The following is a 57,671-nucleotide window of genomic DNA, read 5'->3' as shown; positions in this document are numbered from 1 at the left end:
GCTCCCCTTCTTCGTCGTGGACTCGCACTCCTTCGCCGCGGCCGAGTTCACGATCCCCAACAACCCGGCGTCCGCCCTGCGTTGGCTCGGTGCCAACGATCCCGAGACGCCGAGCTGGGCCCGGCCCGCCCAGGCCGCGCTCGGCCTCGCGCTCGGCGCGATCGCGGTCTGGCGGGGGCGCTGGGCGGCGGTCGTCCTCCTCGGCGCGAACGCGCGCATCGTCCTCGACCCCAGCGTGTACACGTACTACACGGCGTCCGTGCTCCTGGGCACCCTGATCTGGGACGTGTGCGGCCAACGCCGCCTGGTCCCGCTGTGGAGCTGGCTGGCGCTCGTCGTCCTCTACGGCAGCGTCTTCGTCGTGCCCGACGACTCGACGCGCGGTCTGATCCGCCTGGCGTTCGTCGCCGTCTCGACGGCGTACGTGCTGCTGGCCCCCGTCCGGGACCGCCGCGACCGCAACGCGCACCGGTCCGTGGACCGGGTGGAGGGCGAGCCGGTGGAGGGCCCGTGGGGGCCGATGTGGGACCCGGGCCGCACCCGCCCCTGGTCCCACTAGGGGCTTCGCCCCCACCCCGCCCCTCCACCCTCACGGGAACCGCGCTTCGCGCGGTTGTCCTCAAGTTCCCCCGGAGGGGACCCCCAGGACGGGCTGATCCAGCCCGTCCGGCGTTTGAGGACGAGCGGCGGAGCCGCGCTCAGGGGGGCCCAGGGGGCGAAGCCCCCGGTGGGGCGCAGGGGCGGAGCCCCGCCCCCTCGCGCGAAGCGCGGCCCCGCAGCGCCGGCGCGCGCGGGGGGCACGGGGCGCAGCCCCGGAAGAAACGGTGAAAGTGGGGGTACCCCCTCTGGGGGAGGGCCGGGGGCAGACAACCCCCGGACCCGCCCCCGTCAGGGCCTACGCCCCCGGCAACGCCGCAAGCTGAGCCCCGAGCCGCTCAATGTCGGCCTCGGCCTTCACCAGCCGCCCCCGGATCTTCTCCACGGCCTGCTCCGCCGCCTTCGCCAGGAACGCCTCGTTCCCCAGCTTCGCCTCGCACTGCGCCTTGTCCTTCTCCGCAGCCGCCAGCGCCTTGGCGAGCCGCTTCCGCTCCGCCTCGACGTCGATCGTCCCGGACAGGTCCAGGGCGACGGTCGCCCCCGCGACCGGCAGCGTCGCCGTCGCCGAGAAGTCCTCCCCCGCCGGCTGCAGCCGCAGCAACTGCCGGATCGCACCCTCGTGCGCGGCCAGCGAGGTACCGCCCAGCTCCAGCCGCGCCGGCACCCGCTGCCCCGGCTGCAGCCCCTGGTCGGCGCGGAAGCGCCGCACCTCGGTGATGACCTGCTGGAGGTTGGCGATCTCGGCCTCGGCCGCCGCGTCCCGGAAGCCGCTGTCGGCCGGCCATTCCGTGACGACCAGCGACTCCTTCCCGGTGAGCGTCGTCCACAGCGCCTCGGTCACGAACGGCACGACCGGGTGGAGCAACTTCAGCGTGACGTCGAGGACTTCACCGAGCACCCGGGCCGAGACCTTCGCCTGCTCGCCGCCGCCCGTGAACGTCGTCTTGGACAGCTCGACGTACCAGTCGAAGACCTCGTCCCACGCGAAGTGGTACAGCGCGTCCGCGAGCTTGGCGAACTGGTAGTCGTCGTAGAACGCGTCCACCTCGGCGACGGTCGCGTTGAGCCGCGACAGGATCCAGCGGTCGGCGGCCGACAGCTTCTCGGCCGGCGGCAGCTCGCCCTCGACCGTCGCGCCGTTCATCAGCGCGAACCGCGTCGCGTTCCAGATCTTGTTGGCGAAGTTGCGGGACGCCTGGACCCAGTCCTCGCCGATCGGCACGTCCGTACCGGGGTTGGCGCCCTTGGCCAGCGTGAACCGCACGGCGTCCGACCCGTACGCGTCCATCCAGTCCAGCGGATCGACGACGTTCCCGAAGGACTTCGACATCTTCTTGCCGCGCTCGTCGCGCACGAGACCCGTCAGCGCGATCGTGTGGAACGGCGCGACGCCGTCCATCGCGTACAGACCGAACATCATCATCCGGGCGACCCAGAAGAAGATGATGTCGTGCCCGGTCAGCAGGACGTCGGTCGCGTAGAACTTCTCCAGGTCCGGCGTCTTCTCGGGCCAGCCCAGCGTGGAGAACGGCCACAGGCCGGACGAGAACCAGGTGTCGAGGACGTCCGTGTCCTGCGTCCAGCCCTCGCCGCCCGGCGGCTCCTCGTCCGGTCCGACGCAGACGACCTCGCCGTCCGGCCCGTACCAGACCGGGATCCGGTGGCCCCACCACAGCTGGCGCGAGATGCACCAGTCGTGCATGTTGTCCACCCAGTCGAAGTAGCGCTTCGACATGTCGGCGGGGTGGATCTTCACCCGGCCGTCGCGGACGGCGTCGCCGGCGGCCTTCGCCAGCGGGCCGACCTTGACCCACCACTGCATCGACAGCCGCGGCTCGACCGTCGTGGAGCACCGCGAGCAGTGGCCGACGGAGTGGACGTACGGACGCTTCTCCGCGACGATCCGGCCCTGCTCGCGCAGCGCGCCGACGATCGCCGAACGCGCCTCGAAGCGGTCGAGACCGAGGAACGGGCCGTGCACGGTGATGTTGCCGCGCTCGTCCATGACGGTCATGGACGGCAGGTCGTGGCGCTGGCCGATCGCGAAGTCGTTGGGGTCGTGCGCCGGCGTCACCTTGACCGCGCCCGTCCCGAACTCCGGGTCGACGTGCGTGTCGGCCACGACCGGGATCGACCGGTCGGTCAACGGCAGCTTGATCTGCTTGCCGATGAGGTGGGCGTAGCGCTCGTCCTCCGGGTGGACGGCCACGGCCGTGTCGCCGAGCATCGTCTCGGCGCGGGTGGTGGCGACGACCAGCGACTCCTCGCCCTCCCCATAACGGATGGAGACGAGCTCGCCGTCGTCCTCCTGGTACTCCACCTCGATGTCGGAGATGGCCGTGAGGCAGCGGGGGCACCAGTTGATGATGCGCTCGGCGCGGTAGATCAGCTCGTCGTCGTAGAGCCGCTTGAAGATCGTCTGGACGGCCTTGGAGAGGCCCTCGTCCATGGTGAAGCGCTCGCGCGACCAGTCCACGCCGTCGCCGAGCCGGCGCATCTGGCCGAGGATCCTGCCGCCGTACTCCTCCTTCCACCGCCAGACGCGGTCGACGAACGCCTCGCGGCCGAGGTCGTGGCGGGACTTGCCCTCCTCGGCGAGCTGCTGCTCGACCTTGTTCTGCGTGGCGATGCCGGCGTGGTCCATGCCGGGCAGCCACAGGGCCTCGTAGCCCTGCATGCGCTTGCGGCGGGTGAGGGCGTCCATCAGCGTGTGCTGGAAGGCGTGGCCCAGGTGGAGGGAGCCGGTGACGTTCGGCGGGGGGATGACGATCGTGTACGGCTTCTTGTCGCTCTTCGCGTCGGCCGTGAAGTAGCCCCGCTCTACCCAGCGCTCGTACAGCGGCCCCTCTACTTCGGCCGGCGCGTACTGGGTCGGCAGTTCGGGGGTGCTGGTGTTCGGCTGCTGAGTGTTCTCGGTCACGGACCGGATTCTACGGGTCGGGGGCGGCGCGCCACGAATGCGATTCCGCTCCCCGGGGGCCGGGCGGCCGTGGACGGACCCGGGCGGGACGTCCGGCCGGGCGTCCGGAATGCCCGATAGGCCCACGGTGGCCGGCGCCCGGTGCGACAGCGGCGCGGGGGCTGTCGGAGGCGGCGGCTAATGTGCGAGGTGAAGCACGCCAGAAGAAGCACCGGAAGAAGCAGCGTCCGCGGCAGCGGGCGAACGGGGGGATGCACAGTGCGCTTCAGCACGCCGTACGGGCCGTACGAGCAGCCGTGCGCGTCGGCACGCGCCGTCAACTGACGCCCGCCGCCCCTCTGTTCCAAAACCGTTGCGCCCCCGAGGTAAAGCCGGGATAAGCCATCGGTGAGGATGTCGCGGAACGCCGCCCGTCCCCCCACAGCGAGAGAGACACCATGAGTTACCCCCAGCCGGGTCCGTACGGCCAGCCGCCGCAGCCGCCGCAGGGCGGCGCCCCCAACCCGTACGCGCAGGGCGCCGCCGCCCCGGGCCAGCCGGGTTACGGCTACCCGCCGGCCACCCCGCAGCCCGGCCCGTACGGCGCGCCCCCGCAGGCCCCCTACGGCCAACCCCCGGCGCCCCCGTACGGCCAGCAGCCCGGCATGCCCGGCCCGTACCCGCCGCCGGTCCCGCCGCGGAAGGGCGGCGCGGGCAAGACGGTCGCGATCGTGCTGGGCGCGCTGGTGCTCGTGGGCGCGATCGTGGGCGGTGCCGTGGTCTTCCTCGGCAAGGGCAAGGACGGCGGCGGCAGCGGCACGGTCGCCGACGACGGCAAGAAGTACAAGCTGACGACGCCGGAGACGGTGGCGGGCGAGTACCAGAAGGACGCGGCGGCCCCGGCAGCCACCACGAAGGAAAGCGTGGACGCGAAGCTCCGGTCGTACGTGGACAACATGGAGAAGGTCTCGGCCTCTTACAAGGTCGGGGCGGGGATGAAGCAACTCAAGTTCTCCGGCGTCTACGGCGAGATCAAGGACCCGGAGGGGCTCGTGGACGCCTGGTTCGCACAGGCGAAGGAGAACTCCGAGAAGCAGCCCGGCAAGGGCAGGCTCGAAGGCAGCCCGCAGAAGGTCTCGCCCGGCGGGCTGGACGACGCCGTGATGAAGTGCCAGGTCGCCAAGACGAACTTCGGCACGAAGACGATGGACGTCCCGCTCTGCGTCTGGGCCGACCACAGCACTGCGGCGACCGTGGTCCCCGTTGACGGCGCGGCGCTGATGGGCAGTCAGGGCATGTCCATCGACGACGCCGCCACCCTCACCGCCAAGGTCCGCCACGACGTCCGCGTAGAGGTCAAGTAGCCCTCGGCGGACACGCCCCCTCCGGGCCCGGGGCGACGGCGGGCGCGCCCCGGGCCCGGACGGCGGAGGTCACAAGCCAAGACGCGCCCGACCGGGTACGCACTCACTCAGCGCACGCAGTCACGAAGAGGGGGGACCTCATGAGTTCGGACCAGCCCAACCCGTACGGCGGGCCGGGGCAGCCCAATCCGTACGGCCCCGACGGCCGGGGCGGCGGCCCCGGTTACGGCTACCCGGGGCAGCAGCCGCCCCCGCAGCCGAACCCGTACGGCGGCCCACCGCAGCCGCAACAGCCCTACGGCGCACCCCAGCAGCCCCAGCAACCCCCGTACGGCCCCCCTCCGGGCATGCCGCCCGGCGGCGGCTACCCGCCGCCCCCGATACCCCCGCAGCCGGGCAGAAAGCGCGGCAAGGCCATCGCCCTCACCGTGGGCACGGCCGTCGTCATCGGCGCCGTGCTCGGCGGCGTCTTCTACTTCAAGGACGGCGGCGGCAGTTCCGTCCCCGACGACGGCAAGCGCTACAAGCTCACCGCCCCCGACACCGTCCTCGGCGACTTCAAGAAGGACGCCGACAGCTCCGACGACGATGACGACTTCGGCCCGAAGGACAAGGCCGAGGCGGAGGAGATGGGCATCGCCGACGCGGAGACCACCGGCGCCGACTACGCGTCCGGCGACGGCCTCGGCAAGAAGCAGCTCATGTTCAAGGGCGTCTGGGGAAAGATCGACAACCCGGAGAAGACCCTGAACAACCTCTTCGCGACCATCCGCAAGCAGGCCGACAAGGAGTCCGCCAAGAAGGGCGGCGACAGCAAGGCCGAGCTGGAGGGCAGCCCCCGGAAGGTCTCCCCCCAGGGCCTCGACGACGCCGTGATGAAGTGCCAGCTCGTCAAGACGTCCGAGACGGCGGGCTCGTCCGGCAAGAGCATCGAGGTCAAGATGCCCGTCTGCGCCTGGGCCGACCACAGCACCGTCGCGCTCGTCATGTCCGTCGACGTCGCCTCGATCTTCAACAAGGGCAGCGCCAACGCAGACGAGACCGCGGCCCTGGCGACCAGGCTCCGCAAGGAGATCCGCGTCGAGGTCAAGTGACCCGCCAGGGGCGGGCGGAGGCCGTCCGCCCCGCCGGGTAGCGTGACCGCACAGCACAGCACCACCAGGAGCCACCCATGTCACGCACACCACGCGTCCTCTACGTCACCGACCTCGCCTACGAGGCCAAGGGACGGCGGTACTGCGACGAGGACATCTTCCTCAGCAGCCGGCTGCGTGCGGAGGGCTTCGAGATCGCGCTGTGCCATCCGCTGGACGCCGCCCCGCTCATGGACGGGTTCGACCTCGTCGTCGTCCGCAACAGCGGACCGGTGCTCAACTACCGGGCGGAGTACGAGGAGTTCCGCGAGCGGGTCCTGAGCACCGGTGCCCGGGTCTACAACCAGGTGACCGGGCGGGCGGACATGGCCGGGAAGCAGTACCTGCTCGACCTGACCGCCGCCGGGTACCCGGTGATCCCGACCGTCGACCGGGCCGAGGACCTCGGCCGGCTGCCGGTCGTGGACGAGTACGTGGTGAAGCCGAAGCTGGGCGCGGATTCGATCGGTCTGGAATTCGTCCCTCCTGAGCGGCTGCCCGGACTCGCCTTCGGGGACGTCCTCGTGCAGCCGCGCATCCACTTCACGCACGAGGTGTCGTTCTACTTCGTCGACGACGCCTTCCAGTACGCGCTCTACGCGCCCGATCCGGCCCGGCGTTGGGCCCTGGAACCGTACGAGCCGACGGAGGCCGATCTCGCCTTCGCGCGCCGGTTCATCGAGTGGAACACGGTCGAGCACGGCATCCAGCGCGTGGACGCGTGCCGCACGCCCGAGGGTGAGCTGCTGCTCGTGGAGCTGGAGGACCTCAACCCTTATCTCTCGCTGGAGTTGCTCTCCGAGGAGCGGCGGGACGCCTTCGCGGGCGCCGTGGCCGCGGCGCTGCGGCGCGCGGTCGCATGACGCGACATCGCACAACGTGAAGGGGCGCCCTCCCGGTGAGGGCGCCCCTTCCCCGTCGGCTACGCGCTCTTCTCGTGCCGCTCCCCCGGCCCCTCGCTGCCGCGCGAGCGCGGGACCAGGGTCGGGTTGACGTTGGACTGGACGACGTCCGCGGTGATGACGACGCGGGCGACGTCCTTGCGGGACGGCACCTCGTACATCACGGACATCAGGACTTCCTCCATGATGGCGCGCAGGCCGCGCGCGCCCGTGCCGCGCAGGATCGCCTGGTCGGCGATGGCCTCCAGCGCCGGGCGGTCGAAGTCCAGCTCCACGCCGTCGAGTTCGAAGAGGCGCTGGTACTGCTTGACCAGTGCGTTGCGCGGCTCGACGAGGATCTGGAGCAGGGCCTCGCGGTCCAGGTTGTGGACGGAGGTGATGACGGGGAGCCGGCCGATGAACTCGGGGATCATGCCGAACTTGACCAGATCCTCCGGCATGACCTCCTGGAACTGGTCGCTCGCCTCGATCTCGCGCTTGGAGCGGATCGTCGCGCCGAAGCCGATGCCCTTCGCGCCCGCCCGCGCCTCGATGATCTTCTCCAGGCCGGAGAAGGCGCCGCCCACGATGAACAGCACGTTCGTCGTGTCGATCTGGATGAACTCCTGGTGCGGGTGCTTGCGGCCGCCCTGCGGCGGGACGGAGGCGGTCGTCCCCTCCAGGATCTTCAGCAGGGCCTGTTGGACACCCTCGCCCGAGACGTCGCGAGTGATCGACGGATTTTCGCTCTTTCGGGCGACCTTGTCGATCTCGTCGATGTAGATGATGCCGGTCTCGGCCTTCTTGACGTCGTAGTCGGCGGCCTGGATCAGCTTCAGCAGGATGTTCTCGACGTCCTCGCCGACGTAGCCCGCCTCCGTGAGCGCCGTGGCGTCGGCGATGGCGAAGGGGACGTTGAGCATGCGGGCGAGGGTCTGCGCGAGCAGCGTCTTGCCGGAGCCCGTCGGGCCCAGCAGCAGGATGTTGGACTTGCCGAGCTCGATGCCGTCGTCGCGGTTGTGCGCGCCGGTGTCACCGGCCTGGACGCGCTTGTAGTGGTTGTAGACGGCGACCGAGAGGGCCTTCTTGGCGGCCTCCTGGCCGACCACATAGCCCTCGAGGAACTCGTAGATCTCGCGCGGCTTGGGGAGTTCGTCCCAGCGGACCTCGGAGGTCTCCGCGAGCTCTTCCTCGATGATCTCGTTGCAGAGGTCGATGCACTCGTCGCAGATGTACACACCAGGACCCGCGATGAGCTTCTTCACCTGCTTCTGGCTCTTGCCGCAGAACGAGCACTTGAGCAGGTCGCCGCCGTCACCGATGCGTGCCACGAGGTGCTTCCCCTTCGCCTGGGATCCGCCTTGCTCTGCGAACCCGAGTGCTTGCCTATCGACGGTACCTTGCCGGGCCCCCCGTGCGGGCCCCCCTCGCACCTACTCGGCCAAGGGGGGTACCGGCGGCACAGTGTCCGGGAGCCGGTGCCGGACCGGCTCCCGGAGCGGTCTCAGACCGCGACGGACGACTTGCGCGTCGAGACGATCTGGTCCACCAGACCGTACGCCAGCGCGTCCTCGGCGGTGAGGATCTTGTCGCGCTCGATGTCGTCGCGGATCTTCTCGATCGGCTGGGTGGAGTGCTTGGCCAGCATCTCCTCCAGCTGGGTGCGCATGCGCATGATCTCGTTGGCGGCGATCTCCAGGTCGGAGAGCTGCTCGCGGCCCGTCTGGCTGGACGGCTGGTGGATCAGCACACGGGCGTTGGGCAGCGCCATGCGCTTGCCCGGGGTGCCGGCGGCCAGCAGGATCGCGGCGGCGGAGGCGGCCTGGCCCATGCAGACCGTCTGGATGTCCGGCTTCACGAACTGCATCGTGTCGTAGATCGCCGTGAGGGCGGTGAAGGAGCCGCCCGGGCTGTTGATGTAGATCGAGATGTCGCGGTCCGGGTCCATCGACTCCAGGCACAGCAGCTGCGCCATGACGTCGTTGGCGGAGGCGTCGTCGATCTGGACGCCGAGGAAGATCACGCGCTCCTCGAAGAGCTTCGCGTACGGGTCGTACTCGCGCACGCCCTGCGAGGTGCGCTCGACGAAGCGCGGGACGACATAACGGGCGTCCACCTGCGGGCCGGTGTAGAGGCCGCTGCCGGGGAAGTTGTTCATGCGGGTGTTCACCATCCTGATGGCGGTCGTTGGCTGGGATTCGGCTGTCGGCGTCGCGTCCTGCCGGGGCTCAGGCCCCGGTGCCGCCACCGCCGGGAACGCCGGCGGCGTGGGTGATGATCTCGTCGATGATCCCGTACGCCTTCGCCTCTTCAGCGGTGAACCAGCGGTCACGGTCACCGTCACGGATGATCGTTTCCACGGTCTGGCCGGTGTGGTGGGCGGTGATCTCCGCCATGCGCTTCTTGGTGCGGAGCAGCTGCTCGGCCTGGATCTTGATGTCCGTCGCCGTGCCGCCGAGGCCCGCGGAGCCCTGGTGCATGAGGATGTCGGTGTTGGGCAGCGCGAAGCGCTTGCCCGGGGTGCCGCCGGTCAGCAGGAACTGGCCCATCGAGGCCGCGAGGCCCATGCCGATGGTGACCACGTCGTTCGGGATGTACTGCATGGTGTCGTAGACCGCCATGCCGGCCGTCACCGAGCCGCCGGGGCTGTTGATGTAGAGGTAGATGTCCTTGTCCGGGTCCGCGGCCAGGAGGAGCATCTGGGCCGTGATCTTGTTGGCGATGTCGTCGTCGACCTGCTGGCCCAGGAAGATGATCCGCTCGTCGAGCAGCCGGCTGTAGACCTGGTCGCCGAGGCCGCCACCGATGGAGGGTCCGCCGGCGGCGGAAGGCATCAGATTCGTCACGTGATCCACCTGCTCGTCTCTGACGGCAACGGGCCGTCTCCGCGTCTTCACTGGGGCGGGGGTCCTTCGGGGCCGGTTGCGGTCCGGCGCGCTCCAAGTCTCCCCTGCCCTCGTATCTACGGACCCTAACGCGCTGGTCGGCGGGCGCCATCCCGCATGAGGAACTGTTCGCTCTGAGCGCAGGTCCCCATACGGCGCACGGGCGGAATGCCCCCACCGACGCGCCGCGCGGCCCCGCCCGGGCGCCCCCGGCCCGGCCCTGCGGCCGGGGGCGCCGCCTCCCCCGCGGGGCCGCCGCGGGGCGGGGCCCCTCGCCGGGGGTCCCCCGGGGCCGTCCCCCAGGGGTGGGTTCCTCCGAAGCCCGCCGCCCGGTGCCCCTCCGGGCCCCTTCCCCGAGAGCTCGGCCCGGGCCCAAGCGCGCCACAGGCCCGGACGCGGGCCGCCGCCGGGGGCGGCGGGCGCGTTCGGGCCCGTGCGGGGGTGGGAGGGGAGGCTCAGGCCTCCTTCGTCTCCTCGGCGGCCTCGACCGTCTCGGCGGCGGCCTCGGTCTCGTCCTCCTCGTCCAGGTTGACGACCTCGCCGTTGGAGTCCTTGACCGTGGCGGCCTCGACGACGGTCGCGAGGGCCTTGCCGCGGGCGACCTCACCGACGAGCATCGGGACCTGGCCCTGCTCGACGACGGCCTGCGCGAACTGGTCGGGGCTCATGCCAGAGGTCTGGGCACGGCGCATCAGGTGCTCGGTGAGCTCGTCCTGGCCGACCGACAGCTTCTCCTTGTTGACGATCTCGTCCAGGACGAACTGGGTGCGGATGCCCTTCTCGGCCTGCTCCTTGAGCTCGGCGTCGAACTCCTCGGCGGACTTGCCCTGGAGCTCCAGGTACTTCTCCAGGGTCAGGCCCATCTGACCGAGCTGGTGGTGCTCCAGGTTGTGCTTGCGGGTGTTGATCTCGTCCTCGAGAAGCTTCTCGGGCATCGGGACCTCGACCAGCTTGAGGAGCTCCTCGAGCACCTTCTCCTGGGCCTGGGTGGCCTGGTCGAACTTCTTCATCCGGGCGAGGCGCTCACGGCTGTCCGCCCTGAGCTCCTCCAGGGTGTCGAACTCGCTCGCCAGCTGCGCGAACTCGTCGTCCAGCGCGGGCAGTTCGCGGGACTTGACGGCGGTGACGTCGACCTTGACCTCGGCCTCCTTGCCCTCGGCGGAGCCGCCCTTGAGCTCGGAGGTGAAGGTGGCGGTGCCGCCGGCCGCGAGACCGGTGACGGCCTCGTCGATGCCGTCCAGCAGCTGGCCGGAGCCGATGGTGTAGTCGACGCCCTTGGCGACGCCGTCCTCCAGGACCTCGCCGTCGACCTTGGCCTCGAGGTCCACGGTGACGATGTCGCCCTCGGCGGCGGCACGCTCGACCGGGGTGGTGGTGGCGAAGCGCTCACGCAGCTGCTCGACGGACTTCTCGACGTCCTCGTCGGTCACCTCGACGGCGTCGACGGTGACCTCGATGCCGGAGTAGTCCGGGATCTCCAGGGCCGGACGGACGTCCACCTCGGCGGTGAAGGTCAGCAGCTCGCCGTCCTTCAGCTCGGTGATGTCCACCTCGGGCTGGCCCAGCGGGTTCAGCTCACCCTCGTTGACGGCCTCGGTGTAGAACTTCGGGAGGGCGTCGTTGACGGCCTCCTCCAGCACGGCACCGCGGCCGAAGCGCTGGTCGATCACACGGGCGGGAACCTTGCCCTTGCGGAAGCCAGGGAGGGAAACCTGCTGGTTGATCTTCTTGTACGCCGCGTCGAGGCTGGGCTTGAGCTCCTCGAAGGGCACCTCGACAGTGAGCCGAACCCGGGTCGGGTTCAGGGTCTCCACGGCGCTCTTCACGGTTCGGTCTCCTTGGGGCTGACTTCGGGTTTTCTGCGAGGCCTCTGCTGAGGTCCAGCGGATCGCGCCCGGTAGTAGAGACACAGACGCGCAGCTTGCATAGTAACCGCACGCGGGATGAGCCCCACAAGGTGATCTTGATGGTCGGGGTGGCCGGATTCGAACCGACGACCTTCCGCTCCCAAAGCGGACGCGCTACCAAGCTGCGCCACACCCCGTCGGTGCGAGTCGTAGGGTACATGCCCGCCGGGGGTGGCGGCCCGATGTTTGACCTGCGGATGACCTCGCGGACGACCTTGCGGACGGCCTCGTGGAACGCGAGGGGGACCGGGGTGTGCGGCGAGGGGGGCCGACCCGCTACGATGCACGTCAGTGCCGCGCCCCGAGGGGCGCCGACGGCGCGCGCGGGCGTAGCTCAATGGTAGAGCCCCAGTCTTCCAAACTGGCTACGCGGGTTCGATTCCCGTCGCCCGCTCTTCCGAACGCCCCCGGCTCCGGCCGGGGGCGTTCCGCCGTCCGGGGCGGCTCACGGTTCCCGAACGGCCCGGCGGCGGCTCACAGTTTGATGCCGTTGATCGTCTGGGCGATCGAGTTGAGGAAGCGGTGGATCGACGGCGCCATCCCCGACGAGGCCAGGAAGAACCCGAAGAGCGCCGCGACGATCGCCGGCCCCGTCTTCATCTTCCCGCCCCGGATCATCACCACCAGGATGATCGCCAAGAGCACCACCGCTGACACCGATATGGCCACAACTGATCACACCCTCGGTCGAAGACACCTGGCCCGGCCCCGGAGGCGCCGTCCCGCAGACCCCCACCGCACCATCGTGCCATCAACTGGGCCTCGTTGCAGGGGTCATGACGATGTATCGGAGCATGGTCCGGTCCTTCGGGGGGTCGGTTTCCGGCCGCCCCGGAGACCGCCACGGGGACCGCCGCGAGGACTGCCGCAGGGGCCGCTGCGGGAACCGCCGCCGAGACCGCCGCGGGGCCCGCTCCGGGGCACGGGCGAACCGGAGCCCTTGCCACCGCTTTACCTCGCGCGGCTAAGGTGCCTCCAATGCCCCCCACAGCCCCGTCCCCGGCTCGCTCCGTGGCCACGGTCCCCCCGCAACCGGGGCCGGCCGGCGCCAAGGCGCGCGACCCGTTCTTCGACAACGCGAAGTACCTCGCCATCGTGCTGGTGGTGCTCGGCCACGCGTGGGAGCCGCTGACCCACACCGGCCGGGCCGCGACGGCGCTCTACCTGACGGTCTACACGTTCCACATGCCGGCGTTCGTGCTGATATCCGGCTATTTCTCGCGGGGCTTCGACCTGAGCCCGCCGAAGCTCAAGCGGCTGATCACGAGCGTGCTGGTGCCGTATCTGCTGTTCCAGATCGCCTATATCGAGTTCCAGCACCTCTTCGAGAAGGACGCGGAGCCGGACCCGTTCACGCTGCTGGAACCGTGGTACCTCAACTGGTTCCTGGCCGCGCTGTTCGTCTGGCGGCTGACCACGCCGGTCTGGCGGACGATCCGGTGGCCCGTCCCCGTCGCCTTCGCGATCGCGGTGATGGCGGCCGCGACGCGCGAGGTCGGGAGCGAGTTCGACCTGATGCGGGTCATGCAGCTGCTGCCGTTCTTCGTGATCGGACTGCGGCTGGAACATCGCCACTTCGTGCTGCTGCGGCGCCGGTGGGTGCGGATCGCCGCGGTGCCGCTGTTCGCCTGCGCGGTGGTCACCGCGTACGTCCTGGCACCGCGGCTGGACAGCGGCTGGTTCTACCGGAACTCCAGCGTCCAGAGCCTGCGCGAGCCGCTGTGGACGGCGCCGGTGATGGTCCTGGCGCTCTCCCTGTGCGCGGCCGCGCTGACGGTGGGGTTCCTCGCCTGGGTGCCGCGCCGGCGCACCTGGTTCACGGCCCTGGGCACGGGCACCATGTACGGCTTCCTGCTGCACGGCTTCGTGATCAAGATCTCGCGCTGGCGCGAGTGGTACGACCTGTACTCCTGGATCCGGGGCCCGCTGGGCGAGGTCCTGGTCTCGGTGCTCGCCGTCGCCCTGGTCACCGTGCTGTGCTCCGCCCCGGTACGGCGGGTGTTCCGCCCCGTCGTCGAGCCGCGGATGGACTGGGCCTTCCGCGACCCGGCGCCGGCCGGGCGGGCGGCGGTCGCCGCGGGCAGGGCGGGATCCGCGCCGGAAGGCCGCTCGCCCGGGGCGGCGGAGGCGGCGGGATCCGCGCGTCCGGACGCCTGAGCGCGCGAGAGGGGACGCCGGGGAGGGAAGGCGCCGCGTTCAGTCGCGCCGGTCGCGGCAGATGAGCAGCAGGGCCCGGTCGTCGTTGACGTCCTTGGCGACCGCTTCGATCAAATGCCAGGCGGCGCCCGCGAATCCGGTGGTGACGTAGCGGTCGGCGGCGCCGGTGAGCCGGTCCATGCCCTCGGTGAGTTCCCGTTCGGCCGTTTCCACGAGGCCGTCGGTGAAGAGCATCAGGACGTCGCCGGGGCGCAGCCGGCCCTTCACGGAGTGGAATTCGGCGCCGTCGTAGACGCCGAGGAGGGGTCCTTCGGCGGCCTTCTCCTCCCAGCGTCCGGTGCCCGCGCTGAGGTGGAGTCCGGGGACGTGGCCGGCGGAGAAGAGTTCGTAGTCGCCGCTGTCGAGGTCGAGGACGAGGTGGACGGAGGTGGCGAAGCCCTCGTCCCAGTCCTGGCGCAGGAGGTAGCCGTTGGCGGCGGGGAGGAAGGAGTGCGGCGGCAGCGAGCCCAGCAGCCCGCCGAAGGCGCCGGAGAGCAGCAGGGCGCGGGAGGCGGCGTCCATGCCCTTGCCGGAGACGTCGGTGAGGACGACCTCCAGGGTGCGGCCGCCGTTGGTGCGGGCGGCGACGACGAAGTCGCCGGAGAAGGACTGGCCGCCGGCCGGGCGCAGGGCCATCTCGCGGTGCCAGCCGCGCGGGAGTTTGGGCAGCTTGCTCTGGACGCGGATGCGTTCGCGCAGGTCGAACAGCATCGTCCCGCCGCGCCGCCAGGGCACGCCGACGCGGCTGCGGAACTGGGCGATGAGCAGCCCGAGGAAGCCGACGGCGGCGACGACGAGGATGGTGCCGGGGGTGACGCGGTCGGCCCCGTAGGCGTAGGGGTCGAGGACGGCGGACTCGACGATGAGGGCGGTGGCCGAGGCGGCGTAGAGGCCGAGGAGACTGGCGGGGCGCAGGAGCAGTCCGCCGGCGACGATCGGCAGGACGAGGCTGGCGGGGGCGCACCACTCGGGCTGGGCGATGGTGCCAATGGCGAGGGCGGGGACGGAGAGCAACAGGGCGGTCAGGGCGAGCCAGTCGGAGCCGTCGCCGCGGAAGTAGTCGACCCCCGCCTTGCGCACGCTCGTGCGGACCCGGTGCAGTGCTTTGCGCATCCGGGCCGTCGGGGTCTCCGCACCGCCAGTCATTGCTTCGGGACCTTATCCACCCATTCGGCGGCGCGTCGATTCACGCCGCGCCGACACGGCTGCCCGCAGGGCACCTGGGGAGCAACCCTATGCGAAAGGCGTCCGCCTGATCGGTTATACGCGGGTCCGCATGCCTGTACCGCGGCGGAATCGGCCAGGCCGCGCCGTCGTTCGGCCATCGCGGGGACGAAAGGGACGGCGCGGGCCGCCTGCCACGCATAGGAGCCCGGCGCCGCGCGTGGGGTGCGGGCGGCGCGCCAACTGCCCTGTGCGCGCGGGCCGGTGGCGCCCCCGGCGGCCGGCCGGTCAGCGGCGCTGGCACCCCGGGCACCAGAAGAGGTTGCGGGCGGCGAGGCCGGCGGTGCGGATCTCGCTGCCGCACAGGTGGCAGGGCAGGCCGGCGCGGCGGTAGACGTAGACCTCGCCGCCGTGGTCGTCCACGCGCGGCGGGCGGTTCATGGCCTCGGGGGTGTGCTCGGGGCGGACGGTGTCGATGCGGTTGGTGCGGACGCCCTCGCGCATCAACGCGACCAAGTCCGCCCAGATCGCGTCCCATTCGGACCGGGTGAGGTCACGGCCCAGGCGATACGGGTCGATTCCGTGCCGGAAGAGGACCTCGGCCCGGTAGACGTTCCCGACGCCGGAGATCACCTTCTGGTCCATCAGGAGGGCGGCGACGCTGGTGCGGCTGCGGGAGACGCGCCGCCACGCGGGCTCGGGGTCCTCGTCCGCGCGCAGCGGATCGGGGCCGAGCCGGTCGTGTATCGCCTGCTTCTCGCCGTCGGTCAGCAGCGCGCACGCGGTGGGCCCGCGCAGGTCGGCGTAGGCGTCGGCGGTGGCCAGGCGCAGCCGGACGGTGTCGGTCGCCGGGGGCGCGGGGGCGGTGCCGAGGCGGTACTTGCCGAAGAGCCCGAGGTGGACGTGGATCCAGCCGACGGCGTCGAAGCCGAGGAAGAGGTGCTTGCCGTGGGCCTCGGCCGCGGCGAGCGGCCGGCCGTCGACCAGGGCCGCGCCGTCGGAGAACTTGCCCTGCGGGCTCGTCGCCCGGACGGGGCGGTCCGCGAAGAGCGCGTGGTGGTCGGCGGCCAGGCGGTGGATCGTGTGCCCTTCGGGCATCGGAGGTCCTTAAGCGGGGAGGCGGGCCGGAACGACGGGGGCCCGCCGCGTCGTGCGGCGGGCCCGGGCGTCGGGAGGGATCAGTCCTGCTGCGGGTGGTGCGCCGGGATCGCGGGGAGCTCGCCGGTGGTCTCGTAGCGGCCGAGCATCTCGATGCGGCGGGTGTGACGCTCCTCACCGGAGTACGGCGTACCGAGGAAGACCTCGACGAACTTGGTCGCCTCCTCCTGCGAGTGCATCCGGGCGCCGACGGCGATCACGTTGGCGTCGTTGTGCTCCCGGCCCAGCGCGGCGGTCTGCTCGCTCCAGGCGAGCGCGGCGCGGACGCCCTTGACCTTGTTCGCGGCGATCTGCTCGCCGTTGCCGGAGCCGCCGATGACGATGCCGAGGCTGCCCTCGTCCGCGGCCGTCCGCTCGGCGGCGCGCAGGCAGAACGGCGGGTAGTCGTCCTGGGCGTCGTAGATGTGGGGACCGCAGTCGACGGGCTCGTGCCCGTGGGCCTTGAGCCACTCGACGAGGTGGGACTTGAGTTCGTAACCGGCATGGTCGGAGCCGAGGTACACGCGCATGCGTCCGAGTGTGGCATGCCCCGGGGCCGCTCACAGCACCGGGCGACGGGGTCACCCTCCGTAAAGGCAACGATATGGATTCGGGTCTTCCGAAATAAGCCTTGATGAAGTTCTAATGCGGGGACTCGTGACCCGAGTGCCCCGAGAAACAAAGGAACTGTCCATGAGCGCGATACCGCCGACCGTGACAAAGGCGTCGACGTCCGGTGATCCCGCAGCCGACGCCGTGGCCACGGGTGGTGACGGCCTCAAGGCCGGGCTCAAGAACCGCCACCTCTCCATGATCGCCATCGGTGGCGTGATCGGCGCCGGCCTCTTCGTGGGTTCGGGTTCCGGCATCGCCGCGGCGGGTCCCGGCATCCTCGTCTCCTACGCCCTGGTGGGCGCGCTGGTCGTCCTCGTGATGCGGATGCTCGGCGAGATGGCCGCCGCCAACCCGACCTCGGGCTCCTTCTCCGCCTACGCGGACCGGGGCCTGGGCCGCTGGGCCGGCTTCACGATCGGCTGGCTCTACTGGTTCTTCTGGGTCGTCGTGCTGGCCGTCGAGGCGACGGCGGGCGCCGGCATCCTCAACGGCTGGGTCCCGGCGGTCCCCAAGTGGGCCTGGGCACTGCTCGTCATGGTGGTGCTCACCGCGACCAATCTGGCGTCGGTGAGCTCCTACGGCGAGTTCGAGTTCTGGTTCGCGGGCATCAAGGTCGTCGCCATCGGGGCGTTCGTGGTCCTCGGCGGGCTCGCGGTCTTCGGCGTCCTGCCCGGCTCGGACAACGAGGGCGCCGGGCTGGCCCACCTCACCGACCACGGCGGCTTCCTGCCCAACGGCGCCGGGGCGATCCTCACCGGCGTGCTGATGGTCGTCTTCTCCTTCATGGGCAGCGAGATCGTCACCCTGGCCGCGGGCGAGTCGGAGAACCCGCAGCGGGCGGTGCGGCAGGCGACCAACAGCGTGATCTGGCGCATCGCGGTCTTCTACCTCGGCTCGATCTTCGTCGTCGTCACGCTGCTGCCGTGGGACTCCAAGTCGATCGTCAAGGACGGCAGTTACGTCGCGGCGCTGAACTCGATCGGCATCCCGCACGCCGGGCAGGTCATGAACGTCATCGTCCTGACCGCCGTCCTCTCCTGCCTCAACTCCGGCCTGTACACGGCCTCCCGCATGGCCTTCTCGCTCGGGCAGCGTGGTGACGCGCCGGCGTCCTTCGCCCGCGTCAACAAGCGGGGCGTGCCGCAGGCGGCGATCCTCGGCTCGGTCGTCTTCGGCTTCCTTTCGGTCTTCTTCAACTACGTGTGGCCGGACACGGTCTTCAAGTTCCTCCTCAACTCCTCGGGTGCCGTGGCCCTGTTCGTGTGGCTGGTGATCTGCTTCACGCAGCTGCGGATGCGGGGCATCACGCTGCGGGAGGCGCCGGAGAAGCTCGTCGTGCGGATGTGGCTGTTCCCGTATCTGACGTGGGCCACGATCGGGATGATTCTCTTCGTGCTCGGCTACATGGTGTACGACGGGGGTGACAACCGGGAGCAGGTGCTGCTGTCGGTGCTGGTCGCCGTGTTCGTGCTGGCGATCGGGCTGGTCCTCGACCGCAGGCGGCGGGGCGCGGCGGCGAAGTAGCCGGAGGCTCCGTACGACCGCCCGGTCCGCGCCCCTGTTCGGGTCCGGACCGGGCGGTCGTGCGTTTCCGGTCGTCAGGAGGGCGGGAAGCATCGCGCGACGGGCACGGCTGCACCGGGACGGGCAGCTCGGCGCCAAAGCCGGTCGCGCGCGGCATCGAGATCACGTTCGCCCCTGCGGTCGGCCGCACGGCGTCGGGGCACCGCACTCCGGCACGGGGCGGACTGGGCAGTACCAGGGAAGGAGTGAGCATGTCCGCGCAGCCCGTTCACTACGAGTACACCTCTCCGGACGCGTACCGGCCCTACGGTCCTGAGCCGCAGGCCGAGCCGGAGGAGCAGGCGGAGCCGGGCGAGCTGCGTCGCTCATGCCGCGGCTCCAGGGCGGTCCTCGTGAGATCGCCGATCAGATCGAGAAGCTGAGCGACCTCCGGGTCGAGATCATCCGAGGAACTCTCTTGATGTCCCCCGCACCACGACGGCGGCACGCCCTCACCGTGCGCGGGCTGCGGCAGCGACTGGGCCCGATCACCCAGGGCGAGTACGGCGAGCCGGTCCCCCTCCCCGACCACCTCGGCGGGGACATGCCCACCAAGGACCTGCCGCGTTACGAACGCTAGCGCCGGACAGCCGTGGGCCCGCGCTCGGCAGGAGCGCGGGCCCACGGTGCGTGCGGGACGGGCGGGCTCAGCCGCGCCGCTCCAGCCACTTCCTCGCCGCCGGGAGGGCACCCATGGCGAGGGCCGCCTTCAGCACGTCCCCGATCAGGAACGGCGTCAGACCGACCGCCACCGCCTGCGAGAGCGGCATGTGCAGGGCCAGCGCCAGATACGGCACCCCGACCGCGTAGACGACCGCGGAGCCCAGCGCCATCGTCCCGGCGGTGCGGAGCACGGAGCGGTCGCCGCCGCGGCGGGCGAGGGCACCGACGACCGTGGCGGCCAGCAGCATGCCGAGGACGTAGCCGAAGGAGGGGAACGCCGCCCCGGACTTCGCCTCCGCGAACCACGGCATGCCCGCGACACCCGCGGCGGCGTAGAGCGCGAGGGAGAGGAAGCCCCGGCGGGCGCCGAGCGCCGTGCCCACGAGGAGGGCCGCGAAGGTCTGACCGCTGACCGGCACCGGCGAGCCCGGCACCGGGACGGTCAGCTGCGCGGCGACGCCGGTGAGCACCGCGCCGCCGACGACGAGGGCCGCGTCCCGCACCCGGGCGGACGCGGACGGGACGGGCAGGAGATCGGCGAGGACCGTACCGGTCCGGGGGGCGGCTACTGCGGCGGTGGCCATCGGCACTCCCTGAAGGGATGGGGACAGGAACAGAAATCGGCTACGCGTAAGAACACCGCGACGTTAGCCCAGCCCGCCGGAATCGGCATGGACGCGCGTCACAAAGCCGACCGGGGGCGGTTTGGCGGGTTTCACCGGTAAGTGATGCTCGTCACGGGATCGTCCGCGCGGCTTGGTTCAGGCGACCCGGTCGGGAGAATGGAGGGCAGGCCCGCGCCCGCGCGGCGCACGGCCCGCACCGCACCGAACCGAGAGTTACGAGCCCATGCACGACGCACCCGCCGCCGCCGAGTCCCTCGACGGCGGGAAAGAGCCGCTGTCCGCGGGGCTCAAGCAGCGGCATCTGACGATGCTGGGCCTGGGCGGGGTGATCGGCGCGGGGCTCTTCGTGGGCTCGGGCGCCGGGATCTCCGTCGCGGGTCCGGGGATCATCGTCTCGTACCTGATAGCGGGCGCCCTCGCCATGCTGGTGATGCGGATGCTCGGCGAGCTCTCGTCGGCGATGCCCGCCTCCGGCTCGTTCTCGGTGCACGCGGAGCGCGCGCTGGGCCGCTGGGCCGGGTTCACGGTCGGCTGGCTCTACTGGTTCCTGCTGGTGATCGTGCTGGCCGTGGAGGCCACGGCCGCCGCGCAGATCGCCCACGGCTGGCTGCCGGCCGTGCCGCAGTGGGCCTGGGTCCTGGTGTTCATGGTGGTGTTCACCACCGCGAACCTCACCGCCGTGAAGAACTTCGGCGAGTTCGAGTTCTGGTTCGCCGCGCTCAAGATCGGCGCCATTCTCCTCTTCCTCGGCCTGAGCCTGCTGGCGATCTTCGGGCTGCTGCCCGACACCGAGGCCGTGGGGATGAGCAACCTGACCGGACAGGGCGGCTTCCTGCCCAACGGCTGGCACGGGGTGATCTCCGGCGTCCTCGTCGTCGCCTTCGCCTTCGGCGGTCTGGAGGTCGTCACCATCGCCGCCGCCGAGTCGGAGGACCCCGAGCGCGCGGTGGGCCGGGCGGTGCGCAGCGCCGTGTGGCGCATCCTCTTCTTCTACGTGGGCTCGATGCTGGTCATCGTGACCCTGCTGCCCTGGTCGTCCATCACGCCGGGGCAGAGCCCCTATGTGGCGGTCCTCGACCACCTCGGGGTGCCGTCGGCCGGGCAGATCATGCAGATCGTGATCTTCGTGGCGCTGCTGTCGGCGCTCAACGCCAACCTCTACGGCTCGTCGCGCATGGTCTTCTCGCTGGCCGAGCGGGGGGAGGCGCCGCGGGCGCTGCTCAAGGTCTCGGGCGGCGGCGTGCCGGTGCGGGCGGTGCTGGCGTCGGTGGCGTTCGGCTTCGCGTCGGTGGTCCTCAACCTCTACTGGCCGGATTCGATCTTCCGCTATCTGCTCAACTCGGTGGGCGCGGTCCTGCTCTTCGTCTGGGGCCTGGTGGCCGCCTCCCAGCTGCGGCTGCGGCGCCGGATCGAGCGGGAGATGCCGGAGCGGCTGACCCTGCGCATGTGGTGCTTCCCCTATCTGACCTGGGCGGCGCTGGCCGGCATGGCGGGTGTCCTGGTCCTGATGGTCAGCGACGAGGGGGCCCGTCCACAGCTGCTGTGGTCGGCGGTGGCGACGGGCGCGGTGCTCGCGGTGGCGGGCCTGCGGGAACTCCGGCTGCGCCGCACCGAGGGCCCGCACCGCTAGAGCGTCCGGGAATCTGGCGCTATGTCGGACACGGAGAGTCATCACCGCGTCTGAATACCGGACATCTGTGTGACAAGTGTTGTCCTGAGCGAACATCACCCCCACACTGAGGCAACTTTTCGCGGTTGGCTCGATCCATCACCACTCTCTTCACTCACGGGGACAGACACGACCATGACTCGGACAGATGCGACCGCCGCGCCCGAGCGCGCGGTCACCGACGCACCGCCGGATTCCGGCACCTCCCTGTCGCACGGCCTCAAGCAGCGCCATCTGTCGATGATCGCCCTGGGCGGGGTCATCGGCGCCGGACTCTTCGTGGGGTCGGGGGCGGGCATCGCCGCCGCCGGCCCGGGGATCGTGCTGGCCTATGCGGTGTCCGGGCTCCTGGTGATGCTCGTGATGCGCATGCTGGGCGAGATGGCCGCGGCCAACCCGGCGTCGGGCAGTTTCTCGGTCCACGCCGAACGCGCGATAGGCCCGTGGGCGGGCTTCACCGCGGGCTGGGTCTTCTGGATCGAGCTGTGCGTGGCCATCGCCGTCGAGGCGCTCGGCGCGGCGGCCATCATGGTCCAGTGGTTCCCGGCCACGTCCTCGTGGATGTGGGTGCTGTGCTTCATGGTGCTGTTCTGCGGCATGAACCTGGCGGCGGTCGGCAACTTCGGCGAGTTCGAGTTCTGGTTCGCCACCCTCAAGGTCGCCGCGATCGGCGTCTTCCTGATCCTGGGCGTCCTCGCCATCTGCGGCCTGCTGCCGGGCACCTCCGCCCCGGGCACCTCCAACCTCACCGGCCACGGCGGCTTCCTGCCCAACGGCACGGACGGCCTCGTCGCCGGACTGCTCGCCTCGGTCTTCGCGTACGGCGGCCTGGAGACGGTGACGATCGCCGCGGCGGAGTCCGAGCACCCGGTCAAGGGCGTCGCCAGTGCGGTCCGTACGGCGATGTGGCGCATCGCCCTCTTCTACGTCGGCTCGATGCTCGTCGTCGTCACCCTGATCCCGTGGACCGACACGTCGATCCTCACCGGCCCGTACGTGGCCGTCCTCAAGCACCTCGACATCCCCGCGGCCGGCCAGATCATGAACGTCATCGTCCTGATCGCGCTGCTGTCGGCCATGAACGCCAACATCTACGGCGCCTCCCGCATGGCGCACTCGCTCGTCGAGCGCGGCGAGGGCCCCCGCTTCCTGGGCAAGGTCAGCAACGGGGTGCCGCGCCGGACCGTCGTGGCCTCCTCGGCGTTCGGCTTCGTCGCCGTGCTGCTGAGCTACAAGTGGCCGGACACCGTGTTCAAGTGGCTGCTGTACATGACGGGTGCGGCGGTGCTGGTGGTGTGGGCCTTTATCGCCGTGACCCAGCTGATGATGCGTTACCGCCTGGAGCGCGAGCAGCCTGAGCGGCTGGTGGTGCGGATGTGGTGGTTCCCCGCCCTGACGGTCGTCGCCCTGCTGGGCATCCTGTGCGTCCTGGGTCTGATGCTGCGCGAGAAGGACACGGCCGTGCAGCTGTACGCCACGGCCGGGCTCACCGCGGCCCTCGCGCTCGTCGGCTACCTGCGGCAGCGCGTCGCGGCGGCCCCCCGGGGCTGACGCGGCACCACATCCCCTTCCGAGGCGGGGTCGGTCCTGATCACCAGGACCGACCCCGCCTCGGTCTTTGGGACGAGAGTTGACCCATGTGGCCCCTCTCCCGGCACAGCCCGGGCAGTTGCTGATAGCGTCTACCTGCAAGTTAATTGCAATAAGCAGTCGGAGGGCTCGGCATGGCCATCTACACACTCCCTGAACTTCCGTACGACTACGCGGCGCTCCAGCCCGTCATCGACGCGAAGATCATCGAGCTGCACCACGACAAGCACCACGCGGGGTACGTCAAGGGCGCGAACGACACGCTCGAGCAGCTCGCCGAGGCCCGTGACAAGGAGCAGTGGGGCTCGATCAACGGCCTCGAGAAGAACCTCGCGTTCCACCTCTCCGGCCACATCCTGCACAGCATCTACTGGCAGAACATGACCGGCGACGGCGGCGGCGAGCCGCTCGACAAGGACGGCGTGGGCGAGCTGGCGGACGCGATCGCCGAGTCCTTCGGCTCGTTCGCCAAGTTCAAGGCCCAGCTGTCCAAGGCGGCGGCCACCACCCAGGGTTCCGGCTGGGGCGTCCTCGCCTACGAGCCGATCAGCGGCAAGCTGATCGTCGAGCAGGTCTACGACCACCAGGGCAACGTCGGCCAGGGCTCCACCCCGATCCTGGTCTTCGACGCCTGGGAGCACGCCTTCTACCTGCAGTACAAGAACCAGAAGGTGGACTTCATCGAGGCCATGTGGCAGGTCGTCAACTGGCAGGACGTGGCCAAGCGTTACGCCGCCGCCAAGGAGCGCGGCAACGCGCTGCTGCTCAACCCCTGAGGCCCCGGGGGCTCCCGTCCCCCGGCCCGTGAACGGCCTGCTCGTGATCGTCTTCTCACCCGTGTCACGCGGCAGGCACACGGAGGCCCCCGCGCGGTCGACTCGCGCGGGGGCCCTCCCCATGCTCCCACCACGACGGCGCGCACGGCGGCTCAGGCGTGTCCGAACGCCTCGCCCGTCACCGTGAACTCCCGTGCCAGGCCCGTCTCGTGGAGCCGGGCGAACGGGGTGAAGGGGATGCCCAGTTCGGATCCGCCCCGGTCGAAGTTCCAGCCCTTGTGCAGGGCGAAGCGGTAGTCGACGGCCGTCGCGCCGTCGCCGTCCACCCGTACGGTGCCGGTCAGCCGGAACTCCGCGCAGCGCAGCGCCAGCCACCAGTCGGCGCTGACCCGGCGGGTGATGACGACGTCGCGCCAGCCGCTGTCGGCGGGGTAGGCGGCGGGTGCCCGCGGGCCCGCGCGCCAGCGGTCCAGGGCCTCGGCCCGCCAGCGCGCGAGCTGTTCGTCGGCGGCGGCGCGGACGGCCGGGAGCGCGAGCAGCTCCTCGGCGTCGATCCGCACGGGCGTCCCGTCGGCCCGCAGATAGTGCCGCATCATGCCCGCCGCGTGCCGCAGCCGGCACAGGGACCACAGCGGTGGCAGGACGCGGCACAGGGCGAGGGTGAGGAAGTCGTACGGGCGGACGGGGAGCTCGGCGAAGGCGGCGTTGCGGCACGGCGGCTCGGCGTCGGCCCAGCCGCCGTCGCGGCCCAGGGGCCGGGTGAGGTCGGTCTGGCCCATGGTTCGGACCCTAGGCGAACCGCGGCCGACCCGCGTCGGCTGCGGTCCTTCCGGGGGACGGCGGCCGTCCCCGCCCGGCCGCGCCCACACGGCGGAGCCGCGCGCCGGCACGGCCCCGCGCCCCGCCGGGACGCCGCGCGGCCGCTCAGTCGAAGACCGGGTCCTGCGTGCGCGTGCGCTTGATCTCGAAGAAGCCCGGAGTGGAGGCCACCAGGAGCGTCCCGTCCCAGAGGCGGCCCGCCGCCTCGCCCTTGGGGGCGGGGGTGACCACCGGCCCGAAGAAGGCGACCTCGGCCTCGGCGCCGGTCTCGCCGGGCACGGCGATCACCGGGGTGCCGACCTCCTCGCCGACCTTGTCGATGCCGCCCTTGTGGGAGGCGCGCACCTCCGCGTCGTACGCGTCGGTGCCGGCCGCGTCCGCCAGCGACGCCGGCAGGCCGGCCTCCTCCAGCGCCTCGACGATCGTGGCGCGGTCGCGCGGCCTGCCCTGGTGGTGGAAGCGGGTGCCGAGCGCGGTGTAGAGCCGGCCGAGCACCTCCTCGCCGTGCTCGGCGGCGGCCGCGACACACACCCGGACCGGACCCCACGCGTTCGCGATCTTCTCGCGGTACTCCTCCGGGAGCTCGTCCATGCGGGGCTCGTTGAGCACCGCGAGGCTCATGACGTGCCAGCGCACCTCCACCGGACGCACCTTCTGGACCTCCAGCATCCAGCGCGAGGTGATCCACGCCCAGGGGCAGATCGGGTCGAACCAGAAGTCGGCGGTCGTCTTCTCGTCGGAGGTCCTGCGTGTGGTGCTCATGGGGTTCTCCCGGTAGGGGGGTGAAGTGTTCGCACTTTCAACAAAGACGCGCATGCCATGATTCCTGATGATCCGAGAGTCACCGACTTTTGACATCCCGAGGGAGCCCCGCCGTGCCCGGTGAGAACCTGACCCGTGAGGAGGCCCGGCAGCGGGCCGCACTGCTGACCGTGGACGGCTACGAGGTGCACCTGGACGTCCGGTCCGCCGTCGGCCCCGACGACGGGCCCGGCCCCCGCACCTTCCGGTCCGTCACCACGATCCGCTTCCGCTGCGCCGAGCCCGGCGCGTCGAGCTTCGCCGACCTGGTCGCCCCCTCGGTGACGGCCGTCACGCTCAACGGCCGGGCCCTGGACCCGGGGGCCGTCTTCGACGGGACGCGCGTCGCCCTGGACGGCCTGGCCGCCGAGAACGAACTGGTCGTGGACGCGCGGTGCGCGTACAGCCGGACGGGCGAGGGCCTGCACCGCTTCGTGGACCCCGAGGACGGCGAGGTCTACCTCTACACGCACTACGAACCGGCCGACGCCCGCCGGGTGTTCGCCAACTTCGAGCAGCCGGACCTCAAGGCCCCCTACACCTTCTCCGTCACCGCCCCCGCCGCCTGGACCGTGATCAGCAATGGTGCGCAGGACGGCCCGGACGAGCCGGTGGACGACGCCTCGTCGCTGCGCCGCTTCGTGCCGACCAAGCCCATCGGCACGTACGTCACGGCCGTCGTCGCCGGCCCGTACCACGTCGTCCGCGACCACTACAGCCGTGAACTGCCCGACGGCACCACGCTGGAGATCCCGCTGGCCGCGCTCTGCCGCAAGGGCCTGGCCCGGCACTTCGACGCCGACGAGATCCTCACCGTCACCAAGCAGGGCCTGGACTTCTTCCACGAGCACTTCGACTTCCCGTACCCCTTCGGCAAGTACGACCAGGCGTTCGTGCCGGAGTACAACATCGGGGCGATGGAGAACCCGGGCTGCGTGACGTTCCGCGAGGAGTTCGTCTACCGGGGCAAGGTGACGCGCTCGGCGTACGAGCGGCGGGCCAACGTGATCCTGCACGAGATGGCGCACATGTGGTTCGGCGACCTGGTGACCATGGAGTGGTGGGACGACCTGTGGCTCAAGGAGTCCTTCGCCGACTTCATGGGCTCCTTCTCGCAGGTCGAGGCCACCCGCTACACCAACGCCTGGGTCACCTTCGCCAACCAGCGCAAGGCGTGGGCCTACCGGGCCGACCAGCTCCCCTCCACCCACCCGGTCACGGCGGACATCCACGACCTGGAGGACGCCAAGCTCAACTTCGACGGCATCACCTACGCCAAGGGCGCCTCCGTCCTCAAGCAGCTCGTCGCCTACGCCGGGCGGGACGCCTTCCTGGAGGGCGCGCGCCGCTACTTCAAGCGCCATGCCTACGGCAACACGCGCCTGGCCGACCTGCTCTCCGTCCTGGAGGAGACCTCGGGCCGCGACATGGCCGCCTGGTCCCGCTCCTGGCTCCAGACCGCCGGCGTCAACTCCCTGACGCCGCAGCCGACCTACGACGCGGCCGACCGCCTCACCGAGCTGGCGATCCTCCAGGAGGCGCCCGAGAGCCACCCCGAACTGCGCCCGCACCGGGTGGCCGTCGGCCTCTACCGCCGCCGGGGCACCGAGCTGGTGCGCTACGCGCGCGCCGAGGTGGACGTCACCGGGCCGCGCACGGTCGTGACCGAACTGGCCGGTGCCGAACGGCCGGAGCTCATCCTCGTCAACGACGACGACCTGACGTACTGCAAGGTCCGCTTCGACGAGGGCTCCCTGGCCACGCTCCGCGCGCACCTCGGCGACCTCACGGACCCGCTCGCGCGGGCCCTGTGCTGGTCGGCCGTGTGGAACCTCACCCGCGACGGGCTGATGCCCGCCCGCGACTACCTGGAGCTGGTGGAACGCTTCGCCGGGGCCGAGAGCGACATCGGCGTCCTGCAGACGCTGCACAGCTGCGCGCGCGGCGCCCTCGTCCACTACGCGGCGCCCGCCTGGCGCGCCGAGGGCTCCGCGCGGCTCGCCCGCACCGCGCTCAGCGAGCTGCGGCTGGCCGAGCCGGGCAGCGGCCACCAGCTCGCCTGGGCCCGCTTCCTGGCCCAAGTGGCCACCACCCAGGCCGACTTCCAGCTGCTGCGCGGGCTGCTGGACGGCACGGCGCGGATCGACGGGCTGGAGGTCGACCAGGAGCTGCGCTGGGCGCTGCTGGCCGCCCTCGCGGCGGGCGGCGCGGCCGACGCGGCGCTCATCGACGCCGAACTCGCCCGCGACGACACCGCCTCCGGCCGCCGCCACCAGGTGCGCTGCCTCGCCTCCCGCCCGGACGCCAAGGTCAAGGCCGAGGCGTGGGAGCGGGTCGTGGACTCCGACGTCCTCTCCAACGCCCTCACCGAGGCCACCGTCGCCGGCTTCGACCAGCCCGGGCAGCGGGAGCTGCTGAAGCCGTTCGTGGAGCCCTACTTCGCGTCGATCGAACGCGTCTGGCGCGAGCGGTCGATCGAGATCGCCATGGCGATCGTGCGCGGGCTCTTCCCCGTCCTCCAGGACGACCGGCGGACGCTGGACCTCACCGACGCCTGGCTCGCCGGGCACCCCGACGCGGCCCCGGCGCTGCGGCGCCTGGTGCGGGAGGCGCGCGACGACCTCGCGCGCGCCCTGCGGGCACAGGAGTGCGACGCCGCGGCCGCGTAACTCCCGGACAACTCCACGGGGTTGTCAGCACTCGACCACGGGTACGTAACAGCGGTTAAGGAGCGGGCGCCGAGCGGGAATGGCCGGGTCATGAACCACGAGACCCCCCTCTCCCCGCGCCCGCTCCACCACCTCTCCGACGTCCGCCACCGCGTCATGACCGCGCGCCGGCTGCGCGAACACGGCGTCTCCGCCGCCGAGGCCGGCGAGCGCTGCCGCCCCGGCGGCCCCTGGCAGCAGCTCCTGCCCGGCGTCTACCTGCTCCACACCGGCCCGGCCACCAGCGAGGAACGGCTGCACGCCGCCCTGATGTACACCCGGGCCCGCTCCCAGGGCATCCCCCTCCAGCCGTGCGGCGCCGAGGCCCCCTACGGCGAGGCGATGATCACCGGCCTGGCGGCGCTGGCCCTGCACCGCTTCACCAGCGCTCCCCCGCTGCTGCGCCTGGAGCACATCGACGTCCTCGTCCCGCACACCCGGCGACTGCGCGCGACGGGCTTCGTCCGCCCGGTGCGCTCCCCCTCCGTGCCCCGGCCACGGCTGCTGACCGGCGTGCCGGTCGCCCCCGTCCCCCGCGCCGTCGCCGACGCGGTGGCCCGGCTGGCGGACCCGGAGGCGATCCGCCGCGTCCTCACCGAGGCGGTCCGCGGCGGCCACTGCGAGGCCACGCGCCTGTACCGCGAACTCGCCCGCGCCAGGCTGCTGGAGCGGGGGCCCGTGGCCGCCGTCCTGGACACGCTCCTCGCCGAGGGCCGCGCCGCCGCCGAGGACCGCCTCTACGCCCTCGTCGCCGACCACGCCCTGCCCGTCCCCCTCTGGAACGTCGAACTCCTCCTCCCCGGCGGCCCGTTGCTGGGCACCGTCGACGCCTACTGGCCCGACCACGGCGTCGCCGTCGAGATCGACACCCGCTCCCGCCGCGACGCCCCGCTGCGCGACGAACTCGCCCGCACGCACGAGCACTTGGCCCAGCTCGGCCTGGCGGTGCTGGCCGTCCCCCCGCGCGATCTGCGGGACGCGCCCGAGCGACTGGCCGACGTGGTGCGGTCGGCGCTTGCGGCGTCGGCGGAGCGGGCGCCGGGGGCGTACGTGGTGGTGCTGCCGCGGTGAGGTTACGTTCGGACGGCGGACGGCCGTCCGGGGTCGACTCGGTCCCAGCCCAGACGCCAGAGCGCCTCGGCACCATGCGTCTGTACGTACTCCCGCTCCGTTGCGTGGATCGGGTACACACCCAGGATCTCCACCAGGTCGGCCTCCCCCGTCGCCCCCCGGCCGGAGGCGAGATCGAGCGGCCCCGCACCACCAATGACGGGACTGCCCAACACCACACTGTTCATCGCCGAGTCGGCCACATACCGTCCGACATGGCCGAAGACCTCCCCGGACCGGAACGACGGCCCCAGACCACGCAGTGCGGCGACGATCCTGGCAGGCACTCTGCACCATTCGACGTCATCGGAACGGACGGTGATGGCGAGCTCTCTGGCCACCGCCCCCCAATCCGGACGCGGGACGAGGGACAGTCCGTATGTAAAGCCCGTCACATATCCCGGACCCGGCGTTCCCGCATACACGAGCGCGGCGACCCGGCCATCGCCGCGCTCTCTGGGTTCGATGTCCTCGGCCACCGACACGGCACCGACGAGCGCGTCGACCCGCTCGCGGTAGCTGTTGAACCGGTCCAGCGTGTCCCGATCATTCATGGTCCTCACCCTCATATCCGGGTCTGTTATCACGGGTGGGCGCATCCGCCGGTCGGCGGACACGCCCACGGTTCCGTATCCGCTCGCTAGCCGGCGGGCGGATAGTAGTGCCCCAGTGCGGCATCCCACCACTGGGTCTTGCTGTGATCGATATATGAGTTGAACTCGGCGAACCTGCCGGCAGGAATCCTCCACTCAGTCAGGCCGGAGACACCGTCCGAGTTCTCGAGGGGGAATTCGAGCTTGCCGAAGGCCTCTTGGAACCCGGGCTTCATCACAAACCGGTGGAAGCCGTAGTCATGTCCGTTCCCGGCGTACTGCGCCGCCCCCTCGGGCTTGTTGGAAAGGTACGCCGTGGGGTGTGAGCCGTCATGGTTGGCCGTGTTCAGTCCCTTCTCCTCGGAGGCGCGCTTGCCGGTGGCCGGGGAACGGTAGAGGACCGTCTCGTCACACTCGATGACGATGCGGGACGAGGCGGCGGCGAACCCCTTCTTCCCGCCCTTGCCCTTCCCGCCACCGGACTTCGTGTCACAGTCCGGAATCTTCTTCCGGACTTTCTCGAGGGTCTCCTCCGCCTTCTTGAGCCGCTTCTTGGCCTCGGCGGACTTCTTGAGGAACTTGTCGACCCCCCAGATGGCCTTGCCGATCTCCTTGAGCTTCGCAGCGACCTTGACCGCCTTGCCCAGGGGGAGACTGGTGACAATCGCCCAGAGGCACTTGGGGATGTTGGGGTCGTCGATGCACTCCTTGATGTCCCCGACGGCAAGATCGACCAAGATCTCGGCGCCGTTCTCCATCAGGTAGTCGACGAGGTCCTTCTCCGCGAGCTTGCGGTCCTCTTCGAGCTGTTCGGGCGTGATGCCCGCCTCCTGGAGAGCCTCCGCCTCCTCGTCGCCCGAGGGCTTGGAATCCTCCGCCGGACCGGTCCGTTTCTCGGCAGCCTTCGCAAGGATCTTCCGCTCTTGCTCGCGGACGAACTCCTCGGCCTTCCTGGCCGCCTCGTCGGCCTCCTTCGCGTACTTGTCCGCGTTCTTCGACGCGGTCTCCGCCGACTTGGCGTGCTCCTCCGCCGAGTCCGCCAGCTTCCTCGCGTCCTCGGCGTCCTTCGCCGCCCGGGTCGCGGCTGCCTGGGCGGTTGCCACCTCTTTCTCGGCCCGCGCGGCGGCGCTGCTGGCCGCGGCGGCCTGGTTGTCGGCCTCCGCCGCTGCGCCGCGCGCCCGTTCCGCCTCGGCCTCGGCCTGGGTGGCCGCCGTGCGCGCGGCGGCGGCGTCCGCGTAAGCCCGGTCCGCCGCTTCGCGGGCCTCCTTCGCGTCGGCCTGGGCCTGGGCATCGGCGTCCTTCGCCCGGGCGGCGGCCGCCCGCGCCTTGGCGCCGTCCTCCGCGGCCTGTGCCGCGGACTTCATGGCCGCCGCCGAGGAACGAGCGGCGTCGGCGGACGAACGTGCCGCCGCGGCCGCCGCCTTGAACGCCGGGGCCACCTGCTCGTTGGCCCGCTGGGCCGAAGCCTCGGCCGCCTCCGCGGCCCTGACCGCCTCGGCGGCCTTCGCGTCGGCGGACGCGACCTCCGTCGCGCCCGTCTCCTGGGCCGCCCGGGCCACTTCGGCCGCGAAGTCGGCGTCGACGTCCTGCCCCGAGAAGGGAGCGGTCAGCTCGATGGCCTCGTTGGCGGGATCGGCGATCCCGGCGGCCGTGGAGCGCGCGGCCAGCGACGCCTGGACGGCGACCGTGGCCTGGACCTGCGCCATGGCGGCCTCACTGGTCGCCCCGGCGGCCTCGTCCTTGGTGCGGCCGGCCGCCTGGAGCGCGCCGCTCGCCTCGACGGCGGCCAGCCCGGCCAGCCGCGCCGCCTCGTGGGAGGCGATACCCGCGCGGGCCTCCTGCGCCGTGGCCTCGGCGGCCTTCGCGTCGGCCCGGCGTGCCGCCGCGTGCGTGGCGGCCGCCTCGGCCTGCGCCCTGTTCGCCGCCGCGTCGGCGGCGGAAGCGGCCGCCTCCGCCTTGTCCGCAGCCTCGTCGGCCCGCGCGGCGTGGGCGCTCGCCTCGGCCGCCGCGGCACGGGAGCGGGCCGCGGCACCGGCCGCCTCGATGGCCGCCGACCGGGACCGCATCGCCGCGCCGCTCGCCGCGTCGGCGGCGCCGCGCGCCCGGCCGGCCGCCTCGCCCGCCGCCTTGGCGTCGGCCCGCGCCGCGTCCGCGTAGGAACGGGTGAGGGCGGCGTCCTCGGTGCCCTTGGTCGCGGCCTCCATGGCCTCCGACGCCTTGGCCCGCGCCTCCTCGGCCCGGTGCTCGCGCTCGGCCTCGTACGCCTTGTCCCGGGCCTCGCGGGCCTTCGTCTCGTCGCCGCGCGCCCGCTCGTCCGCGCTCGCGGCCTTGCTCTCCATCTGCGCCGCCCAGGCGCGCTTCTCCGCCGCGTCGGCGGCGGCCGCCTGCGCCTCCGCGCGCTTGGCGGACGCGTTGCGGGCCTCGGCCTCGGCGCGGGCCTTCGCCGCCGCGGCGGCGTCCCGCTCGCGCTCGGCGCGTGCCCGGGCCTCGGCGGCCAGGGCACGCTCGTGCTCCGCGATCGCCCGCTGCTCGGCGGCGATCTTCGCCTGCCGCTGAGCCTCGGCCCGCGCCTCGCGGGTCTTACGGGCGTGGTCCCACGCCTCCGCCTCCGCCTTCTCGGCGTCGACGCGGGCCTGCTTGCCCCGGGCGGCCGCGTCCGCGGCGACCTTCGCCTGCCGGCCGGCGGCCTCGGCCAGCCGGGCCGCGGCCCGGGCGTGCTCCTCGGCGTTGGCCCGCCACTGCTCGGCCTGCCGCTCGTGCAGCTCGGTGGCGTTCCGGGCGTTCAGCCCGGCCGCGTCGGCCGCCGTGGCGTCCACCGCGTGCTGCGCGGTCTCGCTCGCCTTGACGGCCGCGTCCGCCGCCGCCTTGATGCCCTGGGCGACCTCGGACCACCGCACGCCGTGCGTCAGCCCGGTCTCCACGAGCACGTCGGCCTGCGCCTTGGCCTGCCGCGCGGCGATTTCGGCCGCCTTGGCCGCGTCGCCCGCGTTGCCGACCTGACGGGCGACATCGGCCTTCACGCCGCCGTAGTCGGACAGCCGCTTGCCCGCCCGGTCGGCGGCCAGCATCCGGTCCGCCTGCCGTGACGCGGCGGCGGCTACTCATGGCGTTGGACGCGTTCTTGAGAGCCTTGACGGCGTCGCCGTGGGCGGCGATCAGCTTGGTGCGTGCCTCGGCGGCACGGGCGGACTTCTCCGCCAGCTCCTTGAGCTTCTCGGCGGCCTCCCGCGCCTCCTTCTCGGCCTTCTCGCGGTCCGCGCGGGCGTCGGCGTCCTTCTTCGCGGCCTCCTGGTAGCCCTTCTCCAGGAACTCCGCGATCGCCTTCTCGTCATCGGTCGCGAGTGCCGCCTGTGCGGCCTTCTTGACCTCCGGCCCGCCGGCGGCGGCGAGCATCTCGACGCGCTTGCGGTTCTCCGCCGCCTGCTTCCTGTCGTTCTCGTCGGTCTTCTTGTCCCGCTGCCGGGCTATCTCCGCCCCGAACGCCAGGAAGTCGGCGCGGTCGCGCGGCGAGCCCTTGAGGACCCGGTCCACCTCCTGCTCGAAGTACGGGCCGCCGGTCCCGCGCATCGCCTCGATCTTGCGCCGGTTCTCGGCGTCGGCGGCGTCCTTCTTCTCCTGGGACCGCTTGCGGGCCTCGGCCTCGCCGTGCTCCAGGAACTCCCGGACCGCGTTCGGATCGCTGCTCTCCAGCGCCTTTCTCGCGGCGGCCTTGACCTCCTCGTCCTCGTCGAACTCGGCCATGACCTCGACCAGTTGCCGGTCGCCGTCGTCGGCACGACGCTCGAAACCGGTCTGCGGACGAGGCGCCGGTGCGGTCGCCGGGGCCGTGGCAGCGAACCTGGAGAGGCGCTCCGGTCTCTCCACCGCGCCGGCCGACTGGCCCGTCAGCCCGCCCAGCAGCGCCACGGCCACCGCCGTGGACACCGCTGCTCTCACCGCGCGGGTCACACCACCGCGCGGTCTTCCGGCCCTCGGCCGGAATCCACCCATCACGGGAATCCTCCTGATGAAAGGAATGAAGAAAAGAAAGACCCCCGCCCTTCATCCGCGAGCAGGGGTCTGGGGGTCGAAGCGAGATGACGCGGCGGGCGGGTCAGCCCTTCACACGGTTCTCGCTCTCCTGGGCCCGGTCGAACATGTCCTTCCAGAAGACGGCCGTACCGGCCGCCTCCGTCTGTTCGCCGGCCCAGGAGTCATGGTTGGCCGCGGCGGAGTCACCGATGTTCTTCCAGAGCCGGTCGGCCGAGTCCTTGGACGCCTGGGCGATGTTCCGCCAGTTCTCCGCCTGCGCCATGGCCGTGTCCCGCTCGGCCAGCCACGCCTTGCGCGCGGCGTCGGCGTGGTCGGCCACCTCGCCCCAGGCCCGTTCGGCCTCGGCGCGGGCCTCGACCTCGTCGGCAGCGCTCTTCAGGGCCTCCTCGGCGGCGGTGGCCTTCTCCAGCAGGCGGGAGAGGGTGTGGTGCCGCGCCACTTCCGCGTCCGCGACACGCATCCGGTAACCCTCGAGATCGAGGGTCGCGCCGGTCGCCCATCCGTAGCCGAAGAACTCCGCCACGTCCGCGTCACCGGCCCCGGGCCGCAGTGCCCACCGCGCGGCGACCCGCACCTGCTCGCCCGGGTCGTTCTCTGCGATGCTCCGGACGAAGTCCCGGTCCTTCGCCGCCACTTCGGCCTTGCGTTGACCGTCGGCCTCCCGGGCCGCCCGGTCGCGCTTCAGGGCCGCGTCGTAGCCGGACCTGGCGAAGGCAGCCTGGTCGACGGGCGTTCCCGCGACGGCGCGCTCGGCCGCGGCGTGCACCTCGGGGGAGAAGGCAGCGGAGTGCGTGCGCAACACCCGTTCGCAGAAGGCCCGGTTCATGCTCTGAGTGGTGCGCATCCGCTGGAGCGCCTTCTGGAATCCGCCACCGGGCGCCAGCCACTCGGCGATCGCCGCATCGCCCCGGCTGCTGCGCAGGGCGAGCCAGGCGGAGCTGCGGATCTCGTCCGGGAGGGGCGACATGGCCATCTTGCGGACGCGGTTGCGTGCGTCCTCGGCCGCGACGGCGGAGATGAGGGCGACTGGCTGGTCGGCGGCAGCGACGGCTACAGCCGGGGTGACGGCCCGGGCGGGGGCCGTCCCCGCCGAAGTGCCGGTCAACAAGCCGACGACCAGCGCGGGTACGGCCCACGTCCGGCGGTTCACGACGTCGGCCGCCGCTCTACCGGCTTGATCCGCCACAGCTGGGCTTCGGTCTGGTTGCAGTACCACGACTGTGCGTTCACGCCGAGTTCCAGGGCACCGTTGACTATGTCCAGGCAGCGGTCCGACGTATGCGTGGGCCGCAGCTGGTACAGATTCCGGACGGGATCGACGAGGTCCATCTGCCAGCGCATCTGCTTGCCCCCGGTGCAGTCCCAGACCTGGACAGCCGCTCCGGCCTGGGTGCCGCTGTTCTCCACCTCAAGGCACTTGCCGCCGGATACCGTCCGGAATTCGACAGAGGAGTTGTCGACGGGAATCACCTGCCACAGTCCCGTCTCCCAGTCGGTCGTGCAGAAGTCCAGCCCCGCACGGAAGCCGTTCCTGTCTACGGCGGCCAGGCAGGCGTTACTGTCCGCCGCTTGGAGCTCCACGACCGTTCCCCCCTCGGTGCCGACAGAAGCAGAAGGGACTCCCCGCGCATGTGCGGTGGTCGTGGCACCGGCCAGCGCTACCAGACCTGCGCCGAGAGCGGCTGCGGCCCGAACTATCCGTGCCATGGTGAGATCCGTTTCTACTCGAGTGGGTTTCAGGAGGCGGCCGGCTGCAGGTGCCAGCGTTGGGAGGGGGCTCCGGTGCATGTCCAGCTCAACGCCCTCGTACCCTCGTCCTGGCTGTATCCCGGAATGGTGAGGCAGTAGGCCTGGGAGCCGGGGTCGCCCGCGGGGCGCACTTCGTACAGGCCCTTTGCGACCTCGACGAGCATCACCCGCCAGCGCTGGCTGGAGTTGTCGGGGCACCACAACTGCTGGACGTTCCAGTCGGTGTTCGGTCCAACTCCCAGGCAGCGGCCACTGTGTTTGGCCCATACCGAGATCGTCCCCGCGCCGGCGGAGCGCAGTTGGAAGAGCTGGTTGTCCAGGTCGTCGGAGCAGGACTGCTGGACGGCGTACGCCCCTTCGCCGATCTTGGCGTCCTCAATGGTGAGGCACTTCCCGCTGTGCTCCGCCCGCAGGCGTACGAAGGAGGACGTGTCGGCAGGAGCTGCGTACGTGGTGGTCGCGCCGCCGGCCAGAGCCGCGAGACTGGCACCGACGGCCAGCGCGGCCCGTGTGGTCCGGAACATCGTGGGATCCGTTCTTCTCTGGGGGTGAACTCGGAAGGGGGGAGCATCAACGCGCAAGCGGAGGAGCGACAGTCCATGTGGCCTCCTGGTCGAACTGCTCACCAGAAGCGCCGACATAAAGCTGTCCGTACCCCGACCGCAGGTAGACCCCGGGCCAGCTCGCCAGCTCGAACGATGTCCCGGTCCCGGCGAATCCCTCGCGACGGCACCAGGTGGCGTTCCCCTTGAATTCCGCGCTGCCGTCGTCCCCGACTATCCGGACGATCCCGTTGCCTTTGCTCTCGCTCCACAGGTAGTAGCCCGGCTTGCGCACCGACTCGAAGGAGAAGCAACCGGGATTGCTGGCGAGCGCGGGCACGATGACCCAGGTGGCCTCCTCACGGGCGGCCTGCTTGCTCTTGGCGTCGACGGGGCCGATGTAGCCGTAGTCGCCGTCCGGGGCCGACCCTCGGACGTACCACCCGGCCTGCGGCCCGACACTGACCCGGAGCGACTGCCGCCGCGCGCGGTTCAGGCTGTCCGGCTTGAGGAACCGGGCGACCTCCTCGTCGTCGCCGGCAAGTGCCTTCCGTGCCGCGTCCACCAGCCCCGGGTTCACCCCGCCGTTCTCCGCCAAGGCCATGATCTTCCGGACGTCTCCGCGGTTGGCCTCCGCGAGCTTCTTCCGACGGATCTCGTCGTCGCGTTTGTACGCCTCCTCCGCACCGGAGTGGATGAACTTCTTCCACTCCGCCGGGTCGGAGCTGAGCACAGTCCGCTGAGCGGCCGTGTACAGCTCGCTCCCCCGCAGATCTTCCGGGGCCGTACGCAGCAGTTCCCGGATGAAGTTGTCGTCGCCCAGGGTGAGCATCGCCTCGGTCGGCGTCATACGGAAAAGCGCCGCAACGTTCTTGCGGGCGGCCTGTTCCTTTTTGCGCTCGGCCTCCTGGCGGTTCTTCTCCTCGATTTCCTTGAGCTCGTTCTCGATGTCGCGGTTGTGGGCCTCACGGGCGCCGTTGACGATGAACTCCCGCCAGTCGGCGGCATTCCCGGCCAGCGCCTTGGCACCCGCCTTCTGGACCTCCGAGCCCGCAGCCGAATACTTGATGACAGCCCGGATGAAATTGTCGTCGCTGAGCGCCAGCAGCTCCGGGGTGCTGGGGATGCCGACGGCCAGCAGCGCCTGGGACTTGGCGAGGCGGGCCGCACGGTCGGCCTCGGCCTGGTCGTCCTGCCGCTTCCTGTCGGTCTTCCCTGCCTCGGCGATGCCCGTGACGATGAACCGCACATGGTCCTCGGCGGAGGAACTGGCCATGGCCGCCTCGGCCGCCGTGCGGACCGCGGTCCACTTCTCGCCCGACTCACCGGCCTTCTGCCACAGCAGGCGGACGAAGTCGTAATCGCTGAGCTGCAGGTTCGCACTGCTCGGGAAGAAGTCGATGACCGCGGCCGCCGCGATGCGCTGCTCGCCGTCGGTTCCGATGGCGTCCGCCGGGGCGACGGCGCCCCTCGGCGCGGCGAGGGCGGCCTCCTGGGCGACGACACCGGTCACGGCGGCGAGCGTGGTGGTGGTCACGAGGCCGCGCGTGACGATCCTCCGGACACGTGTGGAGGCGCGATGTCTCTTGTGCATAGTGGTTCCGAAACCCCTCTGGCGTCGCGCGAGGGCGACGAGATCTGTACAGGCGGCGAACACTCGCAGGAGCATGAGACGTCACGACGACGCGAATCACTGCGAGTCCGTCCAGGCAATGACATTCCGGGCGGCGGCCCTACGGCCGCACGCGGTCATAAACCGGAGCTTTTCCTCTCCGGACGCCGCACCCCACGGGCCGGCATGGCGTCGACGGACGCAGTCGCATCCGTGCGCGCAGATATGCGGTTCACCGCTCCCCCCTTCCAGCTCCGCCGATGTGGCCGGAGCTGTTCCCCCGGTGAACCTAAGCGGCTCACTTCGCCCTCGCAACGATCACCTTTCCGCCACCGGAATTCTCCACTCCGGAGCCGGACCACACCTCCCGCCCGAAACCGGAATACACAGCTCACACACAAACGGAATCGGAATTTACGGCCAATCACCAGGGCGGCCACGGCTGTTACCCGCAAAGGGAATATCCGGCCCATCGAACGGCAGCCGGCCGGGCGGTCACTTCACCTGGTCGTCGGAAACGGTCCGAGTCCTGGCCGGAACGCGTCTCTTCCAGCACTCCGGCAGCACCGGAGCACCCGAATCCGCCGAATACGCGGATCGACTGTGTCACCTGCGCGTCCAGGGGCGACCGCTCCCGCGCAAAAAGGGAACCGGCCTTCCGGACGCGAAGTCCCGGAAGGCCGGTTCCCTGAATCCGATCCGTGACCCGACGGCCCCGAAAGCTCACCGCCTCAACAGCAGCTCCGTGTTGCGGTCCTTCGCGTCGCCGACCAGCGAGCCGTCCTTGCCGGGGGCGTTGAAGGCCAGCTCGCGGTAGAGGGAGGCCAGTCCGGTCTGGGAGAGGTCGTGGTAGTCGGTGCGGTGGGGGGCGGCGGACTCGACGAGGGTCGTGTAGAGGGAGATCGTGCCGTCGCGGTTGTCGGTGATCTCGATGACGCGCGCCAGCTGCGGGTAGTCGACGTGGGAGGCCGTGGCGATCTCCCAGAACGTGCCGCGCGGGCGGATGCGGTTGCGGTGGCTGTGGCCGTTGATCCAGGCCAGGACGTTGGGGTGGCGCTGGAGCAGGGCGATGACCTCGTCGCCGCCGTGGCGCTTCTCGTCCGGCCGGTCGGGGTCGGGGGTGAAGTTGTCCATGCTCCAGCTCGGGTGGTGGCTGAAGACCAGGGCGTAGTCGTGCTGGTGGGCCCTGAGCGTGCGGTCCAGCCAGTCGAGCTGGGCCGTGCCGAGGGAGCCCTGGTAGTGGCCGCCGGGATCGGTCGTGTCGAGGCTGATGCCGACGACGCGGTCCGAGACGCGGAAGCTGTAGTAGAGCCGGCCGGAGTCGAGGTTCTCCTTGGTGTAGCCGTGCCCGACGGGCCCGCGGCCGGTGAACCTGCGCTCCAGGTGCATCGCCACGTACTGACGCTGCGTCAGGGGGACGCGGCGCGCGTCCGGAGTGATGCCGCGCAGCTCCTTCTTGTGCTTGCGCAGCAGCTCCTCTATGCGCTTGCCCTTGGGATCGACGCCGCGCCCCTCGCCGTCCATGAGCCACTTGGCCTCCTCGGCGGAGACGGTGTAGAGCTTCTTGCCGCCCACGGCGACGTCGGCGATGAACGACCCGGCGGCCGGGTAGCAACCGCCCGACAGCAGGTCGTGGTTGCCGAAGGTGGAGTACCAGGGGATGTTCAGGCCCGGGCTGTTGACGCGGCGCATGGCGGCGGCGAGGTAGCCGTCGATGCGCGGGTAGCCGAGGGCCTTGTCCTGGTCGCGCAGGGAGCTGTCGGGGTGCCAGTAGAGCTTCAGGCCGCTGTTCTGGACGCCCTCGTAGCGGTGCGGGTCACCGGTGTTGGGGTCCATGCGCCCGCCGCTGAGGGCGGTCAGGAACCACTCGGCCTCGATCTTCGCGTTCTCGTCGCCGTTGTCGCCGGTGGTGATGACGAACTTGAGCGGGCTGCCGGTGGCCGGGCCGCGGCGGAGCTTGTTGACGCGCTCGACGAGCGAGACGACGCCGGGCAGGGTCAGCGCCTCGTGCGGCCGCCAGGCGCCCTCGCCGCCGGCCCGGAAGAACTCGTAGCGCAGGGGGTGCTGGACGTCGGTCAGATGGAGGTCGGTGAACTGCACGAACGAGGCGATCGTGGTACGGCGGCGCTCGCGGCCGTCCCGGGCGTCGGCGAGGTCGGTGCGGACGACGCGGGGCCAGCCCGGTCCGTCGCCCAGCCGCCGGTAGCCGCCGCTGCCGCGCGGGGTGGCGACGGAGACGAGGGTGGTGCCCTCGCCGGTCGGGGCCGCCTCCGCCGCGCCGGCCTCCGCGGCCTGCGGGGCGGCGGAGGGGACGGGGTCACCGGTGCCGCCGCCGGTCGTGCCGGGCGCCATGCGGCCGGCGAAGGCGGGGGCGGAGGACCCCAGGGCGAGGGCGAGCCCGGTCGTCGCGCCGACGGCGCCCGCCGCGGCCAGGAACCCCCGGCGGTCGACGTGCGGAGCTGCGGATCTTTCGGATCTGCTGGGCATGGGCGGTCTCCCCGAGTGCGTGCGAACGCGAAGGCGTACGGGCGTGCAGGAGGTCGGCGGCTGCTGTCACCGAGGATCGTTGGCAGCGCGAATGGCCTGGGCGTGAACGCGGCGGCAACGGTCGCCGCAGATCACCTCACATGGATCTTGGCTACTGCGAACCGACATGTATCACTCGTCCCCTCGAGCACTGAGGCTCACTCAGCGTTCACCCGACGGGGAAAGCGACACGGTGAACGCTATGGCCCCGTCGGTCGCGCTGTAGTCCGTTTGCCTCATCCGTGCCCCGCCCGGGTGGAGCGGGGAAGGGCGCGTGAGCCGGGCCGCGGCCGGTTCACGGAGTCCGTCCCGCTTCCTCCCGATGCAAGGGCTGGCGGGTTTACGCCATCTTTATTTTCCCTCCCTGGCAACTCTCCCCAAACGCCCGTCACTTCCATAAAAGTGATGCGCCATCCGGTTCCGATATCCGGACCTGCCACCGGCAGCCGTCATCCCCAACGAGCCAGGGATCCCCATGACCACCCCCTCCTCCCGCGGCGGCGCGAGACGCGCCGGCCGAATAGCCGTCGCGGCCGCCGCGGCGGTCGTCCTCGCCGCCACGGGCGCCGCCCCCGCCCTCGCCGACGGGCCTCAGCCGGGCCCCGCGAAGCCCTCCGGCACCGTCAAGTCCCCGAAGGACAAGCTCGGTTCGCACGGCGCCGAGCTGCTCGCCAAGGCCCGGTCCAAGGGCGAGCGCACCGTCACCATGATGATCGCCACCGCTCCGGGGCAGACCGGCCAGATCGCCGGCCGGCTCGACGGCATCAAGGGCGCCTCGGTCGGCAAGGAGTACGACCGGCTCGGCTACGTCCGCGCCACCATCCCCACCGACAAGGCGGACGCGGCCATCGCCGAGGCCCAGAAGCTGTCCTCCGTGCACGGCATCGACCTCAAGCAGGAGATCAAGCTCCCGGACCCGACGCCGCGCGCCGACGCCGTGGCGGGCGCCAAGGGCCCGAAGAAGCGCTCCTACCCGGCGCCCGGCAAGCGGACCCCGGCCAAGAACCCGTACCAGCCGGCCTTCGAGACCGGCGCCGTCGACTTCGTCGAGGACCACCCGAAGGCGGACGGCCGCGGCGTGACCATCGGCATCCTCGACTCCGGGGTGGACCTGGCCCACCCGGCGCTGCAGAAGACCTCCACCGGCGAGCGGAAGATCGTCGACTGGGTGACCTCGACGGACCCGCTGACCGACGACGACGGCACCTGGCTGCCGATGACCAAGGACGTCTCGGGCCCCTCCTTCTCCTTCAACGGCCGTACGTACAAGGCCCCGTCGGGCTCCTACCGGGTCTCCCTCTTCCGCGAGAGCGCCACCGCGGGCGGCGACATGAAGGGCGACCTCAACCGCGACGGCGACACCACCGACTCCTGGGCGGTCCTCTACGACCCGGCCAGGGGCACGGTCCGCGTCGACCTCGACGACGACGGGGACTTCGCGAACGACGAGGAGATGAAGCCGTACAAGGACGGCTTCCAGGTCGGCTACTTCGGCAAGGACGACCCGAAGACCCCGATCGCCGAGCGCATCCCCTTCGTGGTGCAGGTCCGCAAGGACGTGCCGATGGACCCCGCCGGCCCGGACTGGGCGGGCAAGAAGGCCGACTTCGTCAACATCGGCGTCATCGAGTCCGAGCACGGCACGCACGTCGCCGGCATCACGGCGGCCAACGGGCTGTTCGGCGGGAAGATGAACGGCGCCGCGCCCGGCGCCAAGCTGGTCTCGTCGCGGGCCTGCACCTGGAGCGGCGGCTGCACCAACGTCGCGCTCACCGAGGGCATGATCGACCTCGTCGTCAACCACGGCGTGGACATCGTCAACATGTCGATCGGCGGCCTGCCCGCGCTCAACGACGGCAACAACGCCCGCTCCGAGCTCTACACCCGGCTCATCGACACCTACGGCGTCCAGCTCGTCATCTCGGCGGGCAACAGCGGCCCGGGCGCCAACACCATCGGCGACCCCGGCCTGGCCGACAAGGTCCTCAGCGTCGGCGCGTCCGTCTCCAAGGAGACCTGGGCCGCCAACTACGGCTCCGAGGTGCGGACCACGTACGCCATGATGCCGTTCTCCTCCCGCGGCCCGCGCGAGGACGGCGGCTTCGCCCCCGTCATCACCGCCCCCGGCGCGTCCGTCAACACGACGCCCACCTGGGAGCCCGGCGCGCCCGTCGCCGAGTCCGGCTACGACCTGCCGCCCGGCTACGGCATGCTCCAGGGCACCTCGATGGCCTCCCCGCAGGCCGCCGGCGCCTCGGCGCTGCTGATCTCGGCCGCCAAGCAGCGGCACACGAAGCTCACCCCGGCCGATCTGCGCACGGCGCTCACCAGCACCGCGAGGAAGATCAAGGGCTTCCAGGCGCACGAGCAGGGCTCCGGCCTGATCGACGTCAACGAGGCGTGGGACGCGCTGCGGCACGGCGCCACCGCCCACGACTACACCGTCAAGGCCCCCGTCTCCACGGCCCTCTCCGGCAACCTGAAGACCCCCGGCTCCGGCACCGGGATCTACGACCGCGAGGGCGGCCTCAAGACCGGCGAGGCGCGCACCTACGACGTCACGATCACCCGGACCTCCGGCCCGGACAAGGCCGTCTGGCACGAGCTGAAGTGGCGCCACAACGACGGGACGTTCAAGCTGGCCGGCTCCGACGAGGTGCGGCTGCCGCTGAACGAGCCCGTCACCGTCAAGGTCGTGGCCAAGGCGAAGTCCGCCGGGATCCACAGCGCGATCCTCACCGTGGACGACGACCGCACCGAGGGCATCGACAAGCAGGTCATGGCCACCGTCGTGGCCGCCGACCCGCTGACGAAGCCGTCGTACGCCGTGAAGAAGTCCGGCACGGTCCAGCGCAACGCCACGACCTCGTACTTCGTGACCGTGCCCAAGGGCGCCACGTCCCTGGAGGTCGCGATCGACGGACTGGCCAAGGGCAGCCAGACCCGCTTCATCGCCATCAACTCCTACGGCGTGCCCGTCGACCCCACCTCCACGGTCAACTGCTACCCGAACTACGACAACCCCAAGAACACCTGCCGCCCGGACGTGCGCTCCTACGCGAACCCGCTGCCCGGCGTGTGGGAGATCGAGGTCGAGTCGCGCCGCACCTCCCCGCTGCTCGACAACCCGTACACGGTGACCGCCACGGTGCTCGGCGCCTCCTTCGACCCGGCGGTGGCCACCGTCGCCGAGGCGAAGGCCGGCACCCCGGCCCCGGTCACCTGGAAGGCCACCAACGGCTACGCCCCCTTCGAGGGCAGGCTCCAGGGCGGCCGCCTCGGCTCGTCCAGGATCTCCCGGCCGGAGATAGCCCAGGGCCAGAAGCAGACCACCAAGGTCACGCTCGGTGAGGGCGTCACCCGCTTCGAGGCCGCCATCGGCGGCACGGCCGACCCCAAGGCCGACCTCGACCTCGTCGTCTACAAGGACGGCAGGCCGGTCGGCTCCTCCACCAGCGGCGGCTCCGACGAGCAGGTCGTCCTGACCTCGCCCGCCCCGGGCGAGTACACGGTCGAGGTCGCCGGCTACTCCGTCCCCTCCGGCCGGACGGCGTACGACTACCGCGACGTCTACTACTCCCCCGCGCTCGGCGAGGTCAAGGTGGACGCGAGCCGCCCCGTCACGCTGGGCCCGGGCGAGTCCGCCCGGGTCAAGGCCGACGTGGTGGTCGCGGGCGCGGCCCCCGAGGGCCGTACGTTCGCCGGTGAGGTGCGGCTGGTGAACGGCCGCGGCACGGTGGCCGGCACGGGCTCCGTGAAGATCGAGAAGGTCGTCTCCTGACCTCCGGCCGATGCCGGCGGGGCGGGCGCACACATGGTGCGCCCGCCCCGCCCCTTTCCCGGTGGGGGCGCCCCCACCGGGACAATCAATTGGACTTTTGACCCCACTCGCCCCGCATGATGGGAACCGCGCCTTCAGGACGCCTCGTCCCCGGCGGTGACACATGCGCTGTACATGAGTAGGGAGCCCCCCTGTGAGAGTCGGAATCGTCGGAGCCACCGGTCAGGTCGGCGGAGTCATGCGCAAGATCCTGGCCGAGCGCGCCTTCCCGGTCACGGAGCTGCGGCTGTTCGCCTCGGCGCGGTCCGCCGGGTCCACGCTTCCCTGGCAGGGCACGGAGATCACCGTCGAGGACGCCGCGACGGCGGACTACTCCGGGCTGGACATCGTGCTCTTCTCCGCCGGCGGCGCCACCTCGAAGGCGCTCGCGGAGAAGGTCGCCGCGCAGGGCGCCGTCGTGATCGACAACTCGTCCGCCTGGCGCCGCGACCCCGACGTCCCGCTGGTCGTCTCGGAGGTCAACCCGCACGCGGTGGCGGACCGCCCCAAGGGCATCATCGCCAACCCGAACTGCACCACGATGGCCGCGATGCCCGTGCTCAAGCCGCTGCACCGCGAGGCCGGGCTCACCGCCCTGGTCGCCACCACCTACCAGGCCGTCTCCGGCTCCGGCCTGGCCGGCGTCGCCGAGCTCGACGGGCAGGTCCGCGAGGTCTCCCCCAAGGCGACGGAGCTCACCCACGACGGCGCGGCCGTCGCCTTCCCCGAGCCCGGCGTCTACAAGCGCCCCATCGCCTTCAACGTGCTGCCGCTGGCCGGCTCGATCGTCGACGACGGCCGCTTCGAGACGGACGAGGAGCAGAAGCTCCGCCACGAGTCCCGCAAGATCCTGGAGATCCCGGACCTCAAGGTCTCCGGCACCTGCGTCCGCGTCCCGGTCTTCACCGGCCACTCCCTCCAGATCAACGCCCGCTTCGCGCGCCCCCTCGGCGTCGAGCGCGCCCGCGAGCTGCTCGAGGACGCCCCCGGCGTCGAGCTCTCCGAGATCCCGACCCCGCTCCAGGCCGCGGGCCGTGACGTCTCCTTCGTCGGCCGCGTCCGCGAGGACGAGACCGTCGAGAACGGCCTCGCGCTCTTCGTCTCCGGCGACAACCTCCGCAAGGGCGCGGCCCTCAACGCGGTCCAGATCGCGGAGCTGGTCGCGGCGGAGCTGCGCGGCTGAGGCACGTGCGTCCCCGGGGGCCGGTCACCGCACGGTGGCCGGCCCCCGGCGCGTGGTGCCCTCCGCCGACGCCCTCGTCACCGCGTCCGGCGGCGAGCCCGGCGGATCACCCCGGGCGCCCGGCACCCCCGGCGTGGAAGGATGGCCGGGACCGTACGAGACGTGTGATGCGAAGGAGATGCCGAGGTGCCAGGCACGAATCTGACCCGCGAAGAGGCGGAACGGCGGGCGCGGCTGCTCACCGTGGAGGCGTACGAGATCGAGCTGGACCTCTCGGGCGCCCAGGAGGGAGGCACGTTCCGCTCCGAGACCGTCGTGCGGTTCGACTCCGCCGAGGCGGGCGCGGAGACGTTCATCGACCTGGTCGCCCCGGCGGTGCACGAGGTCGTGCTCAACGGGACGTCGCTCGACCCGGCCACCGTCTTCGCGGACAGCCGGATCGCCCTGCCGGACCTGCGCGGCGGGCAGAACGAGCTGCGCGTGGTCGCGGACTGCGCGTACACCAACACCGGTGAGGGACTGCACCGGTTCGTGGACCCGGTGGACGACCAGGCGTACCTCTACACGCAGTTCGAGGTGCCGGACGCGCGCCGCGTCTTCGCCTCGTTCGAACAGCCCGATCTGAAGGCCACGTTCCGCTTCACCGTGAAGGCCCCGGCGGGCTGGACGGTGATCTCCAACTCCCCGACGCCGGAGACCCCGTCGGACGACGTCTGGCGCTTCGAGCCGACCCCGCGCATCTCCACGTACATCACCGCGCTGATCGCCGGCCCCTACCACAGCGTGCACAGCACGTACGAGAAGGACGGCCGCACGGTGCCGCTGGGCATCTACTGCCGTCCCTCGCTGGCCGAGTACCTCGACGCGGACGCGATCTTCGAGGTCACGCGGCAGGGCTTCGACTGGTTCCAGGAGAAGTTCGACTACGCCTACCCGTTCGCCAAGTACGACCAGCTCTTCGTCCCGGAGTTCAACGCCGGCGCCATGGAGAACGCGGGCGCGGTCACCATCCGCGACCAGTACGTCTTCCGCTCCAAGGTGACGGACGCGGCGTACGAGGTGCGCGCCGAGACCATCCTCCACGAGCTGGCCCACATGTGGTTCGGCGACCTCGTGACGATGAAGTGGTGGAACGACCTGTGGCTGAACGAGTCGTTCGCCACCTACACCTCCATCGCCTGCCAGGCCGCCGCCCCCGGCTCCAGGTGGCCGCACTCCTGGACCACCTTCGCCAACTCCATGAAGACGTGGGCCTACCGGCAGGACCAGCTGCCCTCCACCCACCCGATCATGGCCGAGATCCGCGACCTGGACGACGTCCTCGTCAACTTCGACGGCATCACCTACGCCAAGGGCGCCTCGGTGCTCAAGCAGCTCGTGGCCTACGTCGGCGAGGACGCGTTCTTCCGCGGCGTCCAGGCGTACTTCAAGACCTTCGCCTACGCCAACACCCGCCTCTCCGACCTGCTCAGCGCGCTGGAGCTGATGAGCGGCCGCGACCTGAAGGCGTGGTCGAAGGCGTGGCTGGAGACGGCCGGCATCAACGTGCTGCGCCCGGAGATCACCACCGACGCCGACGGCGTGATCACCGCCTTCGCCGTGCGCCAGGAGGCGACCCCGCTGCCCGAGGGCGCCACGGGCTCCCCGACGCTGCGGCCGCACCGGATCGCCATCGGCTCGTACGACCTCGTGGACGGCCGCCTCGTCCGCACCGAGCGGGTCGAGCTGGACGTCGACGGCGAACTCACCGCCGTCCCGCAGCTCGTCGGCAAGCGCCGCCCGGCCGTCGTCCTGCTCAACGACGACGACCTGTCGTACGCGAAGGTCCGCCTGGACGAGGACTCCCTGCGCGTCGTCACCGCCCACCTCGGCGACTTCACCGAGTCCCTGCCGCGCGCCCTGTGCTGGGCCTCCGCCTGGGACATGACGCGCGACGGCGAACTGCCCACCCGCGACTACCTGCGGCTCGTCCTCTCCGGCATCGGCAAGGAGTCGGACATCGGCGTCGTCCAGTCGCTCCAGCGGCAGGTCAAGCTCGCCCTCGACCTCTACGCGGCGCCCGAGTGGCGCGAGACGGGCCTGGCGACGTGGACGGAGGCGACGCTGGAGCACCTGCGGGCGGCGGAGCCGGGCAGCGACCACCAGCTCGCCTGGGCCCGGGCGTTCGCCGCCACCGCCCGCACCGAGGAGCAGCTCGCCCTGCTGGAGGGGCTGCTGGAGGGCACGGAGCTGGTCACCGGGCTGTCCGTGGACACGGACCTGCGCTGGACGTTCCTGGAGCGGCTGGCCGCCACGGGCCGGGCCGGCGAGGCCGCCATCGCGGCCGAGCTGGAGCGCGACCGCACCTCCACCGGCGAGCAGCACGCCGCCGCGGCGCGGGCCGCACGGCCGACGGCCGGGGCCAAGGCGGAGGCGTGGGCGTCCGTCGTCGAGTCGGACAAGCTCACGAACGCGATGCAGGAGGCTGTCATCGGCGGCTTCGTCCAGACCGACCAGCGGGAGCTGCTGGCTCCCTACGCGGAGAAGTACTTCGCGGCCGTGAAGGGGGTCTGGGAGGCGCGCAGCCACGAGGTCGCGCAGCAGATCGCGGTCGGTCTCTACCCGAGCCTGCTCGTCTCGGAGGACACCCTCTCCGCGACGGACGCCTGGCTCGCCACCGCCGAGCCCAACGCGGCCCTGCGCCGCCTCGTCCTCGAATCCCGCGCGGGCGTGGAGCGGGCCCTCCGGGCGCAGCGCGCGGACGCGGCGGCCGCGGAGTAGCGGGAAAGGGCGGGTCCGGGGCATACGAACCCCGGACCCGCCCCCGCGGCGGAGCGGTGACTCAGCGAGCCGCCCGCGCGTAATGCGTGTCGTGCGTGTGCGGGTTGTCCGACTTACGCGACATCACCATCACCAGCCCGGTGATGACGGCGAAGAGCACGATCGGCGCGGCGACATACAGCCCCAGCGTGTTGATCACGCTCAGGCCCGGCCCCGGGTCGTCACCGTCGTCGCGGGTGAGCGCGAACGCGGGGGACGACATCAGCAGCATCAGGAGCGTGCCGGCGGACACGGCCCCGGCACGCATGGCGTTCATCTTCTTATTGCTCACGGGCTCAACGTACCGAACCTCCCCGGACGCCGCGCGCCCGGGGTCTCCCCACAGCGGGTGCGCACCTCGTCCATCAGCGCGTGCAGCCGCGGCGAGGCCGCCAGCTCCTCCAGGGAGACGGGCCGCCCGGCGGCGTCCGCGACGGGCAGCCGCCAGTTCGGATAGGAGTCCGAGGTGCCGGGCAGGTTCTGCGGCCGCCGGTCGCCGACCGCGTCCGGCAGCCAGATCCCGACCATCCGCGCCGGGGTGCGCAGCAGGAAGCGGTGGACGGCCCGCACGGCCGCCTCCTCGTCGTCCGGCCCCTCCGGCAGCAGCCCCAGCCGCCCGAAGAGGGCCAGCCACTCGGCGACCGCCTTCGCGTCCTCGCGCTGCTCGACGGCGAGCGGCCGGGCCAGCAGGCCGAGCCGGTGGCGCAGGGCGACGTGCTCGCCGGTGAGCCGGGCCGCGGTGCTGGGCAGGTCGTGCGTGGTCGCCGTGGCCACGCACGCCTCGCGCCACCGCTCCGGCGGCAGCGGCTGCGCCCGCCGCCCGCCCCCGGCCCAGTCGCGCTCGAACCACAGCACCGAGGTGCCCAGCACCCCGTACCCCGCCAGCGCCTCGCGGACCCCCGGCCCGACCGTGCCCAGGTCCTCGCCGATAACGACGGCGCCCGCCCGGTGGGCCTCGGCGGCGAGCACGCCGAGCATGGCCTCGGCGTCGTAGTGGACGTACGTCCCCTGCCCGGGCTCGCGCCCCTCGGGCACCCACCACAGCCGGAACAGCCCCATCACGTGGTCGACGCGCAGCGCCCCGGCGTGCCGCAGCAGTCCGCGCAGCAGCTCGCGGAAGGGCGCGTAGCCGGTGGCCCGCAGGGCGTCGGGGCGCCACGGCGGCAGCCCCCAGTCCTGGCCGCGGGAGGTGAACGCGTCGGGGGGCGCGCCCACGGACATCCCCGCGGCCAGCGCGTCCTGCTGCGCCCAGGCGTCGGAGCCGTCGGGGTGGACGCCGACGGCCAGGTCGTGGACGAGGCCGACGCGCATCCCCGCGTCGCGCGCGGCCCGCTGCGCGGCGGCGAGCTGCCGGTCGGTCAGCCAGACGAGCCAGCAGTGGAAGTCGACGCGGTCGAGCAGCTCGCCGCGGGCCCGCGCGGTGCGGGCGGAGCGGGGGTCCTTGAGGCCGCCGGGCCAGCGGTGCCAGTCGGGTCCGTGCACCTCGGCGAGGGCGCACCAGGTGGCGTGGTCGTCGAGGGCCTGCCCCTGCCCGGCGAGGAAGTCGCAGTAGGCGGCGCGGCGCCCGGGGCCCATGGGGACGCGGCGCACGAGCTCCAGGGCGCGCAGCTTCAGCGCCCGTACGGCGTCGTGGTCGATGGGCTCGCCGCGGCGGAGCACGGCGTCCCGCAGCTCCGCCGCGCGGGACAGCAGGCCGTGCGCCTCCGCGCGGTCCTCCCCCGCGAGGTGGCCGAACTCGGGGATCTCCTCCACCCGCAGGTGGACGGGGTCGGGGAAGCGGCGGGAGGACGGCCGGTAGGGGGAGGGGTCGGAGGGGCGGCCCGGGGCGCCGGGTACGGCCGCGTGCAACGGGTTGACCTGGAGGAAGTCGGAGCCGAAGGCCCGGCCCGTCCAGGCGGCGAGCTCGGCCAGGTCGCCGAGGTCGCCCATGCCCCAGGAGCGGGCGGACAGCAGGGAGTAGAGCTGGACGAGGAAGCCGTGGCAGCGGGCGGGCGGCTGGGGCAGCAGCCGCGGGGCGACGACGAGCGGCGCGGCGGCGGCGCGCCCGTCGGGGGCGCGGGCGTGCAACTGGTGGGTGCCGACGGGCAGTTCGCCGTCCCAGGGCAGGGTGTCGCCGTCGGCGGTCGCGACGCGCAGCACGGTGCCCTCGGGCAGGCCGGGCCCGGGCGCCTCCCGCGGACCGCCCTCGCGCAGCACCACGGCCGGGGGCAGCAGCCGGCCCCGCTCGGCGCGGGCGTGGGCGTCGAGCGCGTCGCGGACGGCCCGGGGCGTGGAGGCGTCCACCCCGAGCGCGGCGAGGACGGCGACCACGGTGTCCTCGGGCACGGGGACGCTCTGCCCGGGTGCGGGCTCGTAGGAGGTGGCGACACCGTGCAGGGCGGCGAGGTGCGCCCGGTCCTTGCCTGCCTCGTCCATGCCTGCCTCCAGCGGCGGTCCGGCGGCGGGGAACAGCGGGAAAACGGCGGAGAACTGCGAAGAGCTGCGAAGAACGACAAAGCACTGCGGAGAACTGCGACGACTGCGGAGCACTGCGGGAGACCGGTCGGCGGGAGCCGCGGGGCCCGGGAACACCACCCCCTGTCACCATACTTTCGTCCCCGCCCGTCTGACGGCCCTTTGGCCCGGTCCGCCCCCGTCGTCCCCACGCCTCGCCGGGCAATACCGGCAGTTCGGTCACCTGCGTTGACACGCTCCGCCCCTGGTGATGGGCTCGTCGCTCACGCACGACAAGAGGGGCGAGGAGAAGGCGGTGCGGTTCCAGGGCGACGACCCCTCGTACGACGTTCCGGGCGCCCGGCCCGCGGGCCGGGCCGTCGGCACCGGGCGGTTCACCGGCCCGTTCGCCCTCCGGCCGCGCCGCGCCGGGGTCACCACCGTGCTGGCCGCCGCGCTGCTCGGCGGGCTGCTCGGCAACGGGCCCGCGGCGTTCGCCGCACCCGGCGGCCCGGCCGCCGCCGCGGCCGGCGGCCCGGAGACCGGCGACCCGACGGGCGACGGCGGCCTGCCGCCGGTGTGGCCGCGCCCGCAACAGGCCCGCGCCCAGGGCGCGTACGCCCCCGTGGGCACCGAGGTCACCGTGATGGCCGAGCCGGGCACCGACCCGTACGCCCTGTCGGCGCTGCGCGAGCTCCTGCGCGGGCTGGGCGCGCGCACCGTCGTGGACTCCGCGCCGGGCGGCACCCCGCCGCCGCGCGGCCTGATCGTGTACACGGGCGGCCGGGGCGCCGAGGAGGCGCTGCGCGCCTTCGGCGCCGCCCCCACCGGCGACCTGCCCCGGGGCGGCTACCGGCTGGCCGTGGGGCGGGCGGCCGGGCGGCCGACGGTGGCGATGTCCGGCGTCGGCGAGGACGGGCTCTTCCACGCGGTGCAGACCCTGCGGCAGCTCGCCGTGGCCCGCGACGGCGGCCGGGCCTTCGCCGGCGCCCTGGTCCGCGACTGGCCCGTCACGGCCGTGCGCGGCCTCACCGAGGGCTTCTACGGCGCGCCGTGGTCGATGCCGCAGCGGCTGGCGCAGCTCGACTTCATGGGCCGCACCAAGCTCAACCGCTATCTGTACGCGCCGGGCGACGACCCGTACCGCCGGGCCCGGTGGCGCGACCCGTACCCGGCCGACCGCCGCGAGCAGTTCCGCACGCTGGCCGCCCGGGCCCGCAGCAACCACGTGACGCTGGGCTGGGCGGTCGCGCCCGGGCAGGCGATGTGCTTCTCGTCCGGGCAGGACGTGCGGGCGCTGGAGCGCAAGGTGGACGCGATGTGGGCGCTGGGCGTGCGCGCCTTCCAGCTCCAGTTCCAGGACGTGAGCTACAGCGAGTGGCACTGCGGGGCCGACGCGGACGCGTTCGGCTCGGGGCCGGAGGCGGCGGCGAAGGCGCAGGCGAAGGTGGCCGGGGCGATCGCCGGGCACCTGGCCGCCAAGGGCCGCGAGGCGGCGCCGCTGTCGCTGCTGCCCACCGAGTACTACCAGGACGGCCGGACGGCCTTCCGGCGCGCACTGGCCAAGTGGCTGGACCCGCGGGTGGAGGTGGCGTGGACCGGCGTCGGCGTGGTGCCGCGGACCATCACCGGCGCCGAACTCACCGACGCCCGCGCGGCGTTGGGGCATCCGCTGGTCACGATGGACAACTACCCGGTCAACGACTTCGCGCCGGACCGCATCTTCCTGGGCCCCTACACGGGGCGGGAACCGGCCGTCGCCGTGGGCTCCGCCGCCGTGCTCGCCAACGCCGCGGCCCAGCCCACCGCGTCGCGCATCCCGCTGTTCACCACCGCCGACTACGCCTGGAATCCCCGGGGTTACCGCGCCGAGGAGTCCTGGAGGGCGGCCGTGGACGACCTCGCGGGCGAGGACCCGCGGGCCCGCGAGGCGCTGCGGGCGCTGGCCGGGAACGACGCCTCGTCCGTGCTCGGCGGCGAGGAGTCCGCGTATCTGCGGCCGCTCATGGACGACTTCTGGAGCGCCCTCTCGGGCACCGACGCCGCCCGGCTGAGGACCGCGGCCGGCCGGCTGCGGGACGCCTTCCGCACCATGGCCGAGGCCCCCGGCCGGCTGGAGAACGCCGTCGGCGCCGAGGTCCGCCCCTGGCTGGAGCAGCTCGCCCGGCACGGCGAGGCCGGCGCCCGCGCCGTCGAGATGCTCACGGCCCAGGCGCGCGGCGACGGCGCGGGCGCCTGGCGCGCGGAGCTGGACGTGCTGCGGCTGCGGGACCGGATCGCCGCCGAGAAGGTCACCGTGGGCGACGGGGTCCTCGGCCCGTTCCTCCAGCAGGCCCTGGCCCGGGCCAACGGCTGGCTGGGCGTGGACCGCCCGCTGCGCACGGCGGGCGCCGCCACCGACGGCGACCCCGCGACGTCCGTACCGGCCCCGGCGGACGGCCCGCTGACCGTCCGGCTGCGCGAGCCGCACCCGATGACCGCGGTCACCGTCCTGACCTCGGCCGCGCCCGGGGCGCGCGGCACGGTGGAGGCCCACACCGCCGGCAAGGGCTGGCAGCCGCTCGGCGCCCTGTCGGACAGCGGCTGGACCCAGCTGCCCGGCAAGGGCGTACGGGCCGACGCGCTGCGCCTGGTCTGGACGGGCGGGGTCCGGCCGGCGGCCGTCCACGAGGTCGCCCCCTGGTTCGCCGACACCTCCCCGGCGCATTTCGAGCTGGCCCACGGCGAGGCGAGCGCGGAGGCGGGCGGCGCCCCGGCGGTGGTCGAGGCCCGGATGATCAACCAGCAGCCGCGGACGGTCGACGAGAAGCTCACCGTCACCGCCCCCAAGGGCGTCACGGTCAAGGCCCCGGACCGTCTCACGGCCGTGCGGGGCGGGGTGACGACGGCCCGTATCGAGCTGTCCGTCCCGGCGGACGCGCCGCGTGCGTTCACCGCCACCGTCCGCCTGGGCGGCCAGGAGCGGACGGTGACCGTCCGCTCGTATCCGCCGGCCGGCGGTCCGGACCTGGCGCGCGGCGCCAGGGCGACCTCCTCCGGCGACGAGGCGTCCGACTTCCCGCCCTTCGCGGCGATCGACGGCGACGACCGGACCCGCTGGTCCTCCCGGCCGACCGACGACGCCTGGTGGCAGCTCGAACTGCCCCGCCCCACCCGCCTCGGCCGCCTCGTCCTGCACTGGCAGGACGCCTACGCCACCCGCTACCGCGTCCAGGTCTCCCCCGACGGCCGCACCTGGCGCGACGCCGCCGCGGTGACCGACGGCAAGGGCGGCACCGAGACGCTGCGCCTCGACGCGCCGGGGACGCGCTTCGTGCGGATGCAGGGCGGGAAGCGCGCCACGGAGTCCGGGTACTCGCTGTCCGAGGTCGAGGCGTACGCGGTCGAGGAGAGCCGCTAGCCGGCCCGCGGGCTGCCGCGCTTGACGGCCTCCCGACTCGGCCTGCGGTAGCCGCAGTTGCAGACCCAGTCGTCGTAGCGCGAGATGGTCCCGTCGTGCCCCATCTGGATCTCGCGCACCATCGTGCGGTCCATGCACCGGGTGCACCGCACGCCCTCGCACATCGTGCGGGGGAACCTCTCCTGACCGGTCTTCTGGCTCATGTCCGCGATGATGCGCCCGCGCCGGACCGATGGCACCGGCATGTGCGGAAGGCTCCCCCTATCTGCGTACGCGGCGCCGGTCCCGGCCGCGCGTCCGCGGGCCGGGCCATGGCCGTACGGCGGGCCGTCCGGGCGGCCGTGCGCCGGGACCGTACGACGATGGCCCGGCCTCTCAGGCGGAAATGCCGTCGATCCGGGCCATCGCGTCCTCCGCGCCGTATGCCTCCAGGTAAGGCAGCCAGCGCGGATCCCTATGGCCCGTGCCGATGATGCGCCAGGCCAGCCCGGTCGGCGGGGCCGGCTGGTGGCGCAGCCGCCAGCCCAGCTCCGCGACGTGCCGGTCGGCCTTGACGTGGTTGCAGCGGCGGCACGCGGCCACCACGTTGTCCCAGGCGTGCTGGCCGCCCCGGCTGCGCGGCACGACGTGGTCGACGCTGGTTGCGACGCCACCGCAGTAGGCGCAGCGCCCGCCGTCGCGGGCGAAGAGGGCGCGCCGGGTGAGCGGGACGGGGCCCCGAAAGGGGACCCGCACGAAGCGCTTCAGCCGGACGACGCTGGGCGCGGGGATGGTGCAGCTCGCGCTGTGCAGGTAGGCGCCCGTGTCCTCGAGGCTGACGGCCTTCTCATTGAGGACGAGTATGAGCGCGCGGCGGAGCGGTACGACGCCGAGCGGCTCGTACGACGCGTTGAGGACCAGGACGTGCGGCACGGGTGCCTCCTTGTACGCCGGCGGCGCGTGGCTCGCGCCGGGACGATCTCCTGCAAGTGTCCCCTGGCCCGTGGCCGGAGCGCCACCATCGGCGGGTAACGGGTCACAGGTGTTTTGGACCACACCTCGGTCAACCCCGTGCAGGACCTGCCCCATCTCGAACACAACAACGGGTCGTCCGGTGTGCCCCGCTAGTGTGAAGGGTCTGGCCGTGCCGCCGTTCGGTGTGGTCATGTCCATTACGAAGGGTTTCCTGCTGTGTTCCGGTCCGCCGCCCTCGCCGCCGCAGACTCGACGCCCCGTCCCTCGTCGCTCGACGAGGCCCAGAAGACGGCCGACCACGCCGCCGGCTGGATAGAGGAGAACTGGTCCATCTGGCTCGGCAACGGTCTGCGGATCATCCTCATCCTCGTCATAGCCGTCGTCCTGCGGTCGCTCATCCGCCGGGCGATCACCAAGCTCATCGCCCGGATGAACCGCACCGCCCAGGCCATGGACGGCGCCCTCGGCGGCCTCCTGGTCAACGCCGAGCGCCGCCGCCAGCGCTCCGAGGCGATCGGCTCGGTGCTGCGCAGCGTCACCTCGTTCCTGATCATGGGAACGGCGGCGCTGAGCGTGCTCTCCGTCCTCAAGATCGACCTGGCGCCGCTGCTGGCGAGCGCGGGTGTCGCGGGTGTGGCGATCGGCTTCGGAGCGCGGAACCTGGTCACGGACTTCCTCTCCGGTGTCTTCATGATCCTGGAGGACCAGTACGGCGTCGGCGACGAGATCGACGCGGGCGTCGCCCAGGGCACGGTCGTGGAGGTCGGCCTGCGCGTCACCAAGCTGCGCGGGGCCAACGGCGCGATCTGGTACGTCCGCAACGGCGAGGTCAAGCGCATCGGCAACCTCAGCCAGGGCTGGGCCCTGGCCGAGGTGGATGTCACCCTCCGCTACGACGAGGACCTCGACCGCGCCCGCGAGGTGATGGTGTGCGTGGGCGAGGAGATGTCCAAGAGCGCCCCGTGGGACGAGAAGCTCTGGGAGCCCGTCGAGGTCATGGGCCTGGACTCGGTCTCGCTCGACTCCGTCGTCGTCCGCGTCCAGGCCAAGGCGGCGCCGGGCGAGGCGGGCGGCGTGGCGCGGGAGCTGCGCTGGCGGATCAAGCGGGCGCTCGACGCGGAGGGCATCCGCATGGGCCCCCCGCCGTCCGCCGACGAGGACGGACCGGCCGCCGACCCGACGGCCTCCGTGGCGCCCCCGTCGGCCCTGGGCAACCCGGCCTCGCCGCAGTCGCTGGCGACGGCGCCGATACCGCCGGGGGCGACGCTGGGCAAGTGAGGCTCACCGGGGGCGGGTCGGCGTGCTATACGCCGACGCCGACCCGCCCGAGGAACTCCTCCACGTTCCCCAGCAGCCGCTGCACCCGCTCCTCCTCGGTGAGCGACTCCCGGTAGCGGGGCCCGGAGAACTCCGGCACCTTCTTCCCCCGCAGGTACAGCGAACACGCCAGGTCCGCGCACATGTACGCGCCGACGGTGTTCCCCTCCCGCCCGGACGCGCCCACGCGCCGGGCGGCGAGCAGCGAGACGCCCGACCCGGGGTGCCCGGTCAGGCACAGCGAGCAGATCGTGGTCTTGGCCATGCTCCGCGGCCCGCCCTGCGGCACGCGCAGGGTCACCCCGAGCGCCTTGCCGTCCCGCACGGCCACGAGGTAGCCCCGGTCGGGCGCGCCCGGATCCCGCCACCCGAGGAAGTCCAGGTCCTGCCACGGCAGTTCGGCCAGCCCCCGCGGCAGGCTGATCCTCCGCGCCTCCCCCTTCGAGCAGTTGACGAAGGAGGCCCGTATCTCGTCCTCGTTCAGTGGTTCCATGGGGCGAGAAGCTAACAGCGCCCCCGAAGTCCCGTCATGCGATTTTCGCCCGGCGGAGCCGCATTCGGCCCGTCCGGTGCTCGGGGACGGCCGCGCGGAGCGCGGTCGCGGGACGAGAGGCGGAGCCCCGGAAGACGGTGGAAGCGGGGTGCCCCCGCGGGGGAGGGACCGGGGCAAACTCCCCCTCCCCCCACCACCCCCGGTGTGTTTGTCACCCCCTCCGGCCATACTGCTACCACCGACGACCAAGGGGGGGTCTCGTGCCACAACCGCAGCGGACAGCCACACCCCCGGTGCCGGGCCCGGCACCGGGACCGGGCCCGGGGCAGAGCCCCGCACCGAACGCACCCCCCGGCGCGGCCCCGGGCACAGCCGCGGCCCCAGGCAGCCCCGGACAGCCCGCCTGGCGGGAATCCCTCACCCGCCTCCGCAGAGCCGCCACCACGGAACCCGGCCGCCTCCGCACCATCGGCGCCGCCCTCGCCGCCGCCCTCGTCCTCTTCGGCTCCGTCACCGCCTGGCAGGTCACCGACCGGGCCGCCGCCGCGGACGCCGTCGTGGAGCGCAGCCAGCCGCTGAGCGCCGCCGCCGCGGACCTCTACCGCTCCCTCGCGGACGCCGACACCACCGCCGCCGCCGGCTTCCTGGCCGGCGGGAAGGAGACCCGCGAGGTCCGCCGGCGCTACGAGGAGGACATCGCCAACGCGTCGGAGCTCCTCGTCGAGGCCTCCGCCAACGCCGGGGGCTCCCGCTCCGAGCGCGCCCGGATCGCCACGCTCAACGCCGAACTCCCGGTCTACACCGGCCTGGTGGAGCAGGCGCGGGCCACCAACCGGCAGGGCCTGCCCCTCGGCGGCGCCTACCTCCGCTACGCCAGCGACCGGATGCAGAAGGAGCTGCTGCCCGCCGCCCGCCGGCTCTACGAGGCGGAGACGGACCGGCTCGGCGCGGACTACGGGAGCGCGGAGTCCTGGCCCTGGGCGGCGATCGCCGTCGGCGTGCTGACGCTCGGCGCCCTCGGCTGGGCCCAGCGCCGCACGTACCTGCGCACCAACCGGGTGTTCAACCACGGCCTGCTGGCCGCGACCGCCGCCTCCGGCGTGGTGCTGCTGTGG

The 57,671-nt window shown here is 72.1% G+C and carries 42 protein-coding genes, 2 tRNA genes and 1 pseudogene (2 of these 45 cut by a window edge); 19 read left to right on the top strand and 26 right to left on the bottom strand.

From position 1 onward, the window contains the following. Positions 1–559 carry the end of a hypothetical protein gene (locus AC230_RS30145; protein ID WP_049719480.1) on the top strand. It extends 662 nt beyond the left edge of the window, so only the last 559 of its 1,221 coding nucleotides appear in the window; the start codon falls outside the window, past its left edge; it ends in the stop codon at positions 557–559. 336 nt (positions 560–895) lie between these two features. On the opposite strand, the gene AC230_RS30140 is transcribed toward AC230_RS30145, so the two are convergent. Beyond that, complete coding sequence (locus AC230_RS30140) at positions 896–3,517, bottom strand: valine--tRNA ligase (protein ID WP_049719479.1); 2,622 nt, start codon at positions 3,515–3,517, stop codon at positions 896–898. Positions 3,518–3,954: 437 nt separating this feature from the next. On the opposite strand from AC230_RS30140, the gene AC230_RS30135 reads away from it, so the two are divergent. From AC230_RS30135 to AC230_RS30125, 3 genes are all read left to right on the top strand, one after another. Further along, a complete protein-coding gene (locus tag AC230_RS30135) occupies positions 3,955–4,860 on the top strand; it encodes a DUF3824 domain-containing protein (protein WP_049719478.1) in 906 nt (301 codons plus the stop codon). A 140-nt stretch (positions 4,861–5,000) separates the two neighbouring features. Then, positions 5,001–5,954 (top strand): hypothetical protein, encoded by a 954-nt coding sequence (locus AC230_RS30130; protein WP_049719477.1) that lies wholly within the window; start codon positions 5,001–5,003, stop codon positions 5,952–5,954. A gap of 77 nt (positions 5,955–6,031) precedes the next feature. Then, on the top strand, positions 6,032–6,856 hold the full coding sequence (locus AC230_RS30125) for an ATP-grasp domain-containing protein (RefSeq protein ID WP_049719476.1): 825 nt from the start codon (positions 6,032–6,034) through the stop codon (positions 6,854–6,856). Between the two features lie 59 nt (positions 6,857–6,915). On the opposite strand, the gene clpX is transcribed toward AC230_RS30125, so the two are convergent. The 5 genes from clpX to AC230_RS30100 form a co-directional block, all read right to left on the bottom strand. Beyond that, the gene (gene clpX, locus AC230_RS30120) at positions 6,916–8,205 is read right to left on the bottom strand and encodes an ATP-dependent Clp protease ATP-binding subunit ClpX (protein WP_049719475.1); all 1,290 of its coding nucleotides are present in this window, start codon (positions 8,203–8,205) and stop codon (positions 6,916–6,918) included. A 173-nt stretch (positions 8,206–8,378) separates the two neighbouring features. Beyond that, a complete protein-coding gene (locus tag AC230_RS30115; protein WP_049719474.1) occupies positions 8,379–9,047 on the bottom strand; it encodes an ATP-dependent Clp protease proteolytic subunit in 669 nt (222 codons plus the stop codon). A 55-nt stretch (positions 9,048–9,102) separates the two neighbouring features. Continuing rightward, positions 9,103–9,708, bottom strand: a complete 606-nt coding sequence (locus tag AC230_RS30110; protein ID WP_049719580.1) for an ATP-dependent Clp protease proteolytic subunit — start codon at positions 9,706–9,708, stop codon at positions 9,103–9,105. Positions 9,709–10,214: 506 nt separating this feature from the next. Beyond that, positions 10,215–11,585: a trigger factor gene (tig, locus tag AC230_RS30105; protein WP_049719473.1), complete on the bottom strand. Its 1,371-nt coding sequence runs from the start codon at positions 11,583–11,585 to the stop codon at positions 10,215–10,217. A 141-nt stretch (positions 11,586–11,726) separates the two neighbouring features. Next, positions 11,727–11,803 (bottom strand) — tRNA-Pro (locus tag AC230_RS30100). Positions 11,804–11,989: 186 nt separating this feature from the next. Here AC230_RS30100 and AC230_RS30095 point away from each other — a divergent pair. Then, positions 11,990–12,060: transfer RNA gene (locus tag AC230_RS30095), tRNA-Gly, on the top strand. 80 nt (positions 12,061–12,140) lie between these two features. On the opposite strand, the gene AC230_RS30090 is transcribed toward AC230_RS30095, so the two are convergent. After that, positions 12,141–12,335 carry a hypothetical protein gene (locus AC230_RS30090; protein ID WP_049719472.1) on the bottom strand — a complete coding sequence of 65 codons (195 nt, stop codon included), beginning with the start codon at positions 12,333–12,335 and terminating at the stop codon, positions 12,141–12,143. A gap of 309 nt (positions 12,336–12,644) precedes the next feature. Here AC230_RS30090 and AC230_RS30085 point away from each other — a divergent pair, with 309 nt between their 5' ends. Continuing rightward, the gene (locus AC230_RS30085) at positions 12,645–13,823 is read left to right on the top strand and encodes an acyltransferase family protein (protein ID WP_049719471.1); all 1,179 of its coding nucleotides are present in this window, start codon (positions 12,645–12,647) and stop codon (positions 13,821–13,823) included. Positions 13,824–13,862: 39 nt separating this feature from the next. Here AC230_RS30085 and AC230_RS30080 read toward each other — a convergent pair whose 3' ends face one another. The 3 genes from AC230_RS30080 to AC230_RS30070 form a co-directional block, all read right to left on the bottom strand. Next, positions 13,863–15,008, bottom strand: coding sequence for a PP2C family protein-serine/threonine phosphatase (locus AC230_RS30080; RefSeq protein ID WP_049719470.1), 1,146 nt, complete (start codon positions 15,006–15,008; stop codon positions 13,863–13,865). A 306-nt stretch (positions 15,009–15,314) separates the two neighbouring features. Next, positions 15,315–16,124, bottom strand: coding sequence for an Fpg/Nei family DNA glycosylase (locus AC230_RS30075; protein ID WP_049719469.1), 810 nt, complete (start codon positions 16,122–16,124; stop codon positions 15,315–15,317). An 80-nt stretch (positions 16,125–16,204) separates the two neighbouring features. After that, positions 16,205–16,693: a ribose-5-phosphate isomerase gene (locus tag AC230_RS30070; RefSeq protein ID WP_049719468.1), complete on the bottom strand. Its 489-nt coding sequence runs from the start codon at positions 16,691–16,693 to the stop codon at positions 16,205–16,207. A gap of 163 nt (positions 16,694–16,856) precedes the next feature. Between AC230_RS30070 and AC230_RS30065 the strand changes: the two genes are divergently transcribed. Together AC230_RS30065 and AC230_RS32835 are read left to right on the top strand one after the other, a co-directional pair. Beyond that, a complete protein-coding gene (locus AC230_RS30065) occupies positions 16,857–18,302 on the top strand; it encodes an amino acid permease (RefSeq protein ID WP_107082271.1) in 1,446 nt (481 codons plus the stop codon). Positions 18,303–18,762: 460 nt separating this feature from the next. Next, positions 18,763–18,921: a hypothetical protein gene (locus AC230_RS32835; protein WP_157868691.1), complete on the top strand. Its 159-nt coding sequence runs from the start codon at positions 18,763–18,765 to the stop codon at positions 18,919–18,921. 67 nt (positions 18,922–18,988) lie between these two features. Here AC230_RS32835 and AC230_RS30060 read toward each other — a convergent pair whose 3' ends face one another. Beyond that, positions 18,989–19,588 carry a biotin transporter BioY gene (locus AC230_RS30060; protein WP_049719467.1) on the bottom strand — a complete coding sequence of 200 codons (600 nt, stop codon included), beginning with the start codon at positions 19,586–19,588 and terminating at the stop codon, positions 18,989–18,991. Positions 19,589–19,853: 265 nt separating this feature from the next. On the opposite strand from AC230_RS30060, the gene AC230_RS30055 reads away from it, so the two are divergent. The 3 genes from AC230_RS30055 (at position 19,854) to AC230_RS30045 (ending at position 23,665) form a co-directional block, all read left to right on the top strand. Further along, a complete protein-coding gene (locus AC230_RS30055; RefSeq protein ID WP_049719466.1) occupies positions 19,854–21,260 on the top strand; it encodes an amino acid permease in 1,407 nt (468 codons plus the stop codon). A 174-nt stretch (positions 21,261–21,434) separates the two neighbouring features. After that, complete coding sequence (locus tag AC230_RS30050; protein ID WP_049719465.1) at positions 21,435–22,850, top strand: amino acid permease; 1,416 nt, start codon at positions 21,435–21,437, stop codon at positions 22,848–22,850. A gap of 173 nt (positions 22,851–23,023) precedes the next feature. Continuing rightward, on the top strand, positions 23,024–23,665 hold the full coding sequence (locus tag AC230_RS30045; protein WP_049719464.1) for a superoxide dismutase: 642 nt from the start codon (positions 23,024–23,026) through the stop codon (positions 23,663–23,665). Between the two features lie 152 nt (positions 23,666–23,817). Here AC230_RS30045 and AC230_RS30040 read toward each other — a convergent pair whose 3' ends face one another. Next, a complete protein-coding gene (locus AC230_RS30040; protein WP_049719463.1) occupies positions 23,818–24,444 on the bottom strand; it encodes a hypothetical protein in 627 nt (208 codons plus the stop codon). Positions 24,445–24,589: 145 nt separating this feature from the next. Beyond that, positions 24,590–25,246 carry a DsbA family oxidoreductase gene (locus AC230_RS30035; RefSeq protein WP_049719462.1) on the bottom strand — a complete coding sequence of 219 codons (657 nt, stop codon included), beginning with the start codon at positions 25,244–25,246 and terminating at the stop codon, positions 24,590–24,592. Positions 25,247–25,359: 113 nt separating this feature from the next. On the opposite strand from AC230_RS30035, the gene pepN (AC230_RS30030) reads away from it, so the two are divergent. Together pepN (AC230_RS30030) and AC230_RS30025 are read left to right on the top strand one after the other, a co-directional pair. Beyond that, positions 25,360–27,954, top strand: coding sequence for an aminopeptidase N (gene pepN / locus AC230_RS30030; protein WP_049719461.1), 2,595 nt, complete (start codon positions 25,360–25,362; stop codon positions 27,952–27,954). A gap of 90 nt (positions 27,955–28,044) precedes the next feature. Next, complete coding sequence (locus tag AC230_RS30025; RefSeq protein ID WP_049719460.1) at positions 28,045–29,064, top strand: hypothetical protein; 1,020 nt, start codon at positions 28,045–28,047, stop codon at positions 29,062–29,064. A 2-nt stretch (positions 29,065–29,066) separates the two neighbouring features. On the opposite strand, the gene AC230_RS30020 is transcribed toward AC230_RS30025, so the two are convergent. From AC230_RS30020 to AC230_RS29990, 8 genes and pseudogenes are all read right to left on the bottom strand, one after another. Further along, on the bottom strand, positions 29,067–29,657 hold the full coding sequence (locus AC230_RS30020) for a suppressor of fused domain protein (protein ID WP_157868690.1): 591 nt from the start codon (positions 29,655–29,657) through the stop codon (positions 29,067–29,069). 86 nt (positions 29,658–29,743) lie between these two features. Next, positions 29,744–32,764: a hypothetical protein gene (locus AC230_RS30015; RefSeq protein ID WP_053161430.1), complete on the bottom strand. Its 3,021-nt coding sequence runs from the start codon at positions 32,762–32,764 to the stop codon at positions 29,744–29,746. Positions 32,765–33,038: 274 nt separating this feature from the next. Next, a pseudogene (locus tag AC230_RS34185) lies at positions 33,039–33,437 on the bottom strand (hypothetical protein); the annotation flags it as partial. Between the two features lie 352 nt (positions 33,438–33,789). Continuing rightward, positions 33,790–34,878: a hypothetical protein gene (locus AC230_RS30010; protein WP_049719458.1), complete on the bottom strand. Its 1,089-nt coding sequence runs from the start codon at positions 34,876–34,878 to the stop codon at positions 33,790–33,792. After that, positions 34,875–35,435 (bottom strand): RICIN domain-containing protein, encoded by a 561-nt coding sequence (locus AC230_RS30005; RefSeq protein WP_277816936.1) that lies wholly within the window; start codon positions 35,433–35,435, stop codon positions 34,875–34,877. The genes AC230_RS30010 and AC230_RS30005 overlap by 4 nt, the downstream gene beginning before the upstream one ends. A gap of 29 nt (positions 35,436–35,464) precedes the next feature. Further along, entirely contained in the window at positions 35,465–36,001 is a 537-nt protein-coding gene (locus tag AC230_RS30000; protein WP_049719456.1) for an RICIN domain-containing protein, read from the bottom strand. Positions 36,002–36,047: 46 nt separating this feature from the next. Then, the gene (locus AC230_RS29995) at positions 36,048–37,556 is read right to left on the bottom strand and encodes an AbfB domain-containing protein (RefSeq protein ID WP_241833404.1); all 1,509 of its coding nucleotides are present in this window, start codon (positions 37,554–37,556) and stop codon (positions 36,048–36,050) included. A 798-nt stretch (positions 37,557–38,354) separates the two neighbouring features. Beyond that, positions 38,355–40,118, bottom strand: a complete 1,764-nt coding sequence (locus AC230_RS29990; RefSeq protein WP_049719454.1) for a TIGR03767 family metallophosphoesterase — start codon at positions 40,116–40,118, stop codon at positions 38,355–38,357. A gap of 514 nt (positions 40,119–40,632) precedes the next feature. Between AC230_RS29990 and AC230_RS29985 the strand changes: the two genes are divergently transcribed. From AC230_RS29985 to pepN (AC230_RS29975), 3 genes are all read left to right on the top strand, one after another. Next, the gene (locus AC230_RS29985; RefSeq protein ID WP_049719453.1) at positions 40,633–43,938 is read left to right on the top strand and encodes a S8 family serine peptidase; all 3,306 of its coding nucleotides are present in this window, start codon (positions 40,633–40,635) and stop codon (positions 43,936–43,938) included. A 193-nt stretch (positions 43,939–44,131) separates the two neighbouring features. Beyond that, entirely contained in the window at positions 44,132–45,160 is a 1,029-nt protein-coding gene (locus AC230_RS29980; RefSeq protein WP_049719452.1) for an aspartate-semialdehyde dehydrogenase, read from the top strand. A 186-nt stretch (positions 45,161–45,346) separates the two neighbouring features. Beyond that, positions 45,347–47,920, top strand: coding sequence for an aminopeptidase N (gene pepN, locus AC230_RS29975; protein WP_049719451.1), 2,574 nt, complete (start codon positions 45,347–45,349; stop codon positions 47,918–47,920). Positions 47,921–47,981: 61 nt separating this feature from the next. Here the strand turns inward: pepN (AC230_RS29975) and AC230_RS29970 are convergent, their stop codons facing one another. Further along, a complete protein-coding gene (locus AC230_RS29970; RefSeq protein ID WP_049719450.1) occupies positions 47,982–48,236 on the bottom strand; it encodes a hypothetical protein in 255 nt (84 codons plus the stop codon). A gap of 11 nt (positions 48,237–48,247) precedes the next feature. Continuing rightward, positions 48,248–50,374: a 4-alpha-glucanotransferase gene (gene malQ / locus AC230_RS29965; protein WP_049719449.1), complete on the bottom strand. Its 2,127-nt coding sequence runs from the start codon at positions 50,372–50,374 to the stop codon at positions 48,248–48,250. A gap of 289 nt (positions 50,375–50,663) precedes the next feature. Between malQ and AC230_RS29960 the strand changes: the two genes are divergently transcribed. Beyond that, positions 50,664–53,792 carry a glycoside hydrolase family 84 protein gene (locus AC230_RS29960; RefSeq protein ID WP_107082270.1) on the top strand — a complete coding sequence of 1,043 codons (3,129 nt, stop codon included), beginning with the start codon at positions 50,664–50,666 and terminating at the stop codon, positions 53,790–53,792. On the opposite strand, the gene AC230_RS29955 is transcribed toward AC230_RS29960, so the two are convergent. Together AC230_RS29955 and AC230_RS29950 are read right to left on the bottom strand one after the other, a co-directional pair. After that, positions 53,789–53,995, bottom strand: a complete 207-nt coding sequence (locus AC230_RS29955) for a hypothetical protein (protein ID WP_157868689.1) — start codon at positions 53,993–53,995, stop codon at positions 53,789–53,791. The two genes, AC230_RS29960 and AC230_RS29955, sit on opposite strands and share 4 nt — an antisense overlap. A gap of 172 nt (positions 53,996–54,167) precedes the next feature. Further along, a complete protein-coding gene (locus AC230_RS29950; RefSeq protein ID WP_049719447.1) occupies positions 54,168–54,704 on the bottom strand; it encodes an HNH endonuclease in 537 nt (178 codons plus the stop codon). 258 nt (positions 54,705–54,962) lie between these two features. Here AC230_RS29950 and AC230_RS29945 point away from each other — a divergent pair, with 258 nt between their 5' ends. After that, complete coding sequence (locus tag AC230_RS29945; protein WP_049719446.1) at positions 54,963–56,024, top strand: mechanosensitive ion channel family protein; 1,062 nt, start codon at positions 54,963–54,965, stop codon at positions 56,022–56,024. 25 nt (positions 56,025–56,049) lie between these two features. On the opposite strand, the gene AC230_RS29940 is transcribed toward AC230_RS29945, so the two are convergent. Continuing rightward, positions 56,050–56,556 (bottom strand): FBP domain-containing protein, encoded by a 507-nt coding sequence (locus tag AC230_RS29940; protein ID WP_049719445.1) that lies wholly within the window; start codon positions 56,554–56,556, stop codon positions 56,050–56,052. A gap of 260 nt (positions 56,557–56,816) precedes the next feature. Here AC230_RS29940 and AC230_RS29935 point away from each other — a divergent pair, with 260 nt between their 5' ends. Then, positions 56,817–57,671 carry the 5' portion of a hypothetical protein gene (locus tag AC230_RS29935; protein ID WP_049719444.1) on the top strand. Its footprint extends 612 nt past the window's final position, so the window shows 855 of its 1,467 coding nt (coding positions 1–855); it begins with the start codon at positions 56,817–56,819; the stop codon falls past the right edge of the window.

Source organism: Streptomyces caatingaensis (genome assembly GCF_001187435.1).
GTDB classification, from domain to species: Bacteria; Actinomycetota; Actinomycetes; order Streptomycetales; family Streptomycetaceae; genus Streptomyces; species Streptomyces caatingaensis.
Note: the sequence above shows the minus strand (reverse complement) of the source record. Positions and strands in the feature narration are given on the sequence as shown.

Bases quoted from the DNA above. Each gene is read 5' to 3' on its own strand.
- AC230_RS30135 (WP_049719478.1), top strand. From the start codon at position 3,955: ATGAGTTACCCCCAGCCGGGTCCGTACGGCCAGCCGCCGCAGCCGCCG.
- AC230_RS30130 (WP_049719477.1), top strand. From the start codon at position 5,001: ATGAGTTCGGACCAGCCCAACCCGTACGGCGGGCCGGGGCAGCCCAAT.
- AC230_RS30125 (WP_049719476.1), top strand. From the start codon at position 6,032: ATGTCACGCACACCACGCGTCCTCTACGTCACCGACCTCGCCTACGAG.
- AC230_RS30115 (WP_049719474.1), bottom strand. From the start codon at position 9,047: ATGGTGAACACCCGCATGAACAACTTCCCCGGCAGCGGCCTCTACACC.
- AC230_RS30110 (WP_049719580.1), bottom strand. From the start codon at position 9,708: ATGCCTTCCGCCGCCGGCGGACCCTCCATCGGTGGCGGCCTCGGCGAC.
- AC230_RS30085 (WP_049719471.1), top strand. From the start codon at position 12,645: ATGCCCCCCACAGCCCCGTCCCCGGCTCGCTCCGTGGCCACGGTCCCC.
- AC230_RS30080 (WP_049719470.1), bottom strand. From the start codon at position 15,008: ATGACTGGCGGTGCGGAGACCCCGACGGCCCGGATGCGCAAAGCACTG.
- AC230_RS30075 (WP_049719469.1), bottom strand. From the start codon at position 16,124: ATGCCCGAAGGGCACACGATCCACCGCCTGGCCGCCGACCACCACGCG.
- AC230_RS30070 (WP_049719468.1), bottom strand. From the start codon at position 16,693: ATGCGCGTGTACCTCGGCTCCGACCATGCCGGTTACGAACTCAAGTCC.
- AC230_RS30065 (WP_107082271.1), top strand. From the start codon at position 16,857: ATGAGCGCGATACCGCCGACCGTGACAAAGGCGTCGACGTCCGGTGAT.
- AC230_RS32835 (WP_157868691.1), top strand. From the start codon at position 18,763: ATGTCCCCCGCACCACGACGGCGGCACGCCCTCACCGTGCGCGGGCTG.
- AC230_RS30060 (WP_049719467.1), bottom strand. From the start codon at position 19,588: ATGGCCACCGCCGCAGTAGCCGCCCCCCGGACCGGTACGGTCCTCGCC.
- AC230_RS30055 (WP_049719466.1), top strand. From the start codon at position 19,854: ATGCACGACGCACCCGCCGCCGCCGAGTCCCTCGACGGCGGGAAAGAG.
- AC230_RS30050 (WP_049719465.1), top strand. From the start codon at position 21,435: ATGACTCGGACAGATGCGACCGCCGCGCCCGAGCGCGCGGTCACCGAC.
- AC230_RS30045 (WP_049719464.1), top strand. From the start codon at position 23,024: ATGGCCATCTACACACTCCCTGAACTTCCGTACGACTACGCGGCGCTC.
- AC230_RS30040 (WP_049719463.1), bottom strand. From the start codon at position 24,444: ATGGGCCAGACCGACCTCACCCGGCCCCTGGGCCGCGACGGCGGCTGG.
- AC230_RS30035 (WP_049719462.1), bottom strand. From the start codon at position 25,246: ATGAGCACCACACGCAGGACCTCCGACGAGAAGACGACCGCCGACTTC.
- AC230_RS30025 (WP_049719460.1), top strand. From the start codon at position 28,045: ATGAACCACGAGACCCCCCTCTCCCCGCGCCCGCTCCACCACCTCTCC.
- AC230_RS30020 (WP_157868690.1), bottom strand. From the start codon at position 29,657: ATGAATGATCGGGACACGCTGGACCGGTTCAACAGCTACCGCGAGCGG.
- AC230_RS30015 (WP_053161430.1), bottom strand. From the start codon at position 32,764: ATGCTGGCCGCCGACCGGGCGGGCAAGCGGCTGTCCGACTACGGCGGC.
- AC230_RS30005 (WP_277816936.1), bottom strand. From the start codon at position 35,435: ATGGCACGGATAGTTCGGGCCGCAGCCGCTCTCGGCGCAGGTCTGGTA.
- AC230_RS30000 (WP_049719456.1), bottom strand. From the start codon at position 36,001: ATGTTCCGGACCACACGGGCCGCGCTGGCCGTCGGTGCCAGTCTCGCG.
- AC230_RS29990 (WP_049719454.1), bottom strand. From the start codon at position 40,118: ATGCCCAGCAGATCCGAAAGATCCGCAGCTCCGCACGTCGACCGCCGG.
- AC230_RS29985 (WP_049719453.1), top strand. From the start codon at position 40,633: ATGACCACCCCCTCCTCCCGCGGCGGCGCGAGACGCGCCGGCCGAATA.
- AC230_RS29970 (WP_049719450.1), bottom strand. From the start codon at position 48,236: ATGAACGCCATGCGTGCCGGGGCCGTGTCCGCCGGCACGCTCCTGATG.
- malQ (WP_049719449.1), bottom strand. From the start codon at position 50,374: ATGGACGAGGCAGGCAAGGACCGGGCGCACCTCGCCGCCCTGCACGGT.
- AC230_RS29960 (WP_107082270.1), top strand. From the start codon at position 50,664: ATGGGCTCGTCGCTCACGCACGACAAGAGGGGCGAGGAGAAGGCGGTG.
- AC230_RS29955 (WP_157868689.1), bottom strand. From the start codon at position 53,995: ATGAGCCAGAAGACCGGTCAGGAGAGGTTCCCCCGCACGATGTGCGAG.
- AC230_RS29940 (WP_049719445.1), bottom strand. From the start codon at position 56,556: ATGGAACCACTGAACGAGGACGAGATACGGGCCTCCTTCGTCAACTGC.